Source organism: Burkholderia sp. BCC1988, assembly GCF_905339895.1.
GTDB lineage: Bacteria > Pseudomonadota > Gammaproteobacteria > Burkholderiales > Burkholderiaceae > Burkholderia.
The window spans coordinates 1-55,597 of record NZ_CAJPHA010000036.1 but is presented as its reverse complement, the minus strand read 5'-3'; the positions used below and the strand labels follow the sequence as shown (position 1 = coordinate 55,597).

Here is a 55,597-nt window from a genome sequence, read left to right as displayed (position 1 = left end):
GCGGCCGCGTCCAACGCCGGCGCGCTCGGCAGTCTCGGCGCCGGCGCGTTCGAGCCGGACCGTCTCGCGACCGAAGTCGCCGCGATTCGCGCGGCGACGTCGCGTCCGTTCGCCGTGAACCTGTTCGTGTTGCCCGACGCCGCGCCCGACGCGGCGACCGTCGCTCGCGCGCTCGCCGCGATCGATCCGTTGAACGCGACGCTCGGGCTGCCGCCGGGTAGCGCGCCCGCGCGTTACGCACCCGACTTCCGCGCGCAGCTCGACGCGCTCGTCGCGCTGCGCGTGCCGGTCGCGAGTTTCACGTTCGGCGTGCTCGACGCGGCCGACGTCGCGCGCCTGAAGGCCGCCGGCACTTACGTGATCGGCACCGCGACGCACGTCGCCGAGGGGCTCGCGTGGCGGGCGGCCGGCGCCGACGCGCTGTCCGCGCAGGGCGCCGAAGCCGGCGGCCATCGCGGTACCTTCATCGGCCCGGCCGACGATGCGCTGATCGGCACGCTCGCGCTGGTGCCGCAGCTCGTCGATGCGACCGGGCTGCCCGTGCTCGCCGCGGGCGGCATCATGGACGGCCGCGGGATCGCCGCCGCGCTTGCGCTCGGCGCGCAGGGCGCGCAGCTCGGCACCGCCTTCCTGACGTGTGCGGAAAGCGCGATCGCGGCGGACTGGAAGGCGCGGCTGCTCGCGAGCGCCGATACGTCGACGCAGGTCACGCGGGCGATCACCGGCCGCCATGCGCGTGGCTTGCGCAATGCGCTGATGATGCGGCTCGGCGAGCGCGTGGCCGACGCCGCGCCGTATCCGGTGCAGAACGCGCTGACCCAGCCGCTGCGCCAGGCCGCCGCGCGCGCGAATGACGGCGACTACCTGTCGCTGTGGGCCGGGCAGGGCGCGCCGCTCGCCAGGCGGCGCGACGCCGCGCTGACGACGTCGCAGCTCGTCGACGCGCTCGACGCCGAATGGCGCGCGGTGCCTGCGTAAACGATTCGACGGCCGCCGGAGCGGCTCGCGTCGGCACACGAAACGCGCGCGTTGTCACGCGCGTTTCATTCAATGATCCCGCGCACAAAATACCGAATCGAAATGACACGGGAATGCTTTAAATCAACCTTTCGCCAGGCCGCGTGGAACTAGCGGAAACCCTTATCCGGCGGGGCTTGCAGCGACATTCGAGCAGTCATTCCAAAGCGCCCGTATCGGTAGTGTTACCACTACCCCAAAAAAGTCCCACAAATTAATTTGATCACCTACACTTGCGCGCAAGTACGGGCGGGCGGCTGCTAAAAGCGGTTGCTTCCCACGTGCTTGAGGCCAAGTGCATGAACGATGCAACCGGCGAATCGTCCAGTGAATGCAAACACAGGGATGGCAGCGGGGCACCGGGCGATGGCGTTTATTGGGACCGAAACTGGAGACTTACATGAATATCAAGATGCAAAAGCTGTTGCCTATCACCGCAGCGGCGATGCTGTGCGTTGCAGCGGCAAGCAACGCGGCCGCCGATCAAGTCGTCAAGATCGGCCACGTCGCGCCCTTGACGGGCGGTATTGCACACCTGGGCAAGGACAACGAAAACGGTGCACGTCTCGCAGTCGAGGAGATCAACGCCAAGGGTCTCACGATCGGCGGCCAGAAAATCACGCTGCAACTCGACGCGCAGGATGACGCGGCCGACCCGCGCCAGGCCACGCAGGTTGCGCAGAAGCTCGTCGACGACAAGGTCGTCGCGGTGGTCGGCCACCTGAACTCGGGCACGTCGATCCCGGCCTCGAAGATCTACAGCGATTCGGGCATCGTGCAGATCTCGCCGTCGGCGACCAACCCGGCTTACACGCAGCAAGGCTTCAAGACCACGTATCGCGTGGTGGCGACCGATGCGCAGCAAGGCCCGGCACTCGCGAACTACGCGCACTCGAAGGGCATCAAGAGTGTCGCGGTGGTCGACGATTCGACCGCCTACGGCCAGGGTCTCGCGAACGAATTCGAGAAGAAGGCGAAGGCGCTCGGCCTGAAGGTGATGTCGCACGACGCGACCAACGACAAGGCGGTCGACTTCCGCGCGATTCTGACCAAGATCAAGGGCGAGAATCCGGACGCGATCATGTACGGCGGCATGGACGCCACCGGCGGCCCGTTCGCGAAACAGGCGAAGCAGCTCGGCCTGCGCGCGAAGATCCTCGCGGGCGACGGCGTGTGCACGGAGAAGCTGGCCGACCTGGCCGGCGACGCGACCGACAACGTCGTGTGCTCGGAAGCCGGTGCTTCGCTCGAGAAGATGGCGGGCGGCGCGGCGTTCAAGGCGAAGTACGAGAAGCGCTTCGGCCAGCCGATCCAGATCTACGCACCGTTCACGTACGACGCCGTGTACATCATCGTCGATGCGATGAAGCGCTCGAACTCGACGGATCCGGCGAAGATTCTCGCTGCGATGCCGGCGACGAACTACTCGGGCGTGATCGGCACGACGACCTTCGACTCGAAGGGCGACCTGCAGCACGGCGTGATCTCGCTGTACAACTACAAGAGCGGCAAGAAGACGCTGCTCGACGAAGTGAAGATGTAAGCTGAACAGCGGTCGACAGAAGGGGTGAAAGCGCGCCTGCGGCAACGCAGGCGCGCTTTCTTTTTGGCGCGCCCGCCGCGCGGTCAGATCTTCAGGTGTGCGAGGACCTTCGGTGCGACGGCCGCGACGAGCGCTGCGCACAGCGCGACGACCGCCAGCCCGATGGTCAGGTTCGCCGTCTGCGCGACCGCGCCGATCACGACCGGACCGAACAGCAGTCCGAAATACGCGAGCCCGGCCACGTGCGCGAGGCCTTCGGCCGCGTGGATGCCTTTCACGCGCGCGGCGGCGGCGAACAGCACGGGCATCATGTTCGCGAGGCCGAGACCCATCAGCGTGAAGCCCGTCAGCACGGCGATCGGGTTCGGCAGCAGCAGTGCGCCGATCATCCCTGCGCACGCGAGCGACGCGCTCGCGAACACGAGCTGCGGCGCGCCGAAGCGCGCGCGCACCGCGTCGCCGGCGAAACGCGCGAGCGCCATCCCGCCGGAGAACGCCGCATACGCGGCGCTCGCGAGCGCGGGGCTCGCCGCGACGACGTCGCGCATGTAGACGGTCGCCCAGTCGTACATCGCGCCTTCGGCGATCAGTGCGATCAGCGCGATGCCGCCGAGCATCCACAGCGCGGGCGAGCGCCAGCGATTGCCGCCGCCGTGCGCGTGTTCGTGATGCGGCACGTGCGGCAGCACGGACGGGCTCGCGGCGAGCAGCACCGCGGCGCTGACGGCCGCCGCGAGCGCGAGATGCACGGCCGGCGCCATGCCGGCCGACAGCAGCGCGCCGCCGGCCGCCGCCCCCGACATCCCGCCGATGCTGAACATCCCGTGCAGCGACGACATGATCGGCTTGCCGAGCGCGATCTCGACCGCGCTCGCCTCGGCATTCATCGCGACGTCGAGCGTCGCCATCGAGAAGCCGAACAGCGCGAGCACGACGAGCAGCATCCAGTAATCGGGGACCACGAGGATCAGCGCCGCGCAGGCGGACATCACGAGCCCGCCCGCAAGGCACGCGGTGCGCGAGCCGACGCGCGCGATCCAGCGCGCGATCGTCAGCATCGCGGCGATCGAGCCGCCCGCGACCGCGAACAGCGCGATCGACAGCAGCCCCGGGCTCAACGCGAACTTGTCGCGCACGGTCGGCACGTGCACGCCCCACGACGCGTACATCATGCCGGCGACGAAGAACAGCGCCATCGTGGCCGTGCGTGCGCGCTGGCGGACCGGCAACGCCAGCACGCGATGCGCGTCGGGCGGCGCGGAAAAGTCGGACGAGGATCGGGAGGAGGATTCGGACACGGAACGCTCTTGGATGGACGATGCGCGGGCGCGTCGCGCCCGTCGGATTCGTCCGATTCTATCGAACCGTTTACGGTCTTGCCGGCGCGCTGGCCGTGCCGCCGGTCGTGATCGGCGCGCACTTCGCTTTCACGCGGCGCGTCGGCCATCCGGCCGATGCCCGGCAAGCCGCCGCCGCGGGTAACATCGATGCGCAGGCGGCGTGCCCGACGCGTTTCGGCGCGGCCCGCCTTCGCCACCCTTGCCATCAGGCCTTCCGAACGCAGGAGTCACCGTGAACATCGATCCTGTCCTTGCCCTGCACCTGCTGCATCGCTGCGCGCTCGGCACGCTCGCGACCCACGCGCGCGACCCGCAAGGCTTTCCCTATCCGACGGTCGTGCCGTTCGCACCCGATGCGAATCATCGGCCCGTGATTCTCGTGAGCGGCCTCGCCGAGCACACACGCAACCTCGCCGCCGATCCGCGCGCGGGCTTCCTGGTCGTCGACGCGCCGGACGGCGACGTGCTGAACGCCGAGCGCGCGACGCTGCTCGGCCGCTTCGTGCCGCTCGGCGACGCGCCGCATGTCGCCGCGCGCTACCTGCGCTACGAACCCGACGCCGCGCGCTATCTCGCGCTCGGCGATTTCACGTTCTGGGCGCTCGAGATCGAGCGGCTGCGCTATATCGGCGGATTCGGCCGGATGGGCTGGGTGGACGGCACCGGCCTCGATGCGCTGCCGCCGCTCGGGTTCGACGACGAACGGGCGCTGTGGGACGCATACGACTCGAGCGCTGCGCGCCGCGCCGGGCTCGACCTGCTCGGCGTCGACCGCCACGGCGCCGACTGGCGCTGCGACGGCCGCCGTGTGCGCACGCCGTTCGACCCGGTGCCCGGCGATGCCGGCGCGCTGCGCGAGCGGTTGATGGCCTGCGCGCGGGATGTGACGTGAGGCCGCGGATTCAGCTTTGTCTGTTTAGCGTCACGCGCCGTACGATTTTCGCAAACATGTCGCCGGATGAAAGCTTTGATTTTTCCGAATGCGGGTAATTGCGTATGTTGATAGACCTATTTCCGGATCGGTAATGTCCTAATCTCTATGCAAGCGCGTAAAAATTTGAGAAAAGGCCGTGGCCGGTCAAAATGACATGCGTGAATTACAATTGGTCTCGGGATTTTCGTGAATCCTGCTTCTATCAAATCTTTTTTGTGCTAATCTCTGCCTTCAAAATCCGAGGCACAAATATTTCATGAATGGTGAGCCGGCAGCAGATCGGCGCCATTGGTCATATCGAAAGGGAAACTATGTCTTCTTACAAGGACCTGCTGGCCCAGCGGGAGAAGCTGGAGAAGCAAATCGAAGAAGCGAAGTCGCGCGAATACGCCGAAGTGCTGAATGACGTGAAGCAGAAAATTGCCGACTACGGCTTTTCGCTCGCCGAACTCGGCCTCAGCCGCGCGAAGGCAGGCAAGGTCGGTCGTCCGCGCGCAGGCGTGGCAGCGAAGTACCGCGATCCGGAAACGGGCGCGACGTGGTCGGGCCGTGGTAAGCCGCCGCGCTGGATCGCCGGCAAGGACCGCGAACAGTTCTCGATTTAAACGATCGTTTAAATCATTGCCTGAAAAGAGCCGCGTATCCGTGCAGGAGCGCGGCTTTTTTGTATCGTGGGATCGGAATGTATGCGTTCTGTCATGAAAATGTCAGAAACGGCGCGTGAATGAAAATGCGACCCGTTCGCATAAGCGGTTGATTTAAATGGAAAATTTGGGGTTATCGGAATGCCCCGCGAGGGTCGTTTGGTAGAATTACGTATCCCAACCGATATCTCGTATTTCATGTCCACGTTTTCCGACGACGCACAAAGCGCAGATAAGCACGCGGTCGCGCGCAAGAGCACCCTCGTCAGTATCGTGCTGAATGTGGTGCTTGCGACGTTTCAGATCGTCGTCGGCGTGGTTGCGCATTCGCAGGCATTGATTGCCGATGGTATCCATTCGATTTCCGATTTGATCTCGGATTTTGTCGTACTGGTTGCGAATCGCCATAGTGGCGCATCGCCGGATGCCGATCACAATTACGGACACAGCCGCTACGAGACCGTCGCGTCGCTGTTTCTCGGCGCGATCCTGATCGCGGTCGGCATCGGCATGCTCTGGCGCGCCGGCAACCGTCTCGTGAATCTCGAAAACATCCCGGCCGTCCATTTTTCCGCGCTGGTCGTCGCGCTCACGGTGCTCGTGTCGAAAGAGGCGCTGTTCCGCTACATGCTGCGCGAGGCGCGGCGCGTGCGTTCGGCGATGCTCGTCGCGAACGCATGGCATGCGCGCTCGGATGCCGCATCGTCGCTCGTCGTCGCGATCGGCATCGTCGGCAGTCTCGCCGGCGTGCGGCTGCTCGACCCGATCGCCGCCGCGATCGTCGGCTTCATGGTCGCGCGCATGGGCTGGACGTTCGGCTATGACGCGCTGCAGGACCTGTCGGATCGCGCACTCGACACCACCGACACGGCCGAGATCCGCGCGCTGCTCGCCGCGACGCCGGGCGTGCGCGACGTGCACGACCTGCGCACGCGCAAGATGGGCGATGCGGCGCTCGTCGACGCGCACATCCTCGTCGATCCGATGATCTCCGTCTCCGAAGGGCATTACATCGCGGAAACCGCACGAGCGCGCGTGCTGCGCGACCCGCGCGTGCTCGACGCGCTGATCCACGTCGACCCCGAGAACGATGTGGCGCGCCGTCCGGCGCTCGCGCTGCCGCCGCGCGCCGAGATCGCGGCGCGGCTCGAGGCCGCGCTCGCGCAGCGCGGGCTGCATCCGGCCGCGATCAACCTGCACTACCTGAGTACGGGGCTCGAGATCGACGTGACGCTCGACGCCGGCGCGGGCGATACCGACGCGGCGCTGGCCGGCCGGCTCGATGTCGACGCGCTGAAGCGCCAGTTCGGCGCGCGCCGGATCGGCTTCACGCGCGGGCTGCCGGCGCAGGCGTGAGCGGCGCCCGCGACCGCGGGCCGCGCGTTACAGCGGCAGTTGCGTGTCGAACTTGATTTCGCGCAGCACGACGCTCGTGCGCACCTGCGACACGGCCGGGATCTTGAAGATCCGTTCGTGCAGGAAGACGTCGTAGGCCTTGATGTCGGGGGCGACGATCTTGAGGATGTAATCGGCTTCGCCCGTCGTGCTGTAGCACTCGGTGACTTCCGGGCAGGTCGCGATCTCGCGCTCGAACTGTTCGACGCCGCCTTCGTTGTGGCGGGTCAGGTGCACGTGCGCGAGCGCACAGACGTGCAGGCCGAGCTTCTCGCGATCGAGCAGCGCGGTGTAGCGCTGGATCACGCCGGACTGTTCCATGTCCTTGATGCGGCGCCAGCACGGCGTACTCGACAGGCCGACCTGGTCGGAGATTTCCTGCACGGAACGGCGCGCGTCGAGCTGCAACAGGCGAAGGATTTTTTGCGAAAAGGAATCGAGCGTCACCTGCGCCTCCATGCGGCAGCTACAACACGCTGAATGTTAGAGGCCCGGGAAAGGAAAGGCAATCTGGCGGCGCGCCGTTGAGCGAGATTCGCTAATTTGCCCGCGGATCCGTTGGGTTTTGTCCCGCTCCCGCCTGTTCCGACCGGTCGGTGTCGGCCACCGCGAGGCCCGCGAGCGCGGCTTGCTGGCGGCGCAGGTCGGCGAGCATGTTGCAGAACAGCGCGCCTTGCTCGATCGCGTCGTCGAGCGCGACGTGCGTGTGCGGATGATCGTCGAACCAGTGCTTCGGAAAGCGCGGCTTGATCGCCTTGCGGTACGGCAGGCCCGTCATCGCGAACGCGAGCGTCTTGATGTCGAGCGCCGACCACGAGAACGGGCAGCGTCCGGCGAAGTGCATCATGTACCAGAACATGAACGTGAAATCGAAGCCGGCCGGCATCGCGACGAACACCGGCTTGCCGGGCAGCGCCTCGACCCATTCGACGTACGCGACGAGCGCGGCCGCCGGCGCCTGCAGGTCGCGCCGGCACGCGGCCCACGCTTGCGGCTCCGTCTTCCACCACGCTTCCTGCACCGGATGGGCCTGCGCGCCGGGCAGCGTCTCGAGGTTCGCGGAGAACGTCGCGATCAGCTGCTTGTCCTCCGTATAGGCGGCCGACGCGAAGCTCAGCATCGAGTGCGGGCCGGGAATCGGCCCGTCGGCCTCGACGTCGGTGCTGACGTAGATTTCGGGGATGGCGGTCTGGTTCATCCGAACACCTTGTCGGACACGAACGGATTCGTGCGGCGCTCGTCGCCGAAGGTCGACACCGGGCCGTGGCCCGGCACGAACGTGACGTCGTCGCCGAGCGGCCACAGCTTCTCCTTGATCGAGCGCACGAGGTCCGCGTGGTTGCCGCGCGGGAAATCGGTGCGGCCGATCGAGCCGGCGAACAGCACGTCGCCGACGATCGCGACGCGATGCGCGCGGCTGAAGAACACGACGTGGCCGGGCGTGTGGCCGGGGCAGTGATAGACCTCGAGCGTCTCGTCGCCGAACTGCACGGTGTCGCCGTCGTTCAGCCAGTGGTCCGGCTCGAACGTTTCGGCGGCCGGGAAGCCGAAGCGCTGGCTCTGCATCGGCAGTTGCTCGATCCAGAAGCGCTCGTCTTCCTGCGGTCCCACGATCGGCACGCCGTAGTGCGTCGCGAGTGCCTTCGCGCCCGCGCAGTGATCGACGTGGCCGTGCGTGAGCAGCACCTTCTCGACCCGCACGTTCTGCCGCGCGATCTCCTGTTCGATCCGTTCGAGATCGCCGCCCGGATCGACGACGGCGGCGCGGCGGGTCTTTTCGCAGACGAGCAGCGAGCAGTTCTGCTGGAACGGCGTGACCGGAATGAGCGTGACTTTCATGGAGGCACCGCGGCGGTAAAAGGAGCGATTGTACCGGTCGCGCGCGCGGCATGCCGGCCCTGCGGTGCGGTGTCGGACGCCGCTCGTGCGGGCAATCCCGGAGCATCCCGATTGTTACAGCCATAGCGAGAATCAATGGTCCGGACGGGGGCCTTTTCGAGACAGGCTTTTGGTTTATGTATAATGCGCCCCATTGCGCGTGAATTTCACGCAATTCGCTGGTGTTTCGACCCCGTTAAACGGGGTGTCGGATTCACCGTCAAGCATCGACCGCCGGGGAGTCCGGCGGTGTATCCAGCACCGAGCATTCGGTGCTCACGTCTTGTCCGGCCGGGTGCTGCGCGCCCGTCTGCGGCCCTGCTGCCGCGCCGCCGGATGAGGCCTGTGCCGCCGTTCCTGTGCGTTGGCTGTACGCGACGCGCGCGAACCTGAAAGCCATGTTCGATGGCGGCATGTGGGGTCTGGTCAGGCTGCCGGGGACAGGTTGCGCCAGACGTGAAAACTAATCAGGACGGTTGCGGCAGAGACGAAAGCCGCGCCCATGCTAGCCGCCTGCTCGCGTAGCCGAGCGGGGCGTGCACGCATTTGCCGTCCGGGCCGCATATCTGCGTTGTTGAGCAGCGTTGTATCGGTGCGGCCCGAACCAGAAGGCGACACGTCGATGAATTTTCGATTTCCGACTCGATTCGGGACCATTGCTTTATTTTTTGCGCTGACGGGCTGTGCGGTGCCACCCAGCCAGACCACCGGCAGCGACAACCAGAAGAACGCGGCCAACAAGACGGCCGCGGCCGCGAAAGCGGATGACGACAAGCAGCAACTGAATTTCGATTCCGCGCTGGCATCGATGCCGGCTGCCGACAGCAAGGACGCGAAGAAGTCGTCGCTGGCGGACGCCGAGCCGATCGACGGCAAGGATGTGTCCGACTTCCGCCAGACGGGCCGGGCATCGTGGTACGGCCGGGATTTCCACGGCCGCCGCACCGCGAACGGCGAGCGCTTCAACATGAACGCGCTGACCGCCGCGCATCGTACGCTGCCGCTGTCGTCGTACATCAGGGTGACGAACGCGTCGACCGGCAAGTGGGTCGTCGTGAAGGTCAACGATCGCGGTCCGTACAAGCGCGGCCGCGTGCTCGACCTGTCGTATGCCGCTGCCCGGATGATCGGCCTCGTGCACGCCGGCACGGGCCGCGTGAAGATCGAAGGGCTGTCGCCGCAGGAAGCGCGCGAGGCACGCGACGAAATGTTGGCGTCGGTCTCGGCGAGGTAACGCGGCGGTTCGTCCGCCTACGCAAAAGGGCTGCCTTCGGGCAGCCCTTTTGCATTTCCGCGTGCCGGGAGGCAGAGGCCGTCCGTGCTCGCGCGTCAGCCTTCCTTCAGCACCAGCGCGCGCGCGTACAGCGCGTTGCGCGACGCGCCCGTCAGCGCGGCCGCGAGCTTCGCCGCGCTCTTCACCGGCACTTCTTCCAGCAGCAGCTTGAGCAGCGCGTCGTGCGCGGTGTCGTCGGCTTCGCCGCCGTCGGCCGGCGCGCCTTCCACGACCAGCACGAACTCGCCGCGCTGCCGGTTCGCATCGCCATCGAGCCAGCTCTGTCCTTCGGCCAGGGTGCCCTGGAACAGCTGCTCGTGTAGCTTGGTGAGCTCACGCGCAATCAGCAGCCGGCGCGCGGGGCCGAACACGTCGGCGAGGGCGGCGACGGTGTCCGCGATCCGGTGCGGCGCTTCGTAGAAGACCAGCGCGTACGGGTGCTGCACGAGCGCCTGCAGCGCGCTCGCACGCTGCTTCGCCTTCGGCGGCAGGAAGCCCGCGAACGTGAACGTGCCGGCCCAGTCGCCCGCCACGCTCAGCGCGGTCACGGCCGCGCTCGCGCCCGGCAGCGGAATCACCGCGAAGCCGGCCGCGCGCACGGCGTCGACGAGCCGCGCGCCCGGGTCCGAAATGCCGGGCGTGCCGGCGTCCGACACGTACGCGACGCGTTCGCCGGCGCGCAGCAGCTCGATCACGCGCAGCGCGGCTTCGCGTTCGTTGTGCTCGTGCACGGCGACGAGCGGCTTCGAGATGCCGTAGCGGGCCAGCAGCTGGCCCGTGTTGCGCGTGTCTTCGGCCGCGATGCGGTCGGCGAGGCCGAGCACGTGCAGCGCGCGCAGCGTGATGTCGGCGGTGTTGCCGATCGGCGTCGCGACCACGTAGAGCGCGGCGTCCGGGTAGTGCTGTGTTTGCGCGAGTTCGAGGAGGGCAGTCATGGCAGGCAATGCGCGCAATCGCGGCGCAAGCGGAACAAGGACGGCATTGTGCCACGCGGCGCCGGCCGCGCCGGGCGGCGAGCGCGGTTTGCCGCGCGGCGGCGGCAATTTTTCCGGCACGACGCGATCCAGGTCGGTCGGCGCGACGTTCGAGCAGCGCGCGCGGCAGTTCCTGGAGCGCCGCGGTCTCGCGTTCGTCGCGGCGAACGTGACGATGCGCGGCGGCGAACTCGACCTCGTGATGCGCACGCCCGACGGCACGCTCGTGTTCGTCGAGGTGCGCGCGCGGCGCAGCACGCGGCACGGCGGCGCGGCCGCGAGCATCGGCTGGCGCAAGCGGCGGCGTCTGGTCGCGGCCGCGCTTCATTTCTGGGTACGGCATGGCGCGGGGGCCGCGTGCCGTTTCGACGTCGTCGCGTTCGAGGCCGGCCGGCTCGAGTGGCTGCGCGATGCATTTCGTGCCGACGATGCGTAGCCGCGAGCTGTGACGAGATGTAAAGAGTTCTCGTCATACCCCCGGAGAGGGTGCCGGAGTGCGGTAAACTCGCCGCACCCATGACGTTGCGCGCGGTGTGCCCACGCGCCCAGTTCACCAGGAATCGATGTCAGTCGAACGTATTCAGCAACATTTCCGTGACAGCGCCGCGCTACACGCCGAAGCGGCCGACGCGCTGTCGCTGCCGATCGCAGCCGCGGTCGATGCGATGTTCGCCGCGCTGGCGAACGGCAACAAGATCGTCGCGTGCGGCGACGGCCCATCGGCCGCTGCCGCGCACTACCTCGCCGTGTCGCTCGTCGGCGGCTTCGAGCGCGAGCGCCCGGGCCTGCCCGCGATCGCGCTGGCCACCGATGCGTCGCAGGGCGGCCTCATGGGGGCATCCGCCGTCGACCAGCTGTTCGCGCAACAGGTGCGCGTGCTCGGGCAGACCGGCGACATCCTGCTGGTGCTCGACGCGAGCGGCGCGTCGCCGCGCGTGCTGGCCGCGATCGACGAGGCACACGAGCGCGAGATGACCGTCGTCGCGCTGACGGGTGGCGACGGCCAAGCCGTCGCGGCCGCGCTGTCCGATACCGATATTCCGATCAGCGTGCCCGCCTCGCGCGCGGCGCGCGTCCATGAAGTCCATCTGCTGACCATCCACTGCCTGTGCGACGGCATCGACGCGATGCTGCTGGGTGAGGATTGAACGAAGGAGAGCCGTCGATGAACCAAAGCCGCGTCAAACAGACGCTCGTCAGAACCACGTTGCTCGCCGCGCTGACGGCGGGCCTCGCGATGTCGCTGCAGGGTTGCGTGCTCGGCGTGCTGGGTGCGGCGGCCGGCGGCGGCGCGCTGATCGCGACCGATCGCCGCACGCTCGGCGCGCAGACCGAGGATCGCGAGATCCAGGTCAAGTCGCTCACGCAGATCAACAACGGGCTGCCGGACCAGTCGCACGTGAACGTGACGGTGTTCAACCGCCGCGTGCTGCTGACGGGCGAAGTGCCGAACGACGCATCGAAGCAGCGCGCCGAGGAAATCGTGCGCGGCATCAACAACGTGAACGGCATCGTCAACGAGCTGTCGGTCGAGCCGGCATCGTCGCTGTCGTCGCGCGCGAACGACTCGTATCTCGAAGGACGCGTGAAGTCCGAGTTCATCGCGACGAAGGGGCTGTCGGCGAACTACTACAAGGTCGTCAGCGAGCGCGGCAACATCTACCTGCTGGGTCTCGTGACGGTCGACGAAGGCAATCGCGGCGCGGATGCGGCGAGCCAGGTGCCGGGCGTCGAGAAGGTCGTGAAGGTGTTCCAGTACATCCAGCCGCAGGACGCGCAGGCATTGCAGGCCGCGTCGCCGAGCGGGGCATCCGGCGCGCAGCCCGCCGCCGCGCCCGCGGATGCCGCGACGGTCGGTGCCGTGCCCGATGCGTCGGTCCAGTCCACGCCGCTGCAACCGCCGGCGCCGATCTCGAATTCGTCGAGCGTGCATCCGGGTAACCCGAAGGCCACGCCGCAATGAAGTCGACGCAGATGAAGTTGAAGCAATGGATGGTGCAGGGCGCCGCGGCGGCCGCGCTCGCGGCCGGCGCGCTCGGCACGGCGCATGCGGACGTCGGCGACGGCCTGAAGGTCGCGCGCGGCAATGCCTGCATGGGCTGCCACGCAGTGGACCGCAAGCTCGTCGGTCCGTCGTTCAAGGACATCGCCGCGCGCTACAAGTCCGATCCGCAGGCCGTCGCGAAGCTGTCGAAGAAGGTGAAGGACGGCGGCTCCGGCGTGTGGGGCGCGATTCCGATGCCGGCACACCCGCGCATGAGCGACGCGGATCTGCGCGCCGTGGTCGAATGGGTGCTGGCCGGCGCGCCGTCGAAGTGACGCGTCGGGGTGACGGAACCCCTATTGCCAAGCGCGGAAATGCATGTGTATGATGGTCGTCTGTTGGGGCGGTAGCTCAGCTGGGAGAGCGTCGCGTTCGCAATGCGAAGGTCGGGAGTTCGATCCTCCTCCGCTCCACCAACGGATTCCGAAGGGCCCGGTCGCAAGACCGGGCCCTTTTGTTTTTCCGCGTGTCCCGCTCCGCCGCCGTCACCCCCGCCCGAAACTCGGCCGCTTCGGATCGTACGTCCAGCCCGGCACCAGATACCGCATCGCCATCGCATCGTCGCGCGCCGTGCCGCCGACCTCGCGATACAGCGCATGCGCGGCCTCGACCTGCGCCATGTCGAGCTCGATCCCGAGCCCCGGCCGCTCCGGCACGGCCACCTGGCCGCCGACGATCTCGAGCGGCTCGCGCGTGAGCCGCGCGTCGCCTTCCTGCCAGATCCAGTGCGTGTCGATCGCGGTGATCGTGCCGGGCGCCGCCGCGGCCGCTTGCGTGAACATCGCCAGCGACACGTCGAAGTGGTTGTTCGAGTGCGAACCCCACGTGAGCCCCCAGTCGCGGCACAGCTGCGCGAGCCGCACCGAGCCCTGCATCGTCCAGAAGTGCGGATCGGCGAGCGGGATGTCGACCGCCTGCAGCCGCACCGCATGATCCATCTGCCGCCAGTCGGTCGCGATCATGTTGGTCGCGGTCGGAATGCCGGTCGCGCGCCGGAACTCGGCCATCACCTCGCGGCCCGAATAACCGGCTTCCGGCCCGCACGGATCCTCCGCGTACGCGAGCAGATGACCTTGCCCGCGACACAGCGCGACCGCTTCGTCGAGCGACCACGCGCCGTTCGGGTCGAGCGTCGCGCGCGCGTCGGGAAAGCGCGCCTTGATCGCCGCGATCGCTTCCATCTCGTCCGCGCCGGCCATCACGCCGCCCTTCAGCTTGAAATCGGCGAAGCCGTAGCGCTCGACCGCGGCCTCGGCCTGCTGCGCGATCGCGGCCGGCGTGAGCGCGGCTTCGTTGCGCAGCCGGAACCACGGATCGGCGGCGTGCGTCTCGTCGCGATACGGCAGGTCGGTGCGGCGCCGCTCGCCGATGTAGAACAGGTACGCGAGCATCGGCACCGCGTCGCGCTGCTGGCCTTCGCCGAGCAGCGCCGCGACCGGCACGTCGAGATGCTGGCCGAGCAGGTCGAGCAGCGCGGCCTCGATCGCGGTGATCACGTTGTCGAGCCGCAGGTTGATCTCGTGCGGCTGGCGCAGCACGGCCGCCTCGCCGGCCGACGTCACTTCGTGCCGGATCGTCCGGCCGGCCGTCGCACCGGCGCCGGACAACGCCGCGCGCACCGCGTTGAGCGTCGCCTGGTAACGCCCGATCGACTGGCCGACCACGAGGCCGGTCATCCGCTCGAGCGCCTGGCGGATGCCTTCGCCGCCGGGCACTTCGCCGACGCCCGTGTGGCCGCTGCTGTCGTCGAGGATCACGAGGTTGCGCGTGAAATACGGCGCGTGCGCGCCGCACAGGTTCAGCAGCATGCTGTCGCGGCCGGCGACGGGGATCACCTGCATGCGCGTGACGCGCGGCGTGCCGGCACGGCGGGATTCGGACATCGGTTCGCTCCTGGTTCCGGTGATGCACGGGCCGCCGGACCCGCCGGCGCGGCCCGCGCCGTTCAGTTCAGCTCGACGCGGCGGATCTCGCCGACGACGAACAGGTAGCAGATCACGGCGACCAGCGCGTGCGCGACGACGTACACCAGCGCGCCGTTGAACGAGCCGCTGCGGTCGACGATATAGCCGATCGCGATCGGCGTGGTGATGCTGGAAAGATTGCCGCACGTGTTGAGCAGCGCGCCGCTCAGGCCGGCGATCTGGCGCGGCGCGGTGTCGGCGTTGACGGCCCAGCCGAGCGCGCCGAGCCCCTTGCCGAAGAACGACAGCGCCATGAACAGCACGACCAGCACGTGCGAATCGGTGTAGTTGCAGACGATCATCGACATCGACAGCAGCATGCCGATCACGATCGGCACCTTGCGCGCGACCGACAACGACTGGCCCTGCTTGAGCAGCGCGTCGGACACGATGCCGCCGAGAATCCCGCCGAGGAAGCCGCACACGGCGGGGATCGACGCGACGAGCCCCGCGTTGAGGATCGACATCCCGCGCGCCTGCACGAGATAGACGGGGAACCACGTGATGAAGAAGTAGGTGAGCGCGTTGATGCAGTACTGCGCGACGTACACGCCGACGAGCATCCGGTTCCTCAGCAGCGCCTTCACGTGACGCATCGACGGCCCGCCGTCGCGCGCGCCGGTCGCCTGGTCGATGTTGACGAGCGCGCCGCCTTCGGCGAGGTAGTCGAGCTCCGCATCGTTGATACGCGGGTGCGCCTTCGGGTCGTACATCGTGCGGTTCCACACCAGCACGAACGCGAAGCCGAGCACGCCCATCACCGCGAACACCGACTGCCAGCCGTACGCGTGCACGAGCCAGCCCATCAGCGGCGCGAACACGACGGTCGCCGCGTACTGCGCGGCATTGAAGATCGCCGACGCGGTGCCGCGCTCCGCGGCCGGGAACCAGGTGGACACGATCCGGCTGTTGGCCGGGAACGACGGCGCCTCGGCCGCGCCGACCAGGAAGCGCAATCCGAACAGCAGCGCGAACGCGGCCGCCCCGCCGAAGAAGCCGATGCCGCCCTGCAGCAGCGTGAACAGCGACCAGAAGAAGATGCTGAACGCATAGACGATGCGCGACCCGAAGCGGTCGAGCAGCCAGCCGCCCGGCAGTTGCGCGATCACGTACGACCAGCCGAACGCCGAGAAGATGAAGCCCATCTGCACGTGGCTCAGGTGCAGCGCGCGGGCCAGCGCCGGGCCCGCGATCGCGATCGCCGCGCGATCCGCGTAGTTGATCGTCGTGACCGCGAACAGCACGGTCAGCACGAGCCAGCGCACGCGGGTGCGCCGGGCCGTTGCCGACGCGGACGCCGGCAATGCGTGAAGCGGATTCATCAGTGTCTCCTCCGAAGGGCGGAAGGTGCCGTCGTGCGGCTGCGCGTCGGGTGCGCGCGTTTTTCGTGGCGGTGTTGCCGGCCTGAAGCCGGACGTTGGACGCCGATGCCTGGGGCACGGCGTCCGGATCATTCTGTCACGGCGAAATATGCGCTTTCATGCCAATTACTGACTTGATCGATTCAGGAATTGAATCGATTGGAGGCGGGCGCGAATTGTGGGCGCGAATCGCCGGAAGGCCCGCTCACGCGTGCGCGTCGTCCGGGGCGGCGCCATGGTGGGCCGCGACGTGTTCCGCGAGAAACTCGACCGCGGCGCGCACGCCAGGCAACTGGCCGCGCCGGTGCGGCATCAGCAGTGTGGTCGTGACGGTGCCGGCCCGCCAGCCGGGCAGCACGCGCACGAGCGCGCCCGACGCGAGCGCGGCGCCCGCGATCCAGTCGGGCAGGCATGCGATCCCGAGGCCGGCCGTCGCGGCCTGCAGCAGCAGCGTCGACTCGTCCGCCTGCATCCGGATGCGCGGGGCGACGTCGACGGTGTCGCCGGCGCGCTGCAGCCGCCATGGCTGAGGACCCGGATGAAGCCCGTCGTGCCGCGCGAGGTCGGTCGGCGCGTCCGGTGTGCCGGCACGCGCGAGATACGCCGGCGACGCGACGGCGACGATCGGCGACGTGGCCAGCGGCCGTTGCACGAGTGCGGAATCGGGGAGCGGCGCGAAATGACTGCGGACCGCGATGTCGAAGCCTTCCTGCGCGATGTCGACGAGCCGGTCGCTCGCGTGAATCTGCAGCAGCAGCTTCGGGTGCGCGATCGCCAGCGCCGGCAGGCATGGCGCGAGGATGTGCTGCGCCACCGGCACCGAACTCGTGATCCGCACGACGCCGGCCGGTTCGGCCGCCTGCCGCAGCACGGCGTCGCGCGCACTTTCGGCCTCGATCACCGCCGCGCGCGCATGCTCGAAGAATTCGGCGCCGACCGGCGTCAGCCGGAAGCTGCGCGACGTGCGATGCACGAGCCGCGCGCCGAGCGTGCGCTCGAGCTCGGCCACGCGCTTGCTGACCGTCGATTTCGGCAGGTCGAGCCGACGTGCGGCCGCCGACATGCTGCCCGCGTCGACCGCCTGTACGAAGAGGTAGAGATCGTTCAGATTCACTGTCAGCGTCCACCAGGAGAAACGACGGGTTTCGATTCTAGCGGCTACTGCGCGATCGTTCGTCATGGGAGCATGATTGCTCGATCAACTTCTGCGAAATCCCCATGTCTCCGATCCTTCTCTACGGCATTCCCGCCGGTTGCTCGTTCGGCTCGATCGTCGCGCTCGAATGGGCAGGCCGGCCTTACCGGCTGTCGCGCATCACGATGCCGGGCCTCGTGACGAGCGACGCGTTCCTCGCGCTGAACCCCGCCGCCGAGACGCCGGCGTTCGTGACCGCGAACGGCGACGTGCTGACCGAAAGCGTCGCGATCCTCGGCCATGTCGGCGCACAGGCGCTCGACAGCGGCCTCGCGTTCCGCCAGGGCAGCGCGGATTTCGACCGTCTGAACCGCATGCTCGCGTGGTTGAACACGACGTTCTTCAGCGCGTTCGGCGCGCTCTGGTACGTGTACGAACACGGCGCCGAAGGCGCCGAGAAAACCGTGCTGCAGGCATACGGTCGCGGCAAGGTGCTGAAGGCGCACCGTCACCTCGAAGCGCTGCTCGAGCGCGGCGACGGTCCGTGGCTGCTCGGCGCGCAACGCACGCTGGCCGACGCGTATTTCGCGGGAATCGCCCGCTGGGCCGACTATCACGCGGTGTTCGAGCAGGATGCGTTTCCGCGCGTCGCCGCGCTGCGCGCACGGCTTGCCGACGACGCCGGCGTGCAGTTCGCTCACGCGATCGAGGAAAACCGGCCGCTACCGGCGTCGTCGGCCTTCGAAGGGCATGTGTCGCTCGACGATGCGCTCGCCAGCGCGCGCGTGACCGCGATGCCGGCAGCGACGCCCTGAAGACCGGACAGCGCGCTCACCCGACGCGCGCACGGCGTCGGCAAATTTTTACCCGGGTGATATTGACATTCAATTTATACCCGGATAAAAATAGCGTCATTCCGATTTCTGCCCACGGGCGACCACGATGACGCTCTCCACACTTCTCCCTTCCTACACGGCGTTCGACGGCCACCGGCGCGTCGCGTCGGGCCCGCTCGCGGCGGTGGCGGTCGCGGTCCGGCAGGCGGCCGGCGACGCCATGTCCGGCACGATCGTGATCTTCGACGACGCGACCGGCCGCTCGATCGACCTCGACCTGCGCGGCACGGCGGACGATATCCGCGCGCGTTACGCGGCAGCGCCGGGCGATGCATCCGCGCCCGCCGCGGAGGGAGGCGGGGCGGGCGAACAACGCGGCCGCGGCCGTCCGAAGCTCGGCGTCGTCTCGCGCGAGGTCACGTTGCTGCCGCGTCACTGGGAGTGGCTCGCCGCGCAGCCGGGCGGCGCGTCCGTCGCGCTGCGCAAGCTCGTCGAGGACGCGCGGCGCACGCATGCGGCGGCCGACCGGCGCCGCGACGCGCAGGCGCGCGCCTATCACTTCATGTCCGCGATCGCGGGCAACTTGCCCGGTTTCGAGGAGGCCGCGCGCGCGCTGTATGCGAACGACCTGGCGCGGCTGGCCGAGTGGGTCGCCGGCTGGCCGGACGACGTGCGCGACCATGCGCTCGCACTGGCGCGCGGCGATCTGCCGCCGTCGACCGAAGACTGCTGAAGGAGCACACGACGCGATGACGACGTTCGATCTGAACCACGGCGCGATCGCGCCGGTCGCCGACGAAGCCGACCTCGTCGACCTGCGCGTGACCGGCACGATCCCGCGCGAACTCGACGGCACGCTGCTGCGCAACGGCCCGAATCCGCCGGGCGGCCGTTTCGAAGGCAACGACGTGCTGTCGTGGTGGCCGGAAGCGGCGATGCTGCACGCGATCGCGTTCGAACGCGGCCGCGCCGCGGGTTACCGGAACCGCTGGGCCCGCACGCGCCGCTGGGCCGATGTTCACGCGCCGGAGCAGGCGCCGCATCTGCCCGACACGAATCCGAACGTGAACGTGCTGCAGCACGCGGGCGAATTGCTCGCGCTGGCCGAAGGCGGCGCGCCGCTCGCGATCACGGCCGCGCTCGACACGCTCGGTGCGCCCGCGCGGCACGCGGCGTTCGGCGGCGCGATGACCGCGCATCCGAAGGTCGATCCGGTGACCGGCGAACTGATCCTGTTTCGCGCGGACTGGCGCGCGCCGTGGCTGCGCTACGGTGTCGCGGACGCGCAGGGCGTGCAGCGCGTCGACCTCGCGGTCGACGTGCGCGCGCCGTCGATGATGCACGACCTCGCGATCACCGAGACCCGCAGCCTGCTGCTCGACCTGAACGTGGGTTACGACTTCGCGATGCTGAAGCACGGGCACCGGATGCCGCTGCGCTGGCACGACGACCGCGACGCGCGGATCGGCGTGATGCCGCGCCACGGCGGCGACGTGCGCTGGTTCGGGATCGAGCCGTGCTTCGTCCAGCACGTGGTGAACGCGTACGACTGCGATGCGTCGTGCATCGTGCTCGATGCGGTGCGCTATCCGTGGTTCCTGCGGCTCGACGCGCGCACCGGCCGGTTCGCCGACAACCCGGTCGGCGAACTGTGGCGCTACGTGATCGATACCGCGAACGGGCTGGTCGACGAGGGGCCGCTCGCCGATGGCGGCATCGAGCTGCCGCGCATCAACGAAAGCCGGACCGGGCGCCGCTACCGTTACCTGTATGCGGCCGAGCAGCCGAACCACACCGAGATGCGCGGCGTGATGCGCTTCGATCACATGCGCGGCACGACGACGCGTTACGCGGTGCCGGCCGGCGACCAGAACGGCGAGCCGGTGTTCGTGCCGCGCCCGGGCGGCACCGACGAGGACGACGGCTGGCTGCTGGTGGTGGTCTACCGCGCGGCGACGGATACGAGCGACGTCGTGATCCTCGATGCGCGCGCGATCGACGCGGCGCCGGTCGCGACCGTGCACCTGCCGCGCCGCGTGCCGGCCGGGTTCCACGGCGCGTGGGTGCCGAGCGAGCGCCGCGCGTGAGCGGCCGCGCGCGTCACTGCGCGCGCAGCGCGTCGACGATGTTCAGCCGCGCGGCGCGCATCGCCGGCAGGAACCCGCCGACGAGCCCCATCACGAGCGAGAACAGCAGCGTCTTCACGACGATCGCGGGCGTCAGCACGAAACGGAACGACAGGTCGGAGAAAGTCTGGAAGTTGGTCGTCGAGAACGACGCGAACTCCATCAGCGACGCGCACGCGAGCCCCGCGACGCCGCCGACGAAGCCGAGCAGCAGCGCCTCCAGCAGGAACGCGGCAAGCACGTTCATGCGCTTGAAGCCGAGCGCGCGCAGCGTGCCGATCTCGGCGGTGCGGTTCGCGACCGATGCATACATCGTGATCATCGCGCCGATCATCGCAGCGATCGAGAAGATCGTCGACAGCGTGATGCCGAGGATGTTGATGAAGGTCGACAGCGCCTTCGACTGGTCGCCGTAAAACGTCTGCTCGCGCTTCGCTTCGTCGGTGAGGCGCGGGTCGACGTCGATGTCGGCCTTGAAGCGCGCGAAACCGTCGGCGCTCGGGACGCGCAGCACCATCGACGAATAGCTGGTGCGCCGGAACGACTGCATCAGCTGGTCGACGTCGCCCCAGATCTCCGAATCGAAGCCGCTGCCGCCCGCGTCGAAGATGCCGACGACGGTCCAGTCGCGCTGCGCGAAATGCAGGCGGTCGCCGAGCTGCGTGCCGCTGAAGCCTCTCGCGATCGCGCTGCCGACGACGATCTCCGACGAGCCCGGCGCGAACGTGCGGCCGGCGACCAGCTTCACGCGCGGGCGCAGCGCGAGGCCGGCCGGCGACACGCCGCGGATCACGACGTTGGACGGCTTGCCGGTCGACGTCTTCACGAGCGAGATCAGCACGACGGCCTCCTTCGACACCTGCGGCCGGCCGTCGGGGCCGAGCGCGACGGCCGGATGCATCTCGAGCGCGTTGGCCTGCTGGTGGTCGATCGCGCTCTGGATCTCGGTTTCCGCGCCCTTGCGGATCACCACGACGTTGTCGGGTTCGCCGGTCGACACGAGCGTCTGCGTGAGCCCCGCGTCGAGCATCTGCACGGTCGCGAACACGAAGATCACCAGCGCCATCCCGCCCGCGGTGAGCGCGGTGGTGAGCCGCCGGGTCCACAGGTTGCGCGCGATGTAGGTGAGCGGAATGGCCATCGATGCGCGCCTCTAGCCGATCGCCCGCAGGCCTTCGACCACGCGCACGCGTGCCGCCTGCCACGCCGGCACCAGCGCGGCCGCGAAGCCGACCGCGATCGAGCACGCGGCCTGCAGCGCCATCGTCCCGTCCGACACCCTGAACACCGGAAAGATGCCGCCCGCGGCCTGCTTGAAGAGGCTCGCGGCCGGCGGCGTCGCGAGCATCCCGAGCCCGCCGCCGACCACCGCGATCACGACCGATTCGCCGAACACGAGCAGCGCGAGAAAACCGGGGCCGAAGCCGAGCGCCTTCAGCGTCGCATATTCGGCGGTGCGTTCGCGCGCGCTCATCGCCATCGCGTTCGCCATCACGGCCATGATGATCAGGATCACCACGTACGACACGACGCGGATCGCCGCGATGATCTGGTTCGACATCGCGACGAAGCCGAGCTGGAACGCCTGTTCGGTCTCGGTCAGCGTTTCGGCGAGCGAGTTCCTGAACACCGCGTCGACGTTGCGCGCGATCGCGGCGCCGTCGTCCGGGTGCGCGACGCCGAGCACGAACACGCCGACCTGGTCGGCCTGCTTCGGCGTGCGCTTGCGCACCGTCTCGTTCAGGTAGTCCCAGTGGAACACCAGCTGGCGCGTGATCGTCGAGTCGTCGCGGCCGTCGAGAATGCCGCGCACGACGAAATCCCACGTGCCCGGATAGATCGTGCCCTTCAGCGGAATCACGTCGCCGACCTTGAAGCCGAACTGCGTCGCGAGCTGGCGCCCGACCAGGCAGCCGCGGCGGTCGCGGACGTAGTCGGCGCGCTGCTGCGCCGGGAGGATGAATTCCGGATACAGGTCGAGGTAGTTTTCCGACACCGCGAAGCTCGCGAAGAAGTTCTTCGGGTCGCGGTAGATGCCGCCGAACCAGTTCGAGCGGACCACGGCCGTCACGCCGTCGACGCCGCGGATCCGGTTCTCGTAGCTGACCGGCAGCGGGAACACGAGCGAGATCGCGTTGCGCGTGACGAGCCGGCCGCTCGACGCGGCGGCCGCGCCCGCGTACCACGCGTCGACGACGGTGTGCAGCAGCCCGAACGCCAGCACCGCGATGGTCAGCCCGAGCACGGTCAGCAGCGTGCGCAGCCGGTGCCGCAGCGCGTTGCGCGCGATCAGCTTGAACACCATCATCGTGCGCGCTCCCGTCCGTCAGACGGCGTGCCCATCGATCAACTCTCCTTTCTCCAGATGCACGAGCGACTGCGCGGCGGCAGCCGCGTGCGCATCGTGGGTCACCATGATGATCGTCTTGCCGAGCTCCGCGTTCATCCGCTGCAGCATCGCGAGCACGTCGGTGGCCGACGCGCGGTCGAGGTCGCCGGTCGGCTCGTCGGCGACGATCAGCACTGGGTCGGTGATCAACGCGCGCGCGATCGCGACGCGCTGCTGCTGGCCGCCCGACAGCTCGGACGGGTAATGGCTGGTCCGGTCGCCGAGATTCACCATGTCGAGCACCAGCTCGACGCGCTCGCGCCGTTCGCGGCGCGACAGGTGCGTGAGCATCAGCGGCAGCTCGACGTTCTCGAATGCGGTGAGCACCGGCATCAAGTTGTAGAACTGGAAGATGAAGCCGACGTTCGCCGCGCGCCATTCGGCCAGTTGCGCTTCCTCGAGCCGCGAGATGTCGAGGCCGCCCACGCGCAGCTCGCCGCTGTCGGGCCGGTCGATGCCGGCGACGAGATTGAGCAGCGTGCTCTTGCCGGAACCCGACGGCCCCATCAGCGCGACGAAGTCGCCTGCGCCGATGTCGAGCGTGATGTCGGTCAGCACCGGCACGACCTGGTTGCCGCGCCGGTACGACTTCGCGACGTGGCTGATCTCGACGAGGGGCGGCGAGGCGTCGTTCACGCGCGCCACGCTACTTCTTCGCGACGGCGACTTTCGCGCCGTCCTTCAGCTTCGCGCCCGGCGCGAGCACGACCGTGTCGCCGGGCTTCACGCCGCGGATCGCGACGAGTTCGCCGATCCGCGCGCCTCGGGTCACCGCCGTCGCACGCACCGTGTCGTCCTTCACGACGAACACGACCGGGCGGCCGTCGCGCTCGACCACCGCGCTCGCCTGCACGGCCGTCACCGGCTGCCGGTCCTGCGGCGACGCCGGCTTCGACAGGAACGCGATCTTCGCGCTCATGTCGGGCAGCACGCGCTCGTCGCGGTCGACGAAACGCACCTTCACCAGCACGGTCGCCTTCGAGCGGTCGACGGTCGGCACGATGCGCGACACGCGGCCCGCGAAGCGCATGTCGGGCAGCGCGTCGAGCTGGATCTCGCACGGCTGCTCCGCGCGGATCTTCGCGATGTTCGATTCGGCGACGTCGGCCTCGACTTCGAGCGTGTCCATGTCGGCGATCGTCACGACCGCGCCCTTGCTGTCCGACGCGGACGAGAACGGCGTGATGTTGTCGCCGACGTTCGCGTGCTTCGCGAGCACGATCCCGTCGAACGGCGCGCGGATCACCGTCTGGTCGACCGCGACCTGCGCGGCCTGCGCATTGGCTTCGGCGGACGCGATCGCGGCTTCGTCGCTGTTGACCGACGCGCGTGCCTTGTTCACGCGGGCCGTGTCGATGTCGAGCTGCGCGGCCGGCACCGCGCCCTTCGGCGCGAGCGCGGCGGTGCGGCGCAGCGCGATCTCCGCATCCTTCAGTTCTGCCCGCGCGACGCCGAGGTTCGCACGGGAGACCTGCGCCTGCGCGCGTGCCTGTGCTAGCGACGCCTGCACGTCGCGGCTTTCGAGCCGCGCGATGATCTCGTCCTTCTTCACGCGCGTGCCCTCGAGCACGCCGAGCCACTCGACGCGACCCTGGCCTTTCGACGCGACCGCCGCCTTGCGCTGCGGCACCACGTAGCCGGTCGCGTTGAGCTGGGTGTCGTTCTGGTACGGGTAGGCGGACGTGACGGAAGTCGTGTCGACCGTCGGCCGGCCGGTGAGCGCCAGCGCGGCGACGATCGCGACGATGACGAGCGCGGCGGCGACCGCGTAGCGGACCCACCGGCGCCGGCGTGGCGCGGGTGCGATCGGACGCCGGTCGATTTTCAGTTTGTCCAGATTGTGATCGGGCAATTTGGGCGCCTTGCGACGGCGGCGGTCTCGTGACCGGCCGCGTCCGGTTGGGACGGAAGGTGGCCAGTATAGCGTCGGGGCGACGGGCGCGAGAGCCGGTTTGTCGGACGATTGACGCAGGTCCCGGCGGCGCGTCGCGTGGGCGCGAAACCCGTGCCCCCCGGGGAAACCCGAACGATGCAAGCTGCATGTCAACTCGCCGCGCGGGCGATGCGTTATGGAGCCTGTGCGTCAGTATTTGCCGAGGCGGAAAGGCGAGAGCCGACCCGTCCGGCGGCGACCGGCAACCCGGCGCGACTGATGTTCCGATGCGGATGCCTCGCATCTCTTACCGGTACGTTTGACTTTTTCTCCGCTAAAGGAAGAACAATGAAGAAGACGCTCGCTTCGATCATGACCGCAGCATTCGCTCTCGCATCGGTTTCGGCATTCGCACAGGCGTCGGCGCCGGCAGCCGACACGTCGGCCGCTGCACCGGCACCGGCCAAGAAGGATCACAGCAAGCCGAAGCACCAGCTGAAGCAACACGGTTCGGCCAAGGGCAAGGCGAAGGCTGCAGCCGCTTCGGCCGCCGGCACGAACGACGCAGGCACGCAGAACTAAGCACGCTTCACCGGGCCGGCGCTGCCGGCCCCCTGTCGCGAAACCCCACACGCTTCGGCCTGCGGGGTTTTGTTTTTCTCAGGGGCGTCAGCCACGTCCGGAACGACGCAGGCGCGCAGAACTAAGCACGCTCCGCCGGGGGCGCCGCTGCCGGCCGGCCGTCGCGAAACCCCGCATGCTTCGGCCTGCGGGGTTTTGTTTTTTCAGGCGTCCGCGACGTCGAGGGCATCGGGCGGCGGCGCGCGCATCGCATCGACCACCGCGCGCATGCGCCGCCAGTGCGACCCTTCCCAGAACACGCGCCGGCACACGTCGCACGCGGCAAAGCGCCGGTGCCGCTGGCGCACGCCCGGCGGCACGCGCGGCGCGGCGTCCGCCGCATCGAGCGCGTGCAGCGGCGCGTTGCAGCGCAGGCACAGCCGGAACGGCCGCATGTGCGGCGCGAGATCGAGCCGCGCGAACAGCTCGCGCAGCTGCGCGTCCGGCTGCTGCGCATGCAGGTAGCAGCCGCGCACGACCGCGCGGCGCTTCAGCAGCTCGCGGTCGCGGGTCAGCACGATCCGGCCTTCGCGCGCGGCGAGCGCGACGAGTTCGTCGTCGCGGTAGTGGTTGTCGTAGCAGGTGTCGAAGCCGGCGAGGCGCAGCAGCTGCGCGAGGCCGCCGAGATGCGCGTCGGCGACGAAGCGCCAGCGGTCCGGTTGCGGCAGCGGCGAGGCGGCCGCCGGCCGCGCGCGCTCCGGATGGATGTCGACGCGGTCGCCGTCGCCGAGCGGCCGGTCGAGGGTGGCCGGTGCGCCGTTCACGCAGAGCCGGCCGATTTCCGTATGCGGGACGCCGAGTGCCTCGATCGCGTGCTTGACCGTCGCGTCGCGCGCAAACGCATGCGCGAACGCGCACTCGCGCTGCTCGCGCGCGAGAAACGCGTTCAGTTCGCCGTGGAAGCGGAAGGTCGCGGTCGCCATTGGCGCAGTATCGCACCGCGCACGGCCGGTCGCCGGGGGCTGCAGGCCGCCGCCATCTGTGTTTAACTCCCCGCTTCACGGGTCGAAGGAGCGGGGAAATGGATCTCGGATTTATCGGGCTGGGCGAAATGGGGCAGGCGATTGCGACGAACCTGCTGAAGGCGGGGCACGCCGTGCGGGTCTGGAACCGGTCGCGCGAGCGCGCCGAGCCGCTCGCCGCGCTGGGCGCGCAGATCGTCGCGACGCCGGCCGACGCGTTTCGCGGCGATGCCGTGTTCTCGATGCTCGCCGACGACGCGGCCGCGCGCGAAGTATTCGACGACGCGCTGCTCGCGCAGGCGCCGCGCGGCCTGATCCACGTGAACATGGCGACGGTGTCGGTCGCGCTCGCCGAGTCGCTCGCGCACGCGCATGCGTCGCGCGGCCTCGAGTACGTCGCCGCGCCCGTGATGGGGCGCCCGGACGTCGCGGCCGCCGCGCGCCTGACGATCATGGCCGGCGGCCCGGCCGAGGCGATCGACCGCGTGCAGCCGCTGTTCGACGCGATCGGCCAGAAGACCTGGCGGTTCGGCTCGCTGCCGCAGCATGCGAACGTCGCGAAGATCGCGGCGAATTTCACGCTCGCGTCGGCGATCGAGACGCTCGGCGAGGCGTCCGCGCTGCTCGGCGCGCACGGCGTCGCGATGCGCGATTTCCTCGACGTGATCACGAACAGCGTGTTCCCGGGGCCGGTCTACGCAGGCTACGGCGGGATGATCGCCGAGCGCAGCTACGAACCCGCGCGCTTCAAGGCGCGCCTCGGGCTGAAGGACGTGCGGCTCGCGCTGGAGGCCGGCGACGCGGCGTCGGTGCCGCTGCCGGTGGCGAGCGTCGTGCGCGACAGCCTGCTCGATGCGCTCGCGCACGGCGGCGGCGAACAGGACTTCGCGGTGCTCGGCGAAGTCGCGCTGCGCCGCGCGGGCCGCTGAGCCGACGCGGGACAAAAACGCCGCGCGCACGGCATAATCGACATTTCAATTCTCTTTCGGTCGGGGCGGTCATGAACCTGCATACGTGGTGGCTTTTCGTGGCGACGGTGTTCGTCGTGTCGGCGATTCCCGGTCCGAACATGCTGCTCGTGATGACGCACGGCGCGCAGCATGGGCTGCGCCGCTCGGCGTCGACGATGGCAGGCTGCCTGAGCGCGCTGGTGCTGATGCTCGCGGTGTCCGCGGCGGGGCTCGGGGCGGTGCTCGAGGCGTGGCCGGCGACGTTCGATGCGTTGCGCTTCGCGGGCGCCGCCTACCTGATCTACCTCGGCGTGAAGGCGTGGCGCGCACGCGTCGACGACGCGCCGGCCGCGGACGTCGATGCGGTTTCGCAAGGCACGTCGGCATCGCGCTGGGCGCTGTTCCGCAACGGTTTCCTGGTCGCGGGCAGCAACCCGAAGGCGATCCTGTTCGCGGCCGCGCTGCTGCCGCAGTTCATCAATGCAGCCGAGCCGACGCTGCCGCAGTTCTGCATCCTCGTCGTCACGTTCGCCGTGATCGAGGTCAGCTGGTATCTCGTCTACGCGTCGTTCGGCACGCGCATCGGCGCGACGCTGAAGAGCCAGAGCGTCGCGAAGGTGTTCAACCGGCTGACGGGCGGGATCTTCGTCGGCTTCGGCGCGATGATGGCGCTGGTCCGTCACTGATTTTGGCCAGCGCGGCCACGCGGCCCGCCGGACGCCCCGCGCCTCGTCAGAGGGCGGGGCGTTTTCATGTCCGGGCCCGCGTTACGCGCGCGGCCACGCCGCGGTGCCGCTCCGGCGCCCGCCCGACACGCCGAACGCCGCGGCCGCGCCCGCGAACGCGAAGCCGACGCCGCACACGGCGCTCCACCCGCCCCACGCCCATGCGTTGCCCGCCAGCGCCGCGCCGAGCGCGCCGCCGACGAAGAACAACCCGACGAACAGCCCGTTCAGCCGCCCGCGTGCGGCCGGGTTCAACAGGTTGATTTCCCGGCGGCCGATCGTCTGGTCGACGATCACGCCCGCGTCGAGCAGCGCCGCGCCGCCGGCGAGCAGCGCCAGCGCGACACCGCGATGCGCGTGCGCATCGAAGCCGAACCAGCCGGCGCCGGCGATGCCGAGCACGGTGAGCGCCGCGAGCATTGTCACGTGCGCGATGCGCTGCGCGGCCGGGCCGTGGCCACGATCGCCGGCGCGGCCGGCCAGCGGCGTGACGATCGCGCCGCTCGCGCCGGCGAACGCGAACAGCGCGATGCCGTGCAGGTCGAGGCCGAACGGCGGCTGCGCGAGCCGCAACCCGACGGCGGTCCAGAACGCGCTGAACGCGGCCATCGCGAGCGCGGCCGACAGCGCATGCCGGCGCAGCACCGCTTCGTCGGCCAGCAGCCGGCCCATCGACGCGAGCAGCGCGCGATAGCCGGCCGCAGCCGGCGGCACACGCGGCGGCAAGCGCAGCGCGAGCACTGCCGCAATCGCCGCGTTCGCGAGCGCGGCCAGCGCGTAGAACGCGCGCCAGCCGGCCGTGCCCGCGATCAGGCTGGCGAGCGGCCGTGACAGCAGGATGCCGAGCATCAGCCCGCTCATCACGTTGCCGACCGCGCGGCCGCGCTGCGCTTCGGGCGCCATCGACGCGGCCATCGGCACCAGCATCTGGATCACGCTCGACGCGGCGCCGGCGGCCAGCGTCGCGAGCAGGAAGACGGTGCCGGACCGCGTGAACGCCGGCAACGCGAGCGCGGCCGCACATGTGACGAGCGTCGCGACGATCAGCCGGCGGTTCTCGAACAGGTCGACGAGCGGCACGAGCAGCACGAGGCCGGCTGCGTAGCCGAGTTGCGGCAGCATCGCGACGAGGCCCGCGAGACCGGGCGGCAGGTGCAGGTCGGCGCTGATCGGGCCCGTCAACGGCTGCGCGGCGAACAGGTCCATCACGATCACGCCGACCGTCGCGGCGAAGAAGAGCGTCATGCCCGTGCTCAGCACGGGCGGTGCACCGCGCGCGGCGCGGCCGGGGGCGGGGCAGGAGTCGGCAGGGCAGTTCATCGGAAGCCTGGAGCGTCGAGCGAAGGAATCCCCATCGTAGGTGCCGGATGTTTATGCGACAATTGAAATATGTCTAACATGATTATGCGAGTTTGCTTTGAATACGCGTGATCTCCAGGCGTTCGTCGCGGTGGTCGACAGCGGGTCGATGGTCGCGGCCGCGGCGAAGCTCCATCTGACGCAGCCGGGCCTCACGCGACGCGTGCAGAACCTCGAGACGCTCCTGGGCATGCCGCTGCTCGAGCGGCAGAGCAAGCCGCTGAAGCCGACCGCCGCCGGGCGCGACGTCTATGCGCTCGCGCGCAACGTGCTGGGTGCGGTCGACGCATTGATGGCGGCCGGCGCGCCCGACAGCGAGCCGTCGGGCGAACTGCGCATCGGCGTGCCGCCGTTCCTGTCCGAGCTGGCGCTCGAGCGGCCGATCGACCGGCTGCGCGACGCGTTTCCGCGGCTGACGCTGCGCGTGACGGCCGGCTGGTCGCCGGCGCTCGTGCAGGGCATCGAGCGCGGCACGCTCGATGTCGCGGCGGTCATGGTGCCGGCCAGCGCGGCGTTGCCCGACACGCTGACGGCCACGCCGCTCGGCACGCAGCCGACGGTGCTGGTCGCCGCGCGCGATTTCCCGCTGCCGGCCGGCCCGCTGTCGCTCGACGTGCTGTCGGGTTTTCCGTGGGTGCTGAGCCAGGACGGCTGCGGGATGCGTTCGGCGCTGAGCCGTGCGCTCGGCGCCGCGGGGCTGCCGTTCGACGTCGCGGTCGAGGCGTTCGGCTCCAAGCTGCAGCTGTCGCTCGTCGCGCGCGGTGCCGGCATCGGGATTGCGTCGCCGAACGCACTGGCGCGCAGCAAGCATCGCGATGCGCTGAGGGTGGTGGAAACGGCGGGGCTGGAAACGCGGATCAACGTGTGGATCGTGCACGGCGCGCTGCCGGGCCGCCTGACGCGGCCGGTCGCGCTGCTGCGCGACACGCTGGGCGAGGTGCTCGACCGGGAGAACGGGAGGGGGTCGGATTCGAACTAGCGATCTAGAGTGCGCATTCGAGGGAAAATCCTTATTTTCTCTACGGAAATGTTGCAATGCGGAAACTGATTCGCTATAGTTACACCTGTCTCCTCCATGTCTCCTCTGATATGGATTCAGCCCGCCTCTTAGGCGGGCTTTTTTTTGCCCGCGTTTTTTGCGCGGGCCGTCCATTCATTCTCCGTCCTCCATCGCCGGCATCAGAACTTGTAGGTCATCCCGACGTAGCTGATGATCGGGTCGGCCTTCAGGTCCGATTTCGACTCGGAGAGCACCGTGCCGTCGGCCGCCTTGATCGTCACCGTCGACGTCGTCTTCAGCGGGATGTAGGTCACCGACGCGACCAGCCCGAAATGCTCGGTCATGTTGTACTGCAGGCCCGCGTTGAATACCGGCTGCCATGACGACGACGCCTTCGCTTCAACCGATGTCGTACCCGGCTTGCCCGCGCCCGCGGCGAGAATCGCGCCGAGGTTGTCCTGCGTCTGCTTGATGAAGTTCGTGTTGAGTTGCAGGTCGCTGAACCAGTTGTACGAAACGCCGAGGCCAAGGAACGGCCGGAACTTCGCGGTCGCCGCCCCGAAGTAGTACTGCAGGATCGCCGCCGGGCTCCACTGCCGCACGCTCTTCACGATCGGGTTCACCGAGGCGAGGCCGATGTTCTGCGTGCCGAGCGCGCCGGCCGGGCCGGGCGGCTTGATCGTGCCTTGACCCGACACCTTGAACACCGGCGGCACGCCCGCCACCGACGTGACCGCGATGTGGTCGGTCAGGAAGTGGCTGACCGTCAGGCCGACCGTGTCGGCGCCGCTCGTACGCAGCCCGGTGCCCGGCGACGTGAACGACGGCGGCAGCCGCAGCGGTGTGTTGATCGGCGTCGGCGCGACGTTGGTCGTCATCGGCGTGCTGCTCTGCTGAGGCATCACGTGGAACCAGCCCAGCGTGACGACGTTGCTGCCGGCGCTCTGCGCGTGCGCCGCGAGCGGCGCCAGGGCGGCGGCGCCGGCCGCCGCGCAGAGAAGGGTCTTCTTCATCACGGCTTCCTCCGCTTACTGGACGAACGCGCCGATCGTGAAATACGGCGTCGAACCCGCGTTGTCGAGGAAACCGAACACGCCACCCGTGAAGATGAACTTCCCGGTCGGCGACGTGCTGCCCGAACCCGTGTGGATCGTCGTGACCGTGCCCGGCACCTTCTGCGTGTAGTCCAGGTCGAGCGGGGTCGCGAGCGAGGCCTGCGACGGCTGGAACGGATCGAGCAGCGTGGCCTGGTTGTTGATCAGCGCGGTGGTCCGGTAGTCGAACTGGCTGTCGACGCCGATGTATTCGCCGTTTTGCGACCCGGCCGCGATCGCGGTCTGCGGCGCGAGGATCGAGATGCTCGATTCGTCGTCGGCGGTCAGGCCCGGCACACCGTTGCTGTCGGGCGTCGGGTTCGGGTTCGCGACACCCGTGCGCACGAGGATCGGCACCAGCTGGTTGCGCAGTTTGCCGACGATCATGAAGCCCTTGCCTTGCGGCGTCGCCGACAGCGTCGGGCTCAGCTGGCTCCGGTAGTTGTTGCTCTGGAACGCGCCGCTGCCGTCGGCCGACTGCACGAAGTTCGTGCCCTGCTGCATGCACGCGCCGCCGGCGAACTGGCCGGTCGTGTCGCACTTGGTCCACGTGCCGTCCGCGTTGATCGTCACCTTCGCATCGATCGATGCCGGCGCGAATTTCTGCGACGGCACTTCGCCGAAGCCGATGTGGCTGTACGTGCCCGCGACCTTCGTGATGTCGGTTTCGATCGACGAGAAGCCGATGAACGGGTAGTACGGGAATTTCGTGTCGGGCACCGCGGCCTGGCCGAGCACGCCGTCGAACTGGATCTCCTTGCCGGGAATCGTGCCGCCCGCGACACCGAAGCCGACGAAGATGCGCGCCGGACGCGACGCGTCGAGGCTCGCGCCGTTCAGGCGGAATGCGCACTGGTTCAGCTTGTTGGTCGGCAGCATCGTTTCCTGCGTGAGCGTGCCGCTGTCGACGGTGCCCGCGCGGGTCGGCGTGACGGTGCCGGTCTTTTGCGGCACCGGCGATTCGACATAGGTGACCTGCCAGGTCATCTTGGTCGTGTCGAGCTGGACCTTGGCCAGTTCGCCGCTGCCCGCGCCGCCGGTGTACACGGTGTTGTAGTCGAGCGTGGCGGGGCAGAGCCGGTCTTCGACGAGCGGGGGCGGGTTATCGCCGCCGCCACCGCCGCATGCGGAAAGAAGGGGGGCGGCAAGGGCCGCCGCGAGAACGAGGTTGCGCTTCATGTTGCTCCTCCAGATTTGTCTTGTCGGGCGGCCGGCTCCCTGTCGGCCGCTTCTGTTGCTTGTGCTCGTGCTGCTGCGCCGTGCCGGGCGCCGTCGTTGCGTGCCTTCCCTGCATCCCGCGGCGGCGCACCGGCCGCCGCGTCCTCGATCGCTACTTGCTGATCTGTGCGCCCACGCCGAAGTACGGTGTCGACGACGTGCTCGAGTTCGCCGACGTCGACGTGACGCCGCCGTTCACCGTGCCCTGGATCAGCGCCGCGTACAGGCCGCCCGTCGCGATTACCACGCCCGATGCGGACGGATAGGTCGCACCGTTCGCCGGCGTCGTCGTCGTGTTCAGCAGGCCCGGCGTTCCCTGACCGTAGTCGAGCGTGAAGGCGTCTTCCTCGGCCTGCGTGGTCGGGTTGATGAACGACGCGTTGCTACCGCGGATCAGTGCCGCCGTGTACTTGAAGTTCGAATCCGCGCCCGCGTAGCCGCCGTCGATCGCGCCCGACTGGATCGCCGTTGCCTTGCCGAGCACCGCGATGCCCGATTCGTCGTCGACCTTGGCGTCGGTGTGCAGCGCGAGGTCGGTGCCCAGATACACGTAGCCGGTGCGGACCACCACCGGCACGGTCGCGCCGTTGAGCTGACCGATCACCATGTGCGCGGTCGCCGACTTGCCGGTCGTGCCGACGATCGGCAGCGCCGTCTGCGGCAGGATCTGCGGTGCCTTCGTGCTGTCGAGGTAGCCGCCGTTCGCGGTGTTGACGGTCCACGGATCGCCGGTCGTCTGGCAGCCCCCCGCACTCGTCGACGTGCACGCGCCGTTCGCATCGAACGTCTCGCTCGAATTCGTGCCCTTCGTCGCGTAGTTGCCCGACGGCACGAGGTGGTAGAGCAGCGCGTTGTAGGTGCCCGGCAGCTTCGTGAGGTCGGTCGTCGTGTTCGCGAAGCCGAGGAACGGGTAGAAGTCGAAGTGGCGGTTCGGCACCTGGCCGACGTTCTTGTAGATCGGGACGCCGGCGACGGTGATCGTCAGCCCGTCGTACTGCACCGTCGCGCCGGGGATGCCGCCGCCCGCGACGCCCATGCCGACCAGCAGCATCGGCGGGTTCGCCTGGTTGAAGTCGGCGGCCGTCGAATAGGTCGAGCCGTTCGGTGCCTTCCCCGAACCCGGCGTGAAGACGAACGCGCAGCGCGTCTGCTCCGCGGTCGGCAGCGCGCCGGTCGGCGGGTGGATGACCTTGCCGGTGATCGTGGTGCCGGCGCGGCTCGGCGTGACCGTGCCGGTCGCGAGCGGAATCGGCGATTCGAGCCACTTGAGCGTGTACGTCATCGCGACCGCGTCGATGTTGACGCTGACGATCTCGCCGCTGCCGGCGCCGCCGAGGTAGGTGCTCTTCACGATGTCGGCATCGGCCGGGCACAGCGCGCCGTTGACGGGCTGCGACGGCGGCGGCCCTTGCGTGCCGCAGCTCGATCCGGAACATTGAGGGGCCTCGATCGGCGCGGGCGAGCCGCCGTCTCCTCCCCCACAGGCAATCAGGAAAGGGGCGATGGCAAAGGCCGTTGCCACCCCCTTTGATAAGGCGTGCGACATGCCGCTGTCTCCAATCGTTTAATTGTGCGAGCTAATGTCGCTGCCAGGATTTTTGCTGTCAATTGATGAACTCGTCTAAAAAAGACGATTGAAACAACGCGCGCGCGATGAATCCTTGCGGGATAGCGCTTTCAGTAAGAATTAAAACGCGCGGAGGGCGCTGGAGTGCTGCCGGAGTGGGGCGGCTGCCACGCATGGACGGCGCTCGAGGCCTTCACGCGTATAACGGCAGCGTTTAAAGCGGCGATATCCGGTTTATCCCTATTCGGGATTGACTGGAGAAAGGGGTAAATTAATTTGCCGGCAATTACGCAACGGAAAGCTTGTAAATATTTGTAAATGCGTGATCCGGATTTTTGATTTATTGCTTGATGCGGGCAAATAAAAAGCCGGCCAGCGGCCGGCTTTGCATCGCATGCAAGTTGAATCAGCGCTTGAGGCCTGCATCCTCGGCGGCGCCGATGTTGAGGTTCATGCACTGGATCGCGGCGCCCGATGCGCCCTTGCCCAGGTTGTCGAGGCGCGCGACCGTGACGAAGCGCTCCTCGTTGCCGAACACGAACAGGTCGACGCGGTTCGTGTCGTTGTTCGCCTGCACGTCGAAGAAGCCGCTGTCGAGATTCGCATCCGCGTTGAACGGCGCGACGCGCACGAACGGCTCGTCCGCGTAGTACTCGGCGAACACGCGCTGCACGTCCTGCGGCGTCGCGCGCTTCGCGAGCTGTTCGGGCGAGAAGTAGGTCGTCACGGCCAGGCCTTTCAGGAACGGCCCGACGATCGGCGTGAAGATCGGCGCGTGCGCGAGGCCCGTGTGCGCGGCCATTTCCGGCAGGTGCTTGTGCGCCAGCGCGAGCGCGTACGGACGCGGGCTCGCGAGCTTGCCGCCCGGCGCTGCGTTTTCGTATTCGGCGATCATCGACTTGCCGCCGCCGCTGTAGCCGGTGATCGAGTAGCTGTGCGCGGAGAAGGTCGGCGCGACGATGCCGGCATCCACGAGCGGACGCATCGCGAGCACGAAGGCCGACGCGTGGCAGCCCGGTACGGCGATGCGTTTCGACGTGCGAATCTTCTCGCGCTGCGCGCGGGTCAGTTCCGGCAGGCCGTATGCCCAGTCGGCGCTCGTGCGGAACGCGGTGCTCGCGTCGATCAGCGTCGTGTTCGGGTTCTCGACCAGCGATGCCGATTCGCGCGATGCGACGTCCGGCAGGCACAGGAACGTGACGTCCGATGCATTGATCAGGCGGCGGCGCTCGTCGACGTCCTTGCGCTTCGCTTCATCGATGCGCAGGATCTCGATGTCGCTGCGCGCCGACAGGTATTCGAAGATCTTGAGGCCGGTCGTACCTTCCTGGCCGTCGACAAAAACTTTGGTGCTCATTTCGCTCTCACTGAATGAAACGGGAGCCGCGGCGCCCTGAAACCGCCATTTTAAGACGTCATCCGGCGGGCCTGCACCGCACGGGGCGAAAAAAAGACGGCCCGCGGGCCGTCTTGTGTCCCTGTCACGCGCCTGCGCCGCGTTGCCGTGTCACCGGCGGCGCGAGCGCTCGCGCGTGCCGCCGCGTTCAGCGGCCGCCGGCCAGCCAGCGGGCGGTCGCTTCGGCGACGCGCCGCCCGAACGCCTTCGCGGTCTCGAGGTCGCCGGGCAGCGGGCCCTCGTCGGGCGTCGCGTCCGCCGGCGACTGTGCGAGCAGGCCCGTGAAGCCGCCGACGTAGTTGATGTCGTTGCGGGTGGCCGCCTTCGAGTTGGCCGGCATCATGCCCGTGCCGACCCACACCATCCCATGTTGCATCGCCAGCGTGACGAAATACTGAATCGTCGAGAACTTGTCGCCGTTCATCGTCGCGGAGTTCGTGAAGCCCGCGGCGATCTTGTCCTTCCATTTCTGCGTGAACCACGGTTTCGACGTGGCATCGGCGAACTGCTTGAACTGCGCGGACGGGCCGCCCATGTAGGTCGGCGCGCCGAAGACGATCGCGTCCGCCGCATCGAGCGCGGCCCAGCCCGCGTCGTCGAGCTCGCCGACGGCGATCAGGCGTGCGGTGGCGCCGGCGTCCTGCGCGCCTGCATGGACGGCGTCGGCCAGTTTCTGCGTGTGACCGTAGCCGCTGTGATAGACGATGACGATGTTCGACATGAAGCGTTCTCCGGAAGGGGACGAAACGGCGGGCACCGCGGCCAGCCGCGTCACGCGCCGCGGTCGGGCGGCGCGACGGATGCGCGGCGGGATGCCGCGACCGGTGCCGCCGAGTCTAGCAAGCCGAAATGACTGGAGAAAAGCGCGCGGGCGGCGCACAGAAATTCGCAGGCGCGGACAATCGCGACCGGCGACCGGCGACCGGCGACCGGCGACCGGCGACCGGCGACCGGCGACCGGCGACCGGCGACCGGCGACCGGCGACCGGCAACCGGCAACCGGCAACCGGCAACCGGCAACCGGCAACCGGAGACCGGCGACCGGAGATCGGCAATCGGCAATCGGCAATCGGCAATCGGCGACGGGCGACGGGCGACGGGCGACGGGCGGTCGGCGATACACGCCACACGCCTCACGGCGGACACGCGAGCGCTTACTGCCCGTAAGTGACCGTGAGCTGTGCGGTGCCGATCGTCAGCGTGCCGATCTCGTGCTCGAACATCGGGGCGGGGCGTCCTTGCCCGATGCGCAGGTCCGTGCCCTTCAGCGCGTAGACGGTGATCACGTAGCGGTGCGGCTTGCCGGGCGGCGGGCACGGGCCGCCGTAGCCGTCGATCCCGAAGTCGTTGCGTGCCTCGCTCGCACCGATGCGACGCAGGAAGCCCGACGCGCTCGCGTCGGCCGGCAGGCTCGTGACGCTCGCCGGGATGCCGGCGACGGCCCAGTGCCACCAGCCGTGCCCCGGTGCATCGGGATCGAAGATCGTGATCGCGTAGCCGCGCGTGCCGGGCGGCGGGTTGCGCCACCTGAGCTGCGGCGAACGGTTGTCGCCCTTGCAGTCGCCGCGGTCGAACACGTTCGCGGCGCCGACGCGCCCGCCGGGCGTCAGCTCGTCGCTCGACACGGTGAACGGGCCTTCCGCGCGCGCGGGCAGGGTGGTAAACGCGGCGCACGCGGCGGCGGCGCAGAGCAGGACGGCGATGAACGGAGACGAACGACCCGGGGACGCAGGCGAAGTGATCCGGCGATCCACACGCATATGGCGCTTCTCCCGTCACGTGGGCCGGGCCGATGCTCCCGGCATTGTTGGCGTTGTGCGTTGCCCGCGCAGCTGATGGCGACGATGGATCAAGTCTAGCATTAGGGTTCGATGAGCGATGCATGCCGCGGCCCGCGATTCGGGCGGCCGCGATGCCGATCGACGGACGAAAAAAAACCGCTCGCGGCCAGGCGAGCGGTTTTTTCAGCCAGGGTGCCGGCTGCGTGCCGGCCCGGCGTTACTCCTTCGGGGCCGTCGCGCCGCCGTGCGCGGCCGACCACTCGGCCGGCGCGTGCAGGAACTTCTCGACTTCGTCGAGCGTCTTGGTCTCGAAGTAGCCCGACGCCTTCGCGACGCGCAGCACGTCCCACCAGGTCGCCAGCGCGTGCAGGTCGACGTCGATGTCCTTCAGGACCGACACGCTTTCCTTGAAGATGTTGTAGTGGAACAGCACGAAGCAGTGGTTCACCGTCGCGCCCGCGGTGCGCAGCGCGTTGACGAAGTTGATCTTGCTGCGGCTGTCGGTCGTCAGGTCTTCCACCAGCAGCACGCGCGAGCCTTCTTCCAGATGACCCTCGATCTGCGCGTTGCGGCCGAAGCCCTTCGGTTTCTTGCGCACGTACTGCATCGGCACCATCATGCGGTCCGCGAGCCATGCCGCGAACGGGATGCCGGCCGTCTCGCCGCCTGCCACCGAGTCGATCTGCTCGAAGCCGACGTCGCGCATGATCGTCGTTTCCGCCATTTCCATCAGCGCACGACGCACGCGCGGATACGAGATCAGCTTGCGGCAGTCGATGTAGACGGGGCTTGCCCAGCCGGACGTGAAGATGAACGGTTTTTCGGCGTTGAAGTGCACCGCCTGCACTTCGAGCAGGATTTTGGCGGTCGTATCCGAGATCGACTGACGATCGTAGCCTGTCATGGGCATTCCTTGGGTGATGAGCGAAGAGCGGGCGCGGGCCCGGTGGCGCAGCAAGGGGAACCTGCCCGAGGGGCCGGGGTGCGATCGACGGACCCATCGGGCCAACAATCGCATCGCTGCGCGCGTAGCCCGCTATTTTACCCGATTCAGGCCGGTTTTCGGCGGAATTCGCGCAGGTTCGACGTGCGGCTCGCCACCGGTGAAACAAACGGGGCACGACCAGCCCGATGCTGATGGCGAGGATGCCGCGCTGCACCAACAGGCGGCATTTAGGGGGTGTACACTAGGCGACCCTTAGAAATCGTTCAGTACTTTGTACTTTTCTCTTGCCACCCGCCAAGGTTCGATGGCGTGCCGACCCGGCGCGTCGCGTGCCGTCTCGCAGTCGACCACCCCCTCGATTCAAGCAGACGCGGCCCAAGGTGCTGTGTACTGAACCGTCAAAAATTTCGCATGTCTCTCGCAGGTCAATCATGGACGAACAACTGAAGCAGGCCGCTCTCGCTTATCACCTTAACCCGAAACCCGGCAAGATTTCGGTCACCCCGACCAAGCCGCTGTCGAACCAGCTCGATCTGTCGCTCGCGTATTCGCCGGGCGTCGCCGCGGCGTGCGAGGCGATCCACGCCGATCCGCTCGACGCGCAGAAGTACACGTCGCGCGGCAACCTCGTCGGCGTCATCACGAACGGCACGGCGGTGCTGGGCCTCGGCAACATCGGCCCGCTGGCCGCGAAGCCGGTGATGGAAGGCAAGGGCTGCCTGTTCAAGAAGTTCGCGGGCATCGACGTGTTCGACATCGAACTGTCCGAGTCCGACCCCGACAAGCTCGTCGAGGCGATCGCGATGCTCGAGCCGACGCTCGGCGGCATCAACCTCGAGGACATCAAGGCGCCGGAATGCTTCTACATCGAGCAGAAGCTGCGCGAGCGCATGAAGATCCCCGTCTTCCACGACGACCAGCACGGCACCGCGATCATCGCGTCGGCCGCGATCCTGAACGGCCTGAAGGTCGTCGGCAAGAAGCTGTCCGAAGTGAAGCTCGTGTGTTCCGGCGCGGGCGCGGCAGCGATCGCTTGTCTGGACCTGCTGGTGAACCTGGGTCTCACGAAGTCGAACATCCTCGTCGCCGATTCGAAGGGCGTGATCTACGAAGGGCGCGGCAACCTCGACCCGTCGAAGCAGCGCTATGCGGCGACCACCGACGCGCGCACGCTCGCCGACGCGATCGTCGGCGCGGACGTGTTCCTCGGCTGCTCGAGCGCGGGCGTGCTGAAGCAGGACATGGTCAAGACGATGGGCGAGCGCCCGCTGATCCTGGCGCTCGCGAACCCGGAGCCGGAAATTCGCCCGGAAGACGCGAAGGCCGTGCGCCCCGACGCGATCGTCGCGACCGGCCGTTCGGACTACCCGAACCAGGTCAACAACGTGCTGTGCTTCCCGTTCATCTTCCGCGGCGCGCTCGACGTCGGCGCGACGACGATCACGGAAGAAATGAAGCTCGCGTGCGTGCGCGCGATCGCCGAGCTGGCGCAGGAAACCGACCAGAGCGAGGAAGTCGCGAAGGCGTATGAAGGCCACTCGCTCGAGTTCGGGCCGGACTACCTGATTCCGAAGCCGTTCGATCCGCGCCTGATCATCAAGATCGCGCCGGCCGTCGCGCAAGCCGCGATGGATTCGGGCGTCGCCACGCGTCCGATCCAGGACATGGACGCATACCGCGAGCAACTCGGCGCGACCGTCTACCGCACCGGCATGGTGATGCGCCCGGTGTTCGCGACCGCGAAGACGAAGCAGGCGCGCATCGTGTTCGCCGAGGGCGAGGACGAGCGCGTGCTGCGCGCCGCGCAGTTTGTGCTGCAGGAAAAGATCGCGAAGCCGATCATCGTCGGCCGTCCGTCGGTCGTCGAGATGCGCTTGCAGAAGATCGGCTCGAAGCTGAAGGCCGGCGTCGACTTCGAGATCGTGAATCCGGAAGACGACACGCGCTACCACCGCTACTGGCAGGCGTACCACGAGATCGGCGCGCGTGACGGCGTCACGCCGGAAGTCGCGAAGGCCGCGCTGCGCAAGTTCAACACGCTGATCGGCGCGATGCTCGTGCACCTGGGCGACGCGGACGGCATGATCTGCGGGATGATCGACACGTACCACACGCACCTGAAGTTCATCGAGCAGGTGCTGGGCCGTGCGCAGGGCGCCGAGCACTACGCGGCAATGAACCTGCTGATGCTGCCGGGCCGCAACCTGTTCCTGTGCGACACGTACGTGAACGAAGTGCCGAGCGCAGAACAGCTCGCCGACATGACGATCCAGGCGGCCGCCGAGATCGAGCGTTTCGGCATCGCGCCGAAGGCCGCGCTGCTGTCGAACTCGAACTTCGGCAGCGCGCCGTCGGCATCGTCGCGCCGCATGGCCGAGGCCCGCAAGCTGATCAGCGAGCGTGCGCCGAACCTCGAAGTCGACGGCGAAATGCACGGTGACGCGGCGCTGTCGGAAGCGGTCCGCAAGGCCGCGTTCCCGGGCACGACGCTGTCGGGCGAAGCGAACCTGCTGATCATGCCGAACGTCGAAGCGGCGAACATCGCGTACAACCTGCTGAAGATGGTCGGCGGCGAAGGCGTGACGGTCGGCCCATTCCTGCTCGGCGCCGCGAAGCCGGTCCACATCCTGACGCCGGCCGCGACCGTGCGCCGGATCATCAACATGACGGCAGTGGCCGCCGCGAACGCGAACACGAAGTAAGTTCGCGCCCGCGTGCGCCGCGCGTCATGCGCGGCGCAATGAAAAACGCCACGGAACCTGCGTTCCGTGGCGTTTTTTTTATGCACTGCCGTGGGCGAGGCTACGCGGCGGCGGGCGTCCCGACCGCGAACACCCGCCGCGCGCCGTCACGCGACCTGCTGATGCGACTGGCCGCCCGTCGGCGAACGCCACTTCGCGAGCAGCGTGTCCCACTTCTGGCGTACCGCGCGCAGGTTGTTCTCCTTCACGTGGCCGTAGCCGCGAATGCCGTCCGGCAGCGCCGCGAGCTCGAGCGCGAGCGGCCGGTTGGCCGCGTTCAGCTTGCCCAGCACTTCGCCGATCAGCGCTTCGTACTCGCTGATCAGCGCGCGCTCGGTGCGGCGCTCCGCGGTGCGGCCGAACGGGTCGAGCCCCGTGCCGCGCAGGAACTTCGCCTTCGCGAGCAGCCGGAACGCCGACAGCATCCACGGGCCGTACGCCTTCTTCACGAGATGGCCGTGTGCGTCCGTTTTCGCGAACAGCGGCGGCGCGAGGTGGAACTTCAGTTTCCAGTCGCCTTCGAACTGCGACGACAGGCGCGCGAGGAACGCGGGATCGGACTGCAGCCGTGCGACCTCGTACTCGTCCTTGTACGCCATCAGCTTGAACAGGTTGCGCGCGACCGCTTCGGTCAACGGCTCCTGCACGGCGTCGCCGTCCGCCAGCGCGCGTTCGGCCGCCCGCACCGTGTCGACGAAGGCCGCATAGCGCGATGCGTACGCGGCGTTCTGGTACGCGGTGAGGAACTCCACGCGCTTCGCGATCAGTGCGTCGACCGCCTTCTTCGTGTGCAGTGCGATCACCGTGGCGCCCTGCGCCGGGCGGGCGTCGCCGGCCGCGGCCTGCTTCACGCTCGCGAGGTCGTGCGCGGCGCGGCGGCCCCAGTCGAACGCCGCGCGGTTCTTCTCGACCGACACCGCGTTCAGCTCGATCGCGCGTTCGAGCGACGCGAGCGTGAGCGGCAGCCAGCCCTTCTGCCACGCGTAGCCGAGCACGAACGGGTTCGTGTAGATCGCGTCGCCGAGCAGCGCGACCGCGAAGCGGTTCGCGTCGATGAAGTCGACGGCTTCACCGGCTGCCGCGCGGATGTCGTTCTCCGCGGACAGGCCAGGGAACGCCCAGTTCGGGTTCTTGATGAACTCGGCGGTCGGCGTCTGCGCGCTGTTGACGACCACGCGCGTCGCGTCGTGCCGCATCCGCGACGTGCATTCGTCGCCGGCCGTGACGATCGCGTCGCAGCCGATCACGAGGTCGGCTTCGCCCATCGCGATCCGCGTCGCGTGGATGTCGGTCGGCGCGTGCGAGATCTGCACGTGGCTCATCACGGCGCCGCCCTTCTGCGCGAGGCCGGTCACGTCGAGCACGGTCACGCCCTTGTTCTCCAGGTGCGCGGCCATCCCGAGCAGCGCGCCGATCGTGACCACGCCCGTGCCGCCGACGCCCGTGACGAGCACGCCGTACGCACGGTCGATCGCCGGCAGCGTCGGCTCCGGAATCGGCGGCAGCGCGCCGCCGTCGACCGACACGGCCTTCGGCTTCTTCAGCTGGCCGCCTTCGACCGTGACGAAGCTCGGGCAGAAGCCCTTCACGCACGAGAAGTCCTTGTTGCAGCTCGACTGGTTGATCTGGCGCTTCGTGCCGAATTCCGTTTCGAGCGGCTCGACCGACAGGCAGTTCGACTTCACCGAGCAGTCGCCGCAGCCTTCGCACACCGCGTCGTTGATCACGACGCGCTTCGCCGGATCCGGATACGTGCCGCGCTTGCGGCGGCGGCGCTTCTCGGTCGCGCAGGTCTGGTCGTAGATCAGGATCGTCGTGCCTTCGATCTCGCGCAGCTCGCGCTGCACGTCGTCGAGCTGGTCGCGGTGATGGATCGTCACGCCCGGTGCGAGCAGGGCCTTCTGGCTGTCGTACTTCTCCGGCTCGTCGGTGACGATCACGATCTTCTTCGCGCCTTCGGACGCGAGCTGGTGCGTGATCTGCGGCACCGTCAGCACGCCGTCGACCGGCTGGCCGCCCGTCATCGCCACCGCATCGTTGTAGAGGATCTTGTAGGTGATGTTCGCCTTCGACGAGATCGCCGCGCGCACCGCCAGCAGGCCCGAGTGGAAATAAGTGCCGTCGCCGAGGTTCGCGAACACGTGTTTCTCGTCGGTGAACGGTGCCTGGCCGATCCACGGCACGCCTTCGCCGCCCATCTGGCTGAAGGTGCTCGTGCTGCGGTCCATCCACACCGTCATGTAGTGGCAGCCGATCCCGGCGATCGCGCGCGAGCCCTCCGGCACGTTGGTCGACGTGTTGTGCGGGCAGCCCGAGCAGAACCACGGCTTGCGCTCGGTCTGCACGTGCGGCTTCGCGAGCGCCATTTCCTTCGCGTTGATCACCGCGAGCCGCGCGGCGATGCGCGCGCGCACGTCGGACGGCAGCTCGAACTTCTCGAGGCGCGTCGCGATCGCCTTCGCGATGATCGCGGGCGACAGTTCGTAGTGCGCGGGCAGCAGCCAGTTGCCCATCGGCACCGACCATTCGCCGCCGGCGCCGTCCTTCTCGTCGAACTTGCCGAACACGCGCGGGCGCTGCGCATCGGGCCAGTTGTACAGCTCTTCCTTGATCGCGTATTCGAGGATCTGGCGCTTTTCCTCGACGACGAGGATTTCGTCGAGGCCGCGCGCGAACGCCTGCGCGCCCTGCGCTTCGAGCGGCCACACGCAGCCGACCTTGTACAGGCGGATGCCGATCCGCGCACAGGTTTCATCGTCGAGGCCGAGGTCGGTCAGCGCCTGGCGCACGTCGAGGTATGCCTTGCCGCCCGTCATGATCCCGAAGCGCGCATTCGGCGAGTCGATCTCGATCCGGTCGAGCTTGTTCGCGCGCACATAGGCGAGCGCCGCGTACCACTTGTAGTCGAGCAGCCGTGCTTCCTGCACGAGCGGCGGGTCCGGCCAGCGGATGTTCAGGCCGCCTTCCGGCACGATGAAGTCGGTCGGCAGCACGATCTCGGTGCGATGCGGGTCGATGTCGACCGACGCCGACGATTCGACCACGTCCGTCACGCACTTCAGCGCGACCCACAGGCCCGAGTAGCGGCTCATCGCCCAGCCGTGCAGGCCGAAGTCGAGATATTCCTGCACGTTGGACGGGAACAGCACCGGTAGCCCGCAGGCCTTGAAGATGTGTTCGGACTGGTGCGCGAGCGTCGACGATTTCGCCGCGTGGTCGTCGCCGGCGAGCACGAGCACGCCGCCGTGCTTCGACGAGCCGGCCGAGTTCGCGTGCTTGAAGACGTCGCCGGTGCGGTCGACACCCGGGCCCTTGCCGTACCACATGCCGAACACGCCGTCGTGCTTCGCGCCGGGGTACAGGTTGACCTGCTGCGAGCCCCACACGGCGGTGGCGGCGAGATCTTCGTTGAGGCCGGGCTGAAAGACGATCTGGTGGGCCGCCAAGTGCTGCTTGGCTTTCCAGAGCGACAGATCGAGGCCGCCGAGCGGCGAGCCGCGGTAGCCCGAAATGAAACCAGCCGTATTGAGGCCGGCGGCGCGGTCGCGTTCCTGCTGCAGCATCGGCAGGCGCACGAGCGCCTGGATGCCGCTCATATACGCGCGGCCGCGTTCGAGCGTGTATTTGTCGTCAAGCGTGACGGACTTCAGCGCGGCTTCGAGCGATGCGCGTTGGCCTGCGTCTAGCGGGGCATTCATTAACAGTCTCCTCCACCCAGTTTGGGATCACCAAAGCTTCGATTGCGTCGACGTCTTGTGAACGTGTCGGCAGTGGCCGGCATATTGGCCGGTTTTAAGTGATGGTAGCACTGGGATAAACCCGCCGACCACCGGCCGGCGTGCCGCGGCGCGCCGACGAAATGGCGCGACGATGCGTTACATCATGTAAAGGCATGTAAAGCCGCGCCCATCATCGGACAAATGCCGTTAATCTTGTCGGCCTGCCGGAGGTGCCCGGTCGCGTCGGCTCGTTTCGACGCAACCGGGGAGGCGCCGGCAGTTTTACAGGAGGTGCAATGAACACACGTCATATCCAGAGTTTCCTGATCGTGTCCGCCGCGTTCTTCGCGATGACCGGCCCGGTGCACGCGCGCGGCGCGAGCGCACTGGCGGCAGCCGGCGCGCAGATGCGTCAGATCGCGCCGGCGCAGGATGCCGACGCACAGCCGGCGGCCGCGCGTGCGGTCGTGTCGAAGGCGAACGTGCGTTGATCCGTTCGCGCGGCCGCAGGGCCGCGCCGGAACGACGAAAGGGCGGGAATCGCAGGATTCCCGCCCTTTTTCCTTGTGCCGCCGATGTTCGCGCGGACGCCCGGGCCAGCCGGGGTCCGCGCGGCCTTCTGCGTCAGGCCTTGTCCTGGACCACGCCGCGGCGGATCTGGTCGAGCTCGATCGATTCGAACAGCGCCTTGAAGTTGCCTTCGCCGAAGCCCTGGTTGCCCTTGCGCTGGATGATCTCGAAGAAGATCGGGCCGATCTGGTTCTCGGTGAAGATCTGCAGCAGCAGGTCGTCGCGGGCGCCGTCGATCAGGATCTTGCGCTTCTTCAGCTCGTCCAGCGATTCGCCGTGGTTCGGCACGCGGCGGTCGACCAGCTCGTAATACGTGTCGATCGTGTCGAGCAGCTTCACTTCCTTGCCGCGCAGGCCGTCGACCGCGCCGTAGATGTCGTTCGTGCCGAGCGCGATGTGCTGGATGCCTTCGCCGTGATAGGCGTCGAGGTATTCCTGGATCTGGCCGGCCGTGTCCGAGCCTTCCTCGTTGATCGGAATCCGGATCTTGCCGCACGGCGACGTCATCGCCTTCGACTTCACGCCCGTCACCTTGCCTTCGATGTCGAAATAGCGCACTTCGCGGAAGTTGAACAGCCGCTCGTAGAACTCGGCCCATTCCTGCATGCGGCCGCGATGCACGTTGTGCGTCAGGTGGTCGATGTAGGTGAGGCCGTGGCCGACCGGGTTCGGGTTCGCGCCGGCGATCGGTTCGAAGTCGACGTCATAGATGCTGATGTCGCCGATCGCGCCCGGTTGCGCGCCGTTCTTGCCGCGCCAGCGGTCGACGAAATAGATCAGCGAATCGCCGATGCCCTTGATCGCCGGGATGTTCAGCTCCATCGGGCCCGTCTTGTTGTCGAAGCCCCACGCGCCGAGTTCGAGCGCGTGCTGGTAAGCCTTCGCGGCGTCCTGCACGCGAAATGCGATCGCGCAGATCGACGGGCCGTGCAGGCGCGCGAAGCGCTGCGCGAACGAATCGGGCTCGGCGTTGATGATGAAGTTGATGTCGCCCTGGCGGTAGACCGTCACGTCCTTGTGACGATGGCGCGCGATCGCGGTGAAACCCATCCGTTCGAACAGTTGTCCGAGCGCTTTCGGATCCGGCGCGGTGTATTCGATGAATTCGAAGCCGTCGGTGCCGACGGGGTTGTCCCAGTTGGGGATCTGCATGTCGTGTCTCCTGTGCGGGGCGATCGGCCGGCGCGACGTGCGCGTGTGCGGCCCGGTTCGATGTCGAACGCGGCGCACGTGTCGGCGTGCGCAACGAATCGGTACGTGCGACAAAGTGTAGCGGGCGGGCGCGAGCGAAAACTTGCGAACTTAATCGTCCGTGCCTACGATGGCGCAATTTCCAGTCTGGAAATAATCAACGGAGGGCAGAAAATGGCGCAAGCCGAATTGGATGCCATCGACCGACGGATTCTGGCGATTCTTCAGGAGAACGGCCGCCTGTCGAACCAGGAGATCGCCGAGCGCGTGAACCTGTCGCCGAGCCCGTGCCTGCGGCGGATCCGGCGGCTCGAGGAGATCGGCGTGATCACCGGCTACGTCGCGCTGCTCGATCCGCAGAAGCTCGGGCTCGACCTGCTGGCGTACGTGAGCGTGCGGCTCGAGAAGCGTGGTGGCCTGGCGCCGGTCCGTGCCGACGAGACGTCGGCGCGCGCGGGCGCGACCCACGCGGAACTGTTCCGCGCGGCCGTGCAGACCTGGCCGGAAGTGGTCGCGTGCCATGCGATGACGGGCGACATGGATTACCTGCTTCGCGTGCAGGTCGAGGACATGGCGCACTTCTCCCGCTTCGTGCAGGAGCACTTGCTGCACCATCCGTCGGTGATCGACGTGAAGACGAGCTTCTCGCTCGAGTGCTTCAAGGAGACGACGGCGTTGCCGATCCGCTCGGTGCGCTAGTGCGCGGCGGGGGAAGGCGAGAAGGAAGGGAAGGCCGGGCGCCCCGCAGGGCAGCCCGGTCGGCCGATGTTATGCCGTCAGCGCGGCAGGCATCAGCGATTCGATGAACTTCGACGTGCGGTGTGCCTGGCGCTTGAGCGCGTAGTCGAACACCGCGGCCTGTTCCTGCAGCATCTCGGCGAGGATCGTCGCGTGGTCGGCTGGCGGCAGCGACAGGTACGCATCGGCTTCGCCGTACGCGTATTCGATCCGCATCCCGGATTTCTTCGCGATGTGCATCATCGTCGCGTTGCGCGACAGGCAATGCATGTACAGCATCGTCACGCGGGTATTGCGGCTGCGGATCGCCGCGCGCTCGAACAGCTTCGAGCCGACGCCACGTCCGCGGGCGCTTTCGAGCACCGACACGCCGAATTCGGCCGTGCGCTTGTCGCCTTCCGCGGGCAGATACGCCAGGTGGCCGACGCCGATCAGTTCGAGCCCATGGTCGAACACGCCGAACACCGTGTCGCGACCGAAGTCGATCGTACGGACATAGTTCTCGATCACGTGATCGGGCACCATCTGGCCGAAGCGCAGCAGGCGGTCCTCTTCGTTGAGCGAGAGAAAGTGGGTGAGCATTCGCTCACGGTCTTTGGAAGCCAGTTCCCTGACGAGAACCGGCGCAGTCCCGGCGTGGCCGACAGCATCGGCACGGCGGTCGAGTTGCGTGTTCATCGTGGGTTCCTCAGTCTGTAGCCGCACAAGCAGCTTGTGCAATGCAACAGCATTTTACCCGAGCGGGTTGGGGAAAACCCGTATTTGACGTTATTTGTGCCGAGGGCGAATTCTAAATCCGCTTAGTTCATTCGCTATCTATTTGATTTATAAGCGATTTAAAATTCATCACATGAAATGCGCGGCGGCCTGTCGCAGTGTACCCGCCGCGCAACGCATGCTGCTGCGCGGCAATCACGCGCCGGACGACAGCCCGTGCTCCATCAGGTCGATCACCTGCTCGGCGAAGTCGCGGTAGCCGAGGCGGCCCCCCGGCTTGAGCCATGTGAACGTCCAGTTGATCATCCCGAACACCATCATCGTGACCGACGTCTGGTTTTCCTTCGAGATCCGGTCCGGATAGGCGCGCGCGAGCTGGCGCGCGAATGCCGCGACGATGTCGCGCTGGCGGTCGAGCACGATTTCGCGCTGGGCGTCCTCGAGATACTTCACGTCGTTGAGCAGCGCGACATGGCGGCTGTGCGACGTCTCGTACTCGGCGAGGAACGCGCGCACCAGCTCGGCGAACGCGTCGCGTTCGCTGAGGCCGCGCCGCTGGCTCGCACCTTCGACCTCGGCGATGATCAGCATCAACCGCTTCGTGTAGCGGTCGAGCAGGTCGAACAGGATCGCTTCCTTGCTCTCGTAATAGTGATAGAGACGTGCCTTCGACGTGCCGCTCGCGGTCGCGAGATCGGACATCGACGTGCTCGGGTAGCTCGTCTGCGCGAATTTCTCGGCGGCGAGATCGAGGATCTGCTCGCGCTGGGATTCGTGGTCGGGCGCTCGGGTACGGGCCATGGTCGAATGCGAAAGAGTAGCGTTAGCGAGGCGCGGCGGGCGCGCGCACCTGCGTGGAAGAAAGGGCGGCCGGCGCGTCGTCCTGCAGCTCGAGCCGGCCGGCTGCCGCGAGTTCGCGGCAGCGCCACCAGGCGATCGAGTCGCTGACGAACAGCCCGCCGCGGTCGGCGCCGGCCATGATGCCGCCGACGACGCGTCGCGCGGGCAGCCAGCCGGTTTCCGCGTGCGCGACGATCAGCGCGTCGAGGTCCGCGTATTGGCCGCTCTTGATGGTGTTGCTGACCCAGTACCGCAACTCGGCATTCAGGTGCTTCGCCTCCTGCCATTCGAGTGCGAGGCGGCCGATGCGCAGCACCGAGATCGGTGCGGCCAGCGGCCGTTTGCGCGCGAGCGCCGCCGGCGAGAACATCCCGGTCGAACAGGCCTGGTCGGTGCGGGTCAGCGCCGCGCGCTGCGGCGCGTCGAGGTCCGCGGCCGACAGCCGCACCTCGTTCAGGCGCTGCGGCACGTTGCGCAGGTGATAGGCGACGCGGCGCAGCAGCAGCTTGTCGCCGACGCTCGGCGCGTGCCAGACGACCACCTGGCCCGTCTCGGTCGCGAGCTGGTCGAGGCGGTCGAATTCGCCTTCGATTTCCGCGTTCCAGTCGGGAATCGCGTCGCCGAGCACGCGCTGCCAGAAGGCGGCGCGCGTGTCGGGCGTCTCGTCGGCGCCCTTCAGCGGACCGACCGCGAGATCGTCGAGCAATCCGACGACGCGCTCGTCGCGTCCGGCTTGCGCGAGGGCCTCGCGCAGCGACGCGGCGGCGGTGCCGCCCTGAATCACGTGAATGGTACTCATCGGTCTGTCGTCAACAAAAGAAAACCGCCGGCCGGGCGGACGTGAAGACGTCCAGCCGGCCGGCGGCCCCTAGTGTAAGCGAGATGTGTGACGACGAGAAACCGGCGCGGCGCGCCGGCGCGACGCCGCTCAACGCTCGTCGAAGCTCACGACGACCTTGTCGCTGATCGGGTGGCATTGGCACGTGAGCACGAAGCCGTCCTTCACTTCGTGTTCCTCGAGCGTGTAGTTCTTCTCCATCCGGACCTCGCCTTCGACGACCTTCGCCCGGCACGTGCAGCACACGCCGCCCTTGCACGCGTACGGCAGCGCGAGGCCCGCGCGCAGGCCGACGTCGAGCAGGCTCACGCCTTCGTACGGCAGGCGCAGCTTGCGTTTCTTGCCGTCGAGCACGATTTCGAGGTCGGCAGCCGGCGTCTGGTCGGTGATCTCGACGACGGGCGCGCCTGCCTGCGGCAGCGGCGTGCCGAAGCGTTCGACGTGCACTTTCGCCTGCGGCACGCCGGCTGCCTTCAGCGCGGCTTCGGCCGCGTCCATCATCGGCGCCGGGCCGCAGATGAACGCTTCGTCGATTGCGTCGGCCGGCGTCAGCGTCGCGAGGAATTCCGCGCATTTCGCCTGGTCGAGCACACCGTTGAACAGCTCGACGTCCTGCAGGTCGTCCGACAGCACGTGATACAGGACGAAGCGGCTCATGTAGCGGTTCTTCAGGTCCTCGAGTTCCTCCGCGAACATGATCGCGTCGACGCTGCGGTTGCCGTAGATCAGCGTGAACGTGCTGCGCGGTTCGAGTTCGAGCGTCGTCTTCACGATCGCGAGCACCGGCGTGATGCCCGACCCGCCGGAGAACGCGACGTACTGCTTGCCGTGGTCCGCGTTCAGATGCGTGAAGAAGCGGCCGTCCGGTGTCATCACGTCGATCGTGTGACCCGGCTGCAGCGTGTCGAACGCGAAGTTCGAGAAACGGCCGCCGCGCACGCGCTTGATGCCGATGCGCAGTTCGCCGTCGCGGTCGTAGTCGGTCGTGCCGACGCAGATCGAGTACGACCGGCGCGTTTCCTCGCCGTCGATGTGGGTCTTCAGCGTGACGAACTGGCCCTGCGTGAAGCGATACGCGTCGCGCAGCTCGGGCGGCACGTCGAAGGAGACGGTAACGGCGTCGGCGGTCTCGGGCCGCACGTCGCGGATACGCAGCGGGTGAAATTGCGGGGTTGACGACCCCCGCCGGGCCGCCCCAACGGGGGCGTCGGCCCCCTCGGGGGGCAGCGAATGAAGAGAGCGTGGGGGCTGTTTCATTTCAGTAAGGTTTGAAGTAGTCGAAGGGTTCGCGGCAGTCGACGCAGCGATACAGCGCCTTGCAGGCCGTGGACGCGAATTGCGCGAGGCGCTCGGTGTTGGCTGACCCGCAGCGCGGGCACACGGGCGCCGCGACGGGGCGCGGCACGAAACGCACGACGTTTTCCCGCGGCGCGGCGCTGCCGCACTGGCCGACGGGCGGCGCGATCCCGTACGCGCGCAGCTTGTCGCGCGCTTCCTGCGTGATCCAGTCGGTCGTCCACGCGGGGGCGAGCACCGTCTCGATCCGGTGCGGCGGCAGGTCGGCGGCTTGCATTGCCGCGGCGATGTCCTCGGCGATCTGCGACATCGCCGGGCAGCCGGAGTAGGTCGGCGTGATCACGACTTCGAGCTGGCCGTCGTCCGCGCGACGGACGTCGCGCAGGATGCCGAGCTCGCGGATCGACACGACCGGAATCTCGGGATCGGGCACGGCTTCGAGCACGTCCCACGCGCGCGCGAGCAACGGATCGTTGCGGTGCGCGGCGGGCATCGGGTCGGCGGGGGCGGCGGTCTGGACGGACATCGTCGGGCTCCGTTGGGGCGGCGGGTTACCAGGTCGCGCCAGGGTGCTGGCGCGCGAGGCTCTGCATTTCCGCGAGCAGGTAGCCCATGTGCTCCGAGTGCTCGCCCTGCTTGCCGGTGCTAACGTGCTGCACGGGCGCCGGCAGGGTGAGCGTCGCTTCCGCGAGCGCTTCGTCCACGTCCGCGCGCCATGCAGCTTCGAGCGCGGCCGGTGCCGGGCCGACGCCCGATGCGCAGACCGCGTCGTCGATCGCGTCGGCCGCGAAGCATTCGCGCGTGTACGGAATCAGGTAGTCCAGCGCGGCCTGAGCGCGGCGATGCGATTCGTCGGTGCCGTCGCCGAGGCGCACCAGCCATTCGCGCGCGTGCTGCACGTGATAGCGGGTCTCCTTCACCGATTTTGCGGCGATCGCGGCCAGTTGCGCGTCCGTCGACGTTTCGAGCGCGGTCCACACGTGCAGCATCAGCGTCGCGTAGAGGAAGTTGCGCACGATCGTCACCGCGTAATCCTTGTCGGCGTGCGCGGTGCCGGCGATCGGGCCGTAGTGCGGCAGCTCGGCGAGCGTGAAGTTCGCGAACTCGCGCTCCGTGCGGAAGTACGCGTAATCGTCTTCCGTCTTCGTCGCGCCGTTCAGCTGGCGCTCGAGTTCGGCTGCGTGCGTATACAGCATGCGGGCCTGGCCGATGAGGTCGAGGCTCATGTTGGTGAGCGCGATGTCTTCCTCGAGGATCGGGCCGTGGCCGCACCACTCGGCGTTGCGCTGACCGAGGATCAGCGCGTTGTCCGCGAGGCGCAGCACGTAGGAGAGGTGTTCGGGCGTGATCGTCATGGCGCGGGCGTTACATGTGGTTGACTTCGTCGGGCAGCGTGTAGAACGTCGGGTGACGGTAGATCTTGTCGCCCGCCGGTTCGAACAGCTCGGCCTTCTCGGCCGGATCCGACGCGGTGATCGCCGACGACGGCACCACCCAGATGCTCACGCCTTCCTGGCGGCGCGTGTAGACGTCGCGCGCCATGCGCAGCGCCATCGACGCGTCGGCCGCGTGCAGGCTGCCGCAATGCTTGTGGTCGAGGCCTTGCTTGCTGCGCACGAACACTTCCCAGATCGGCCATTCCTTGTTCATCACTCTCTCCTGAATCCTGTATTCGATGGTCGCCGCTCAGGCGGCGTGCTGTTCGGCGCGGGCGCGGCGCTTCGCCTCGTGCGCGAGCGCGGCTTCGCGCACCCATGCGCCGTCGTCGTGCGCTTTCACGCGGGTCGCGAGGCGTTCCTTGTTGCACGGGCCGTCGCCGTTGACGACGCGCCAGAATTCGTCCCAGTCGATCGCGCCGTAGTCGTGGTGGCCGCGTGCCTCGTTCCATTTCAGGTCGGGGTCGGGCAGCGTCACGCCGAGCACCTTCGCCTGGTCGACCGTCGCGTCGACGAACTTCTGCCGCAGGTCGTCGTTCGTGATCCGCTTGATGCCCCATTTCGCGGACTGGTTGCTGTGGACCGAATCGGCGTCGCTCGGGCCGAACATCATCAGCACCGGCCACCACCAGCGGTTCACCGCCTGCTGGACCATCGCACGCTGCGCGTCGGTGCCCTTCATCATCGACAGCAGCGCATCGAAGCCCTGGCGCTGGTGGAACGACTCTTCCTTGCAGACGCGGATCATCGCGCGCGCGTACGGGCCATACGTGCAGCGGCACAGCGGGATCTGGTTCATGATCGCGGCGCCGTCGACGAGCCAGCCGATCACGCCGACGTCGGCCCAGGTCGGCGTCGGGTAGTTGAAGATGCTCGAGTATTTCGCCTTGCCGGCGTGCAGCGCGTCGATCAGCGAATCGCGCGAGACGCCGAGCGTTTCCGCCGCGCTATATAGATAGAGGCCGTGACCGGCTTCGTCCTGGACCTTCGCGAGCAGGATCGCCTTGCGCTTCAGGCTCGGCGCGCGCGAGATCCAGTTGCCTTCCGGCAGCATGCCGACGACTTCCGAGTGCGCGTGCTGCGAAATCTGGCGCACCAGCGTCTTGCGATAGGCGTCGGGCATCCAGTCCTGCGGTTCGATCTTGCCGTCCGCGGCCATGACCGCGTCGAACCGCGCCTGCTCGGGCGACTCGGCTGCGGCGTCGAGCGATGCGACGTTGCCGGGGATGTCGAGGGATTGCGTGTACATGGCGGAGGATCTCGTCCGGTTGAATGTGTGCGAAGTATAAACCAACCGACCGGTCGGTTAATAAATTTCTCGCGGATTTGCGGGGAGATTCGGGTAAACGTGGGGCGTCGGGGCGCGATCGCCAGGGCAGGAAGACGGTCCGGCGCGTGAGACGGGCGGCTTCTGCGGCACAATGCCCGCTTTCCGATAAGGATTTCGCCGATGTCATTTCGAAGCAGTTTCGTCGCGACCGTGCTGGGCGCGTCCGTGTTCCTGTCGCCGCTTGCCGCCTCGGCCGCACCGGCCGGGTGGGTCGCCGCGTGGGCGACCGCATTGCAGCCGATTCCCGACCTGGCTGCGCCGCCGCCGCTCTATCGCGCGCCCGACGTGGGCGGACGTACGGTCCGTCAGATCGTCTACCCGACGGTATCGGGGCATGCCGCGCGGATTCGCGTGAGCAATGCGTACGGTCGCGCGCCGCTGGTGATCGAGGGCGCCGGTCTTGCGCGCGCGGGTGACGGCGCGGCGCTTGCCGACGGGGCGAGTGCTGCCGTGCGCTTCGGTGGCAAGGCGTCGGTGACGCTCGCGCCGGGCCAGGAACTCGAAAGCGACGCGGTGGCGATCGACGTGACGGCCGGGCAGGCGTATGCGATCAGTCTGCGGATGGGCGCGAACCAGCGGATGACCGTGTGGCACCGCGTGTCGAACCAGTTCAATTACGTATCGGCGCCGGGTGATCACGTGAACGATCCGGGCGGCGGTGCATTCCGTGCGCGCTTTACCCAGTATGCGTGGGTGACCGAGCTGGCCGTCGAGGCCGGGGCCGCGCGGGCGAGCGTCGCCGCGATCGGGGACTCGATCACCGACGGGCTGCGCTCGAGCCTGAACCGCAACCGTCGCTGGCCCGACGCGCTGGCGCGCCGGCTGTCCGCGGCAGGTTCGGATTCGCTTGGCGTCGTGAATCTCGGGATCAGCGGCAATCGTCTGCTGAGCGATTCGGCGTGCTACGGCACGTCCCTGGCGTCGCGGTTCGAGCGCGATGCGCTGTCGCGCTCGGGGGTGAAGGCGGCGATCGTGCTGATCGGTATCAACGACATCAACTTTGCTGCGATGCCGCCGCGCGCGGGGCTCGATTGCGACAACCCGCATACGCAGGTCACGGCGTCGTCGTTGATCGACGGCTATCGCCGGTTGATCGAGGCTGCACACCGCCAGGGGGTGAAGATCTTCGGTGCGACGCTCACGCCCGCGGCGTTGCCGGCCGGGCGCGAGGCGATCCGGCTCGAGGTGAACCGGTGGATCCGAAGCGGCGGCGGGTTCGATGGCGTGGTCGACTTCGACGCGGTACTGCGCGATCCGGCGCGCCCGAGTGTGCTGCAGCGCCGCTACGACAGCGGCGACGGCATTCACCCGAGCGACGCCGGTTACGCGGCGATGGCCGACGCGGTGCCGGTGGAGCGGCTGCAGGCCGCGGCTGGCGGCAAGTAAACTCGCCATATATATAGAACGACCGACTGCGAGCCGCTTCAAGGTCACCGGAGGCACGTAGTTCATCGAACCCCAAGCCCCCGTGCGCGGCAGCGCACGGGGGCTTTTCAAAATATTTTCACAAAGGGGTTGCGCAGACGAGGGCAGGTGCTTAGAATCACGCCTCTTTCGCGCTAACGGAAACGCGGCGCGGAGGAAGAAGGGAAGCGGTGCTGTCGGGCGGGTCGTAGCGGTCTCGGCGGTGCAGGAAGTTGAACCCCAGTCGTCGCAACGAAGCAGTTAAAAAGTTGTTGACGAACTGAAAAAGACGGTTCATAATCTCGCTTCTCTGCTGCTGAAAACGCAGCGCTGCTGAGAAAACCTTCGGGTTCTCGCAGAAATGCTCTTTAAAAATTAACAGCCGATAAGTGTGGGCGCTTGATGGACGCGAGCTGATCCTCGGATCAGAAA

The 55,597-nt window shown here is 68.0% G+C and carries 54 protein-coding genes and 1 tRNA gene (1 of these 55 cut by a window edge); 23 read left to right on the top strand and 32 right to left on the bottom strand.

Going from position 1 to position 55,597, the window contains the following annotated elements; translation table 11 throughout:
* Both U4012_RS33725 and U4012_RS33720 read left to right on the top strand, forming a co-directional pair.
* Positions 1-978 carry the 3' portion of an NAD(P)H-dependent flavin oxidoreductase gene (locus tag U4012_RS33725; RefSeq protein ID WP_321804075.1) on the top strand. It extends 102 nt beyond the left edge of the window, so 978 of the gene's 1,080 nt are visible here — the last part of the coding sequence; the start codon falls outside the window, past its left edge; the stop codon is at positions 976-978.
* Positions 979-1,417: 439 nt separating this feature from the next.
* A complete protein-coding gene (locus tag U4012_RS33720; RefSeq protein WP_044846361.1) occupies positions 1,418-2,560 on the top strand; it encodes a branched-chain amino acid ABC transporter substrate-binding protein in 1,143 nt (380 codons plus the stop codon).
* An 83-nt stretch (positions 2,561-2,643) separates the two neighbouring features.
* Here U4012_RS33720 and U4012_RS33715 read toward each other — a convergent pair whose 3' ends face one another.
* Entirely contained in the window at positions 2,644-3,858 is a 1,215-nt protein-coding gene (locus U4012_RS33715; RefSeq protein ID WP_321804072.1) for an MFS transporter, read from the bottom strand.
* A gap of 20 nt (positions 3,859-3,878) precedes the next feature.
* On the opposite strand from U4012_RS33715, the gene U4012_RS33710 reads away from it, so the two are divergent.
* The 4 genes from U4012_RS33710 (at position 3,879) to U4012_RS33695 (ending at position 6,834) form a co-directional block, all read left to right on the top strand.
* Positions 3,879-4,136, top strand: a complete 258-nt coding sequence (locus U4012_RS33710) for a hypothetical protein (RefSeq protein WP_321804070.1) — start codon at positions 3,879-3,881, stop codon at positions 4,134-4,136.
* A complete protein-coding gene (locus tag U4012_RS33705) occupies positions 4,133-4,792 on the top strand; it encodes a HugZ family protein (protein ID WP_321804068.1) in 660 nt (219 codons plus the stop codon). Before U4012_RS33710 ends, U4012_RS33705 begins: the two co-directional genes overlap by 4 nt.
* Before the next feature lie 353 nt (positions 4,793-5,145).
* Entirely contained in the window at positions 5,146-5,439 is a 294-nt protein-coding gene (locus tag U4012_RS33700; RefSeq protein WP_096508184.1) for an H-NS family nucleoid-associated regulatory protein, read from the top strand.
* A 237-nt stretch (positions 5,440-5,676) separates the two neighbouring features.
* Complete coding sequence (locus U4012_RS33695) at positions 5,677-6,834, top strand: cation diffusion facilitator family transporter (protein ID WP_321804066.1); 1,158 nt, start codon at positions 5,677-5,679, stop codon at positions 6,832-6,834.
* A gap of 27 nt (positions 6,835-6,861) precedes the next feature.
* Here the strand turns inward: U4012_RS33695 and U4012_RS33690 are convergent, their stop codons facing one another.
* From U4012_RS33690 to U4012_RS33680, 3 genes are all read right to left on the bottom strand, one after another.
* Positions 6,862-7,332, bottom strand: coding sequence for an Lrp/AsnC family transcriptional regulator (locus tag U4012_RS33690; RefSeq protein ID WP_006477376.1), 471 nt, complete (start codon positions 7,330-7,332; stop codon positions 6,862-6,864).
* Positions 7,333-7,411: 79 nt separating this feature from the next.
* Positions 7,412-8,071, bottom strand: coding sequence for an exonuclease (locus tag U4012_RS33685; RefSeq protein ID WP_044846355.1), 660 nt, complete (start codon positions 8,069-8,071; stop codon positions 7,412-7,414).
* Positions 8,068-8,712 carry an MBL fold metallo-hydrolase gene (locus U4012_RS33680; protein WP_321804063.1) on the bottom strand — a complete coding sequence of 215 codons (645 nt, stop codon included), beginning with the start codon at positions 8,710-8,712 and terminating at the stop codon, positions 8,068-8,070. The genes U4012_RS33685 and U4012_RS33680 overlap by 4 nt, the downstream gene beginning before the upstream one ends.
* Before the next feature lie 661 nt (positions 8,713-9,373).
* Between U4012_RS33680 and U4012_RS33675 the strand changes: the two genes are divergently transcribed.
* Complete coding sequence (locus U4012_RS33675) at positions 9,374-9,985, top strand: septal ring lytic transglycosylase RlpA family protein (RefSeq protein ID WP_044846353.1); 612 nt, start codon at positions 9,374-9,376, stop codon at positions 9,983-9,985.
* Between the two features lie 95 nt (positions 9,986-10,080).
* Here the strand turns inward: U4012_RS33675 and rsmI are convergent, their stop codons facing one another.
* Positions 10,081-10,959 (bottom strand): 16S rRNA (cytidine(1402)-2'-O)-methyltransferase, encoded by an 879-nt coding sequence (gene rsmI, locus U4012_RS33670; protein ID WP_044846352.1) that lies wholly within the window; start codon positions 10,957-10,959, stop codon positions 10,081-10,083.
* A 46-nt stretch (positions 10,960-11,005) separates the two neighbouring features.
* Here rsmI and U4012_RS33665 point away from each other — a divergent pair, with 46 nt between their 5' ends.
* The 5 genes from U4012_RS33665 (at position 11,006) to U4012_RS33645 (ending at position 13,458) form a co-directional block, all read left to right on the top strand.
* Positions 11,006-11,434, top strand: a complete 429-nt coding sequence (locus U4012_RS33665; RefSeq protein WP_124486891.1) for a YraN family protein — start codon at positions 11,006-11,008, stop codon at positions 11,432-11,434.
* Between the two features lie 127 nt (positions 11,435-11,561).
* Entirely contained in the window at positions 11,562-12,146 is a 585-nt protein-coding gene (locus U4012_RS33660) for an SIS domain-containing protein (RefSeq protein ID WP_124520491.1), read from the top strand.
* 17 nt (positions 12,147-12,163) lie between these two features.
* A complete protein-coding gene (locus tag U4012_RS33655) occupies positions 12,164-12,961 on the top strand; it encodes a BON domain-containing protein (RefSeq protein ID WP_044846349.1) in 798 nt (265 codons plus the stop codon).
* Positions 12,958-13,317 carry a c-type cytochrome gene (locus U4012_RS33650; protein ID WP_044846348.1) on the top strand — a complete coding sequence of 120 codons (360 nt, stop codon included), beginning with the start codon at positions 12,958-12,960 and terminating at the stop codon, positions 13,315-13,317. The genes U4012_RS33655 and U4012_RS33650 overlap by 4 nt, the downstream gene beginning before the upstream one ends.
* Before the next feature lie 65 nt (positions 13,318-13,382).
* Positions 13,383-13,458, top strand: a tRNA-Ala gene (locus U4012_RS33645).
* A 69-nt stretch (positions 13,459-13,527) separates the two neighbouring features.
* On the opposite strand, the gene U4012_RS33640 is transcribed toward U4012_RS33645, so the two are convergent.
* From U4012_RS33640 to U4012_RS33630, 3 genes are all read right to left on the bottom strand, one after another.
* Positions 13,528-14,925, bottom strand: coding sequence for an enolase C-terminal domain-like protein (locus U4012_RS33640; protein ID WP_321804058.1), 1,398 nt, complete (start codon positions 14,923-14,925; stop codon positions 13,528-13,530).
* 62 nt (positions 14,926-14,987) lie between these two features.
* Positions 14,988-16,328: an MFS transporter gene (locus U4012_RS33635; RefSeq protein ID WP_124489222.1), complete on the bottom strand. Its 1,341-nt coding sequence runs from the start codon at positions 16,326-16,328 to the stop codon at positions 14,988-14,990.
* A 244-nt stretch (positions 16,329-16,572) separates the two neighbouring features.
* Complete coding sequence (locus U4012_RS33630; protein ID WP_321804055.1) at positions 16,573-17,547, bottom strand: LysR substrate-binding domain-containing protein; 975 nt, start codon at positions 17,545-17,547, stop codon at positions 16,573-16,575.
* 38 nt (positions 17,548-17,585) lie between these two features.
* Between U4012_RS33630 and U4012_RS33625 the strand changes: the two genes are divergently transcribed.
* The 3 genes from U4012_RS33625 (at position 17,586) to U4012_RS33615 (ending at position 20,425) form a co-directional block, all read left to right on the top strand.
* A complete protein-coding gene (locus tag U4012_RS33625; RefSeq protein WP_321804053.1) occupies positions 17,586-18,317 on the top strand; it encodes a glutathione S-transferase in 732 nt (243 codons plus the stop codon).
* A 127-nt stretch (positions 18,318-18,444) separates the two neighbouring features.
* Positions 18,445-19,071: a DUF2239 family protein gene (locus tag U4012_RS33620; protein WP_321804051.1), complete on the top strand. Its 627-nt coding sequence runs from the start codon at positions 18,445-18,447 to the stop codon at positions 19,069-19,071.
* Between the two features lie 16 nt (positions 19,072-19,087).
* The gene (locus U4012_RS33615; protein WP_321804049.1) at positions 19,088-20,425 is read left to right on the top strand and encodes a carotenoid oxygenase family protein; all 1,338 of its coding nucleotides are present in this window, start codon (positions 19,088-19,090) and stop codon (positions 20,423-20,425) included.
* 13 nt (positions 20,426-20,438) lie between these two features.
* Here the strand turns inward: U4012_RS33615 and U4012_RS33610 are convergent, their stop codons facing one another.
* Genes U4012_RS33610 through U4012_RS33595 form a run of 4 tightly spaced genes read right to left on the bottom strand, consistent with a single transcriptional unit; the run spans position 20,439 to position 24,705 of the window.
* On the bottom strand, positions 20,439-21,605 hold the full coding sequence (locus tag U4012_RS33610) for an ABC transporter permease (RefSeq protein WP_321804047.1): 1,167 nt from the start codon (positions 21,603-21,605) through the stop codon (positions 20,439-20,441).
* Positions 21,606-21,617: 12 nt separating this feature from the next.
* The gene (locus U4012_RS33605; RefSeq protein WP_124489227.1) at positions 21,618-22,772 is read right to left on the bottom strand and encodes an ABC transporter permease; all 1,155 of its coding nucleotides are present in this window, start codon (positions 22,770-22,772) and stop codon (positions 21,618-21,620) included.
* An 18-nt stretch (positions 22,773-22,790) separates the two neighbouring features.
* Entirely contained in the window at positions 22,791-23,489 is a 699-nt protein-coding gene (locus tag U4012_RS33600; RefSeq protein WP_124520499.1) for an ABC transporter ATP-binding protein, read from the bottom strand.
* Positions 23,490-23,499: 10 nt separating this feature from the next.
* Positions 23,500-24,705, bottom strand: coding sequence for an efflux RND transporter periplasmic adaptor subunit (locus tag U4012_RS33595; protein ID WP_321804043.1), 1,206 nt, complete (start codon positions 24,703-24,705; stop codon positions 23,500-23,502).
* A gap of 369 nt (positions 24,706-25,074) precedes the next feature.
* On the opposite strand from U4012_RS33595, the gene U4012_RS33590 reads away from it, so the two are divergent.
* The gene (locus tag U4012_RS33590; protein WP_044846339.1) at positions 25,075-25,308 is read left to right on the top strand and encodes a hypothetical protein; all 234 of its coding nucleotides are present in this window, start codon (positions 25,075-25,077) and stop codon (positions 25,306-25,308) included.
* 203 nt (positions 25,309-25,511) lie between these two features.
* Here U4012_RS33590 and U4012_RS33585 read toward each other — a convergent pair whose 3' ends face one another.
* Positions 25,512-26,270 carry a Mut7-C RNAse domain-containing protein gene (locus U4012_RS33585; protein WP_321804041.1) on the bottom strand — a complete coding sequence of 253 codons (759 nt, stop codon included), beginning with the start codon at positions 26,268-26,270 and terminating at the stop codon, positions 25,512-25,514.
* Positions 26,271-26,326: 56 nt separating this feature from the next.
* Between U4012_RS33585 and U4012_RS33580 the strand changes: the two genes are divergently transcribed.
* Positions 26,327-27,238 carry an NAD(P)-dependent oxidoreductase gene (locus U4012_RS33580; protein ID WP_260427334.1) on the top strand — a complete coding sequence of 304 codons (912 nt, stop codon included), beginning with the start codon at positions 26,327-26,329 and terminating at the stop codon, positions 27,236-27,238.
* A 71-nt stretch (positions 27,239-27,309) separates the two neighbouring features.
* The gene (locus U4012_RS33575) at positions 27,310-27,945 is read left to right on the top strand and encodes a LysE family translocator (RefSeq protein ID WP_257775750.1); all 636 of its coding nucleotides are present in this window, start codon (positions 27,310-27,312) and stop codon (positions 27,943-27,945) included.
* Positions 27,946-28,026: 81 nt separating this feature from the next.
* Here the strand turns inward: U4012_RS33575 and U4012_RS33570 are convergent, their stop codons facing one another.
* Entirely contained in the window at positions 28,027-29,304 is a 1,278-nt protein-coding gene (locus tag U4012_RS33570; RefSeq protein WP_321804038.1) for an MFS transporter, read from the bottom strand.
* 97 nt (positions 29,305-29,401) lie between these two features.
* Between U4012_RS33570 and U4012_RS33565 the strand changes: the two genes are divergently transcribed.
* A complete protein-coding gene (locus U4012_RS33565; RefSeq protein WP_321804036.1) occupies positions 29,402-30,322 on the top strand; it encodes a LysR family transcriptional regulator in 921 nt (306 codons plus the stop codon).
* 200 nt (positions 30,323-30,522) lie between these two features.
* On the opposite strand, the gene U4012_RS33560 is transcribed toward U4012_RS33565, so the two are convergent.
* The 7 genes from U4012_RS33560 to U4012_RS33530 form a co-directional block, all read right to left on the bottom strand.
* Complete coding sequence (locus U4012_RS33560) at positions 30,523-31,356, bottom strand: OmpW/AlkL family protein (RefSeq protein ID WP_044846333.1); 834 nt, start codon at positions 31,354-31,356, stop codon at positions 30,523-30,525.
* 15 nt (positions 31,357-31,371) lie between these two features.
* Complete coding sequence (locus tag U4012_RS33555; RefSeq protein ID WP_044846332.1) at positions 31,372-32,616, bottom strand: DUF2957 domain-containing protein; 1,245 nt, start codon at positions 32,614-32,616, stop codon at positions 31,372-31,374.
* A gap of 151 nt (positions 32,617-32,767) precedes the next feature.
* Positions 32,768-34,201 carry a DUF2957 domain-containing protein gene (locus U4012_RS33550; protein WP_124489231.1) on the bottom strand — a complete coding sequence of 478 codons (1,434 nt, stop codon included), beginning with the start codon at positions 34,199-34,201 and terminating at the stop codon, positions 32,768-32,770.
* A gap of 427 nt (positions 34,202-34,628) precedes the next feature.
* Positions 34,629-35,579 carry an N-acetyl-gamma-glutamyl-phosphate reductase gene (gene argC, locus U4012_RS33545; protein WP_321804031.1) on the bottom strand — a complete coding sequence of 317 codons (951 nt, stop codon included), beginning with the start codon at positions 35,577-35,579 and terminating at the stop codon, positions 34,629-34,631.
* A 187-nt stretch (positions 35,580-35,766) separates the two neighbouring features.
* Complete coding sequence (locus U4012_RS33540) at positions 35,767-36,339, bottom strand: flavodoxin family protein (protein WP_044846329.1); 573 nt, start codon at positions 36,337-36,339, stop codon at positions 35,767-35,769.
* A 433-nt stretch (positions 36,340-36,772) separates the two neighbouring features.
* Entirely contained in the window at positions 36,773-37,378 is a 606-nt protein-coding gene (locus tag U4012_RS33535) for a YbhB/YbcL family Raf kinase inhibitor-like protein (protein ID WP_044846328.1), read from the bottom strand.
* 238 nt (positions 37,379-37,616) lie between these two features.
* Positions 37,617-38,303, bottom strand: coding sequence for an orotate phosphoribosyltransferase (locus U4012_RS33530; RefSeq protein ID WP_006752465.1), 687 nt, complete (start codon positions 38,301-38,303; stop codon positions 37,617-37,619).
* Positions 38,304-38,776: 473 nt separating this feature from the next.
* Between U4012_RS33530 and U4012_RS33525 the strand changes: the two genes are divergently transcribed.
* On the top strand, positions 38,777-41,047 hold the full coding sequence (locus tag U4012_RS33525; RefSeq protein ID WP_321804028.1) for an NADP-dependent malic enzyme: 2,271 nt from the start codon (positions 38,777-38,779) through the stop codon (positions 41,045-41,047).
* 146 nt (positions 41,048-41,193) lie between these two features.
* On the opposite strand, the gene U4012_RS33520 is transcribed toward U4012_RS33525, so the two are convergent.
* A complete protein-coding gene (locus U4012_RS33520) occupies positions 41,194-44,784 on the bottom strand; it encodes an indolepyruvate ferredoxin oxidoreductase family protein (protein ID WP_321804026.1) in 3,591 nt (1,196 codons plus the stop codon).
* Between the two features lie 317 nt (positions 44,785-45,101).
* Between U4012_RS33520 and U4012_RS33515 the strand changes: the two genes are divergently transcribed.
* Positions 45,102-45,296 carry a hypothetical protein gene (locus U4012_RS33515; protein WP_044846325.1) on the top strand — a complete coding sequence of 65 codons (195 nt, stop codon included), beginning with the start codon at positions 45,102-45,104 and terminating at the stop codon, positions 45,294-45,296.
* Positions 45,297-45,429: 133 nt separating this feature from the next.
* Here U4012_RS33515 and hppD read toward each other — a convergent pair whose 3' ends face one another.
* A complete protein-coding gene (gene hppD, locus U4012_RS33510) occupies positions 45,430-46,527 on the bottom strand; it encodes a 4-hydroxyphenylpyruvate dioxygenase (RefSeq protein ID WP_124571406.1) in 1,098 nt (365 codons plus the stop codon).
* Between the two features lie 213 nt (positions 46,528-46,740).
* Between hppD and U4012_RS33505 the strand changes: the two genes are divergently transcribed.
* Positions 46,741-47,265 (top strand): Lrp/AsnC family transcriptional regulator, encoded by a 525-nt coding sequence (locus U4012_RS33505; RefSeq protein ID WP_011655746.1) that lies wholly within the window; start codon positions 46,741-46,743, stop codon positions 47,263-47,265.
* 69 nt (positions 47,266-47,334) lie between these two features.
* On the opposite strand, the gene U4012_RS33500 is transcribed toward U4012_RS33505, so the two are convergent.
* The 8 genes from U4012_RS33500 to paaA form a co-directional block, all read right to left on the bottom strand.
* Entirely contained in the window at positions 47,335-47,982 is a 648-nt protein-coding gene (locus tag U4012_RS33500; protein WP_044846322.1) for a GNAT family N-acetyltransferase, read from the bottom strand.
* Positions 47,983-48,216: 234 nt separating this feature from the next.
* Positions 48,217-48,822: a TetR/AcrR family transcriptional regulator gene (locus U4012_RS33495; protein ID WP_059682891.1), complete on the bottom strand. Its 606-nt coding sequence runs from the start codon at positions 48,820-48,822 to the stop codon at positions 48,217-48,219.
* Between the two features lie 22 nt (positions 48,823-48,844).
* Complete coding sequence (locus U4012_RS33490) at positions 48,845-49,660, bottom strand: DUF1835 domain-containing protein (RefSeq protein ID WP_044846320.1); 816 nt, start codon at positions 49,658-49,660, stop codon at positions 48,845-48,847.
* 129 nt (positions 49,661-49,789) lie between these two features.
* Positions 49,790-50,926 (bottom strand): 1,2-phenylacetyl-CoA epoxidase subunit PaaE, encoded by a 1,137-nt coding sequence (gene paaE / locus U4012_RS33485; RefSeq protein WP_321804081.1) that lies wholly within the window; start codon positions 50,924-50,926, stop codon positions 49,790-49,792.
* Between the two features lie 31 nt (positions 50,927-50,957).
* Entirely contained in the window at positions 50,958-51,521 is a 564-nt protein-coding gene (gene paaD / locus U4012_RS33480) for a 1,2-phenylacetyl-CoA epoxidase subunit PaaD (protein ID WP_321804021.1), read from the bottom strand.
* 25 nt (positions 51,522-51,546) lie between these two features.
* Positions 51,547-52,350: a 1,2-phenylacetyl-CoA epoxidase subunit PaaC gene (gene paaC, locus U4012_RS33475; protein WP_044846318.1), complete on the bottom strand. Its 804-nt coding sequence runs from the start codon at positions 52,348-52,350 to the stop codon at positions 51,547-51,549.
* A gap of 10 nt (positions 52,351-52,360) precedes the next feature.
* A complete protein-coding gene (paaB, locus tag U4012_RS33470) occupies positions 52,361-52,645 on the bottom strand; it encodes a 1,2-phenylacetyl-CoA epoxidase subunit PaaB (protein ID WP_006752453.1) in 285 nt (94 codons plus the stop codon).
* A 36-nt stretch (positions 52,646-52,681) separates the two neighbouring features.
* On the bottom strand, positions 52,682-53,680 hold the full coding sequence (paaA, locus tag U4012_RS33465) for a 1,2-phenylacetyl-CoA epoxidase subunit PaaA (protein ID WP_044846317.1): 999 nt from the start codon (positions 53,678-53,680) through the stop codon (positions 52,682-52,684).
* 201 nt (positions 53,681-53,881) lie between these two features.
* Between paaA and U4012_RS33460 the strand changes: the two genes are divergently transcribed.
* Complete coding sequence (locus U4012_RS33460; protein ID WP_321804017.1) at positions 53,882-55,147, top strand: SGNH/GDSL hydrolase family protein; 1,266 nt, start codon at positions 53,882-53,884, stop codon at positions 55,145-55,147.
* 157 nt (positions 55,148-55,304) lie between these two features.
* On the opposite strand, the gene U4012_RS33455 is transcribed toward U4012_RS33460, so the two are convergent.
* The coding region (locus U4012_RS33455; RefSeq protein WP_321804015.1) for a hypothetical protein at positions 55,305-55,597 on the bottom strand (293 nt) is incomplete at its 5' end.

Bases quoted from the DNA above. Each gene is read 5' to 3' on its own strand.
- U4012_RS33560 (WP_044846333.1), bottom strand. From the start codon at position 31,356: ATGAAGAAGACCCTTCTCTGCGCGGCGGCCGGCGCCGCCGCCCTGGCG.
- U4012_RS33655 (WP_044846349.1), top strand. From the start codon at position 12,164: ATGAACCAAAGCCGCGTCAAACAGACGCTCGTCAGAACCACGTTGCTC.
- U4012_RS33555 (WP_044846332.1), bottom strand. From the start codon at position 32,616: ATGAAGCGCAACCTCGTTCTCGCGGCGGCCCTTGCCGCCCCCCTTCTT.
- U4012_RS33660 (WP_124520491.1), top strand. From the start codon at position 11,562: ATGTCAGTCGAACGTATTCAGCAACATTTCCGTGACAGCGCCGCGCTA.
- U4012_RS33685 (WP_044846355.1), bottom strand. From the start codon at position 8,071: ATGAACCAGACCGCCATCCCCGAAATCTACGTCAGCACCGACGTCGAG.
- U4012_RS33610 (WP_321804047.1), bottom strand. From the start codon at position 21,605: ATGGCCATTCCGCTCACCTACATCGCGCGCAACCTGTGGACCCGGCGG.
- paaB (WP_006752453.1), bottom strand. From the start codon at position 52,645: ATGAACAAGGAATGGCCGATCTGGGAAGTGTTCGTGCGCAGCAAGCAA.
- paaC (WP_044846318.1), bottom strand. From the start codon at position 52,350: ATGACGATCACGCCCGAACACCTCTCCTACGTGCTGCGCCTCGCGGAC.
- hppD (WP_124571406.1), bottom strand. From the start codon at position 46,527: ATGCAGATCCCCAACTGGGACAACCCCGTCGGCACCGACGGCTTCGAA.
- argC (WP_321804031.1), bottom strand. From the start codon at position 35,579: ATGAGCACCAAAGTTTTTGTCGACGGCCAGGAAGGTACGACCGGCCTC.
- U4012_RS33700 (WP_096508184.1), top strand. From the start codon at position 5,146: ATGTCTTCTTACAAGGACCTGCTGGCCCAGCGGGAGAAGCTGGAGAAG.
- U4012_RS33590 (WP_044846339.1), top strand. From the start codon at position 25,075: ATGAAGAAGACGCTCGCTTCGATCATGACCGCAGCATTCGCTCTCGCA.
- U4012_RS33625 (WP_321804053.1), top strand. From the start codon at position 17,586: ATGTCTCCGATCCTTCTCTACGGCATTCCCGCCGGTTGCTCGTTCGGC.
- U4012_RS33460 (WP_321804017.1), top strand. From the start codon at position 53,882: ATGTCATTTCGAAGCAGTTTCGTCGCGACCGTGCTGGGCGCGTCCGTG.
- rsmI (WP_044846352.1), bottom strand. From the start codon at position 10,959: ATGACTGCCCTCCTCGAACTCGCGCAAACACAGCACTACCCGGACGCC.
- U4012_RS33490 (WP_044846320.1), bottom strand. From the start codon at position 49,660: ATGAGTACCATTCACGTGATTCAGGGCGGCACCGCCGCCGCGTCGCTG.
- paaD (WP_321804021.1), bottom strand. From the start codon at position 51,521: ATGTCCGTCCAGACCGCCGCCCCCGCCGACCCGATGCCCGCCGCGCAC.
- U4012_RS33640 (WP_321804058.1), bottom strand. From the start codon at position 14,925: ATGTCCGAATCCCGCCGTGCCGGCACGCCGCGCGTCACGCGCATGCAG.
- U4012_RS33500 (WP_044846322.1), bottom strand. From the start codon at position 47,982: ATGAACACGCAACTCGACCGCCGTGCCGATGCTGTCGGCCACGCCGGG.
- U4012_RS33695 (WP_321804066.1), top strand. From the start codon at position 5,677: ATGTCCACGTTTTCCGACGACGCACAAAGCGCAGATAAGCACGCGGTC.
- U4012_RS33525 (WP_321804028.1), top strand. From the start codon at position 38,777: ATGGACGAACAACTGAAGCAGGCCGCTCTCGCTTATCACCTTAACCCG.
- U4012_RS33505 (WP_011655746.1), top strand. From the start codon at position 46,741: ATGGCGCAAGCCGAATTGGATGCCATCGACCGACGGATTCTGGCGATT.
- U4012_RS33710 (WP_321804070.1), top strand. From the start codon at position 3,879: ATGCGCGGGCGCGTCGCGCCCGTCGGATTCGTCCGATTCTATCGAACC.
- paaA (WP_044846317.1), bottom strand. From the start codon at position 53,680: ATGTACACGCAATCCCTCGACATCCCCGGCAACGTCGCATCGCTCGAC.
- U4012_RS33550 (WP_124489231.1), bottom strand. From the start codon at position 34,201: ATGTCGCACGCCTTATCAAAGGGGGTGGCAACGGCCTTTGCCATCGCC.
- U4012_RS33575 (WP_257775750.1), top strand. From the start codon at position 27,310: ATGAACCTGCATACGTGGTGGCTTTTCGTGGCGACGGTGTTCGTCGTG.
- U4012_RS33520 (WP_321804026.1), bottom strand. From the start codon at position 44,784: ATGAATGCCCCGCTAGACGCAGGCCAACGCGCATCGCTCGAAGCCGCG.
- U4012_RS33690 (WP_006477376.1), bottom strand. From the start codon at position 7,332: ATGGAGGCGCAGGTGACGCTCGATTCCTTTTCGCAAAAAATCCTTCGC.
- U4012_RS33530 (WP_006752465.1), bottom strand. From the start codon at position 38,303: ATGACAGGCTACGATCGTCAGTCGATCTCGGATACGACCGCCAAAATC.
- U4012_RS33650 (WP_044846348.1), top strand. From the start codon at position 12,958: ATGAAGTCGACGCAGATGAAGTTGAAGCAATGGATGGTGCAGGGCGCC.
- U4012_RS33620 (WP_321804051.1), top strand. From the start codon at position 18,445: ATGACGCTCTCCACACTTCTCCCTTCCTACACGGCGTTCGACGGCCAC.
- U4012_RS33615 (WP_321804049.1), top strand. From the start codon at position 19,088: ATGACGACGTTCGATCTGAACCACGGCGCGATCGCGCCGGTCGCCGAC.
- U4012_RS33540 (WP_044846329.1), bottom strand. From the start codon at position 36,339: ATGTCGAACATCGTCATCGTCTATCACAGCGGCTACGGTCACACGCAG.
- U4012_RS33535 (WP_044846328.1), bottom strand. From the start codon at position 37,378: ATGCGTGTGGATCGCCGGATCACTTCGCCTGCGTCCCCGGGTCGTTCG.
- U4012_RS33495 (WP_059682891.1), bottom strand. From the start codon at position 48,822: ATGGCCCGTACCCGAGCGCCCGACCACGAATCCCAGCGCGAGCAGATC.
- U4012_RS33635 (WP_124489222.1), bottom strand. From the start codon at position 16,328: ATGAATCCGCTTCACGCATTGCCGGCGTCCGCGTCGGCAACGGCCCGG.
- U4012_RS33720 (WP_044846361.1), top strand. From the start codon at position 1,418: ATGAATATCAAGATGCAAAAGCTGTTGCCTATCACCGCAGCGGCGATG.
- U4012_RS33630 (WP_321804055.1), bottom strand. From the start codon at position 17,547: ATGACGAACGATCGCGCAGTAGCCGCTAGAATCGAAACCCGTCGTTTC.
- U4012_RS33515 (WP_044846325.1), top strand. From the start codon at position 45,102: ATGAACACACGTCATATCCAGAGTTTCCTGATCGTGTCCGCCGCGTTC.
- U4012_RS33605 (WP_124489227.1), bottom strand. From the start codon at position 22,772: ATGATGGTGTTCAAGCTGATCGCGCGCAACGCGCTGCGGCACCGGCTG.
- U4012_RS33675 (WP_044846353.1), top strand. From the start codon at position 9,374: ATGAATTTTCGATTTCCGACTCGATTCGGGACCATTGCTTTATTTTTT.
- U4012_RS33680 (WP_321804063.1), bottom strand. From the start codon at position 8,712: ATGAAAGTCACGCTCATTCCGGTCACGCCGTTCCAGCAGAACTGCTCG.
- U4012_RS33570 (WP_321804038.1), bottom strand. From the start codon at position 29,304: ATGAACTGCCCTGCCGACTCCTGCCCCGCCCCCGGCCGCGCCGCGCGC.
- U4012_RS33585 (WP_321804041.1), bottom strand. From the start codon at position 26,270: ATGGCGACCGCGACCTTCCGCTTCCACGGCGAACTGAACGCGTTTCTC.